We start from the raw sequence: 55,788 nt of genomic DNA on the forward strand, positions 1-55,788 counted from the left end.
GAGTGGACGGGGCTCGAACCCGCGACCCCCGGCGTGACAGGCCGGTATTCTAACCAACTGAACTACCACTCCAGATACTCAAGACCTTTCGATCTGTCGCATCAAACTCTTCTTGCTTTGATTTCATCAATCACTTGATGTCATCGCTGCGTCGATTTCGTTACTGTACCTGATTTTGACAACGATCAAATCGATTTCCGAAGAATTTTTCGATTTTCTCGTTCAATCTCTGGTCAGTAACCAAGCTCGAAACTTGGCGTCCCCTAGGGGATTCGAACCCCTGTAGCCACCGTGAAAGGGTGGTGTCCTAGGCCTCTAGACGAAGGGGACTGAACCTTCTTCCTTGAACCGCGCGCCACGCAAACTGAAGTTTGGTGGAGGTAAGCGGGATCGAACCGCTGACCTCTTGCATGCCATGCAAGCGCTCTCCCAGCTGAGCTATACCCCCTTCGGGGAATTCGACCCGGCTTCTTTTCGGCTTTCTGAATTTCATCGGGGAGCTCGCGCTCCCCGTTTAATTCATCGTCTGCCGCTTCGAAGTTCGTTTCGAACGTCGCGCTGTTCAAGCGAGAACGAGAGTATAGATCGAGTTTTAAACGGAACGCAAGCGGTTCAACAAAATTTCTTTGTCGAAAAGTTCCAGCACCGCATCCACCGACGGCGTCTGCGAACGACCGCAGGCCAGCACCCGCACGGGAATCGCCAGTTGCGGCATCTTGATGCCGTGCGCCGTGATCGTTTCCTTGATCGCGGCGCTGATCGACGCCTTGTCCCAATTCGCCAGCGCGTCGAGCTTGTCCGCCAGCGCCAGCACGGCCGGCTTCACGGCATCGGTCAGGTGCTGGGCCCGGTCCGCCTCGCTCGGCGTCACCGGCGACACATACATCGCCAGCCAGTCTGCCAGCGCCACCGTGGTACTGCAGCGATCCTTGAACAGCGCGCACATCGCTTCGAGGCGCTCCGGCGCGGCCAGGCCACGCCTGCCAAGTTGCACCGCCACCAGCGACGCCAGACGCGCGTCATCGGCCAACTTGATGTAGTGCGAGTTGACCCATTCCAGCTTGGCCGGATCCCATTGCGCGGGGCTCTTCGAGAGATGGCTGCCGTCGAACCATGACACCAGTTGCGCCACGCTGTAGAGCTCGTCGTCGCCGTGACTCCAGCCCAGGCGCGACAGGTAGTTCAGCATCGCCTCGGGCAGATAGCCGTTCTCCTCATACGCGGTGACGCTGACCGCGCCACGGCGCTTGGACAGCTTCAGTCCGTCGTCGCCCAGGATCACCGGGATGTGGCCGAACGCCGGCAGCGCCGCGCCCAATGCGTTGAACAGGTTGATCTGCCAGGGCGTGTTGTTGATGTGCTCATCGCCGCGGAAGACATGGGTGATCTTCATGTCCCAGTCGTCGATCACGACCGCGAAGTTGTAGGTCGGGACGCCGTCCGGACGCAGCAGGATGAGGTCGTCGATCTCGCGGTTGTTGATCGTGATCGGTCCCTTGACCAGGTCGTCCCAGGTCACGTCGCCGTCGACCGGATTCTTGAAACGCACCACTGGCTCGATGCCCGCGGGAATCGCGGGCAGCGTCTTGCCCGGCTCCGGACGCCAGGTGCCGTCGTAGCGCCGCTTCTCGCCGCGCGCCTCCTGGCCCGCCTTCATCGCGGCGAGCTCCTCGGGCGAGCAGTAGCAACGGTAGGCGGTGCCGGCAGCGATCATCTGTTCGATCACCGCGTGATAGCGCTCCAGGCGCTGCATCTGGTAGACCGGGCCTTCGTCGTACTCGAGGCCCAGCCACCGCATCGATGCCAGGATCTGGTCGACCGAATCCTGCGTCGATCGCGCGACGTCGGTGTCCTCGATGCGCAGCACGAATTCGCCGCCGTGATGGCGCGCGTAGGCCCACGAGAACAGCGCCGTGCGCGCCGTGCCCAGGTGCAGGAAGCCCGTCGGCGACGGGGCGATGCGGGTGCGGACCGGGGTGGAAGGAGTCGTCATAGGGAATTCAAACCGCGGGCCAGGTCGGCCTTGATGTCTTCGATGTCTTCCAGGCCGACCGCGACGCGGATCAGACCCTGCGTGATGCCGGCCGCCTGGCGCTGCGGCTCGGTGAGCCGGCCGTGCGAAGTGCTGGCCGGATGCGTGATGGTGGTCTTGGTGTCGCCGAGGTTGGCGGTGATCGAGCAGATGCGCGTCTGGTCGATCACCTGGAACGCCGCGGCGCGGCCGCCGTCCTCGCCACCGCTCTTCACGATGAAGGACACGACCGCCCCGCCCTGCCCGCCTTGCTGGCGCATCGCGAGCTCATGCTGCGGATGCGACTTCAGGCCCGGGTAGTACACGCGCTCGATGCCGGGGTGCGCCTCCAGCCATTCGGCCAACACGGCGGCACTCGCGGTCTGCGCCTTCATGCGCACCGACAGCGTCTCCATGCCCTTGAGCACGACCCAGGCGTTGAACGGCGACAGCGACATGCCCACCGAGCGCATCACGGGGGTGAACACCTCGTCGACGTGCTTCGCGGAGGCGCAGATCGCGCCCGCGATCACGCGGCCCTGCCCGTCGAGGTACTTGGTGCCGGAATGGATGATGAAGTCCGCGCCCATCTTCGCCGGTTGCTGCAGCGCGGGCGAGGCGAAGCAGTTGTCGACGGCCAGCAGCGCGCCGTGCGCGTGCGCGATCTCCGCCAGCGCGGCGACATCGCAGACCTCGGTCAGCGGATTGGTCGGCGTCTCGGCGAACAGCAGCTTCGTGTTGGGTTGCAGGGCCCCCTTCCACTCGGCCAGGTCAGTCTGCGACACGAAGGTCGTCTGGACGCCGAACTTGCCGAACTCGCCCTGCAGCAGCTTGATGGTCGAGCCGAACACCGAGCGCGAGCACACCACGTGGTCGCCGGACTTCAGCAGGCCCATGACCAGCAGCATGATCGCGGACATGCCCGACGAAGTCGCGATGCAGGCCTCGGTGCCTTCGAGCGCGGCGAGCCGGCGCTCCATCATCATGACCGTGGGATTCGAGAAGCGGCTGTAGACGAAGGCCTCTTCCTCGTTGGCGAAACGGCGCGCGGCGGTGGCCGCGTCCGGATGCACGAAGGAGCTGGTCAGGTACAGCGCTTCCGAGTTCTCGCCCCACGGCGACGGCGGCAGGCCCTCGCGGACGGCGAGCGTGTCCAGCCGGACGTCGGCGGGCAGGTCCACGCGCGGGATGCCGCCCTTCTTGTCGTTGCCCATCACTGGTCTCCGCCGCTCTGCAGCGCCAGGCGGCTGCGCGCCGGCATGTCCTCTTCCTCCGGCTGCGACTTGCGCTGCGCCTGCAGCGTGGCGAAGTCCTCGGCCGATACGTCGCCGGTGATGTAGGTGCCGTCGAAGCAGGAGGCCTCGAAACCGTTCAGACCCGGGCGGAGCTGGCCGACCACGCGCTTCATCGCATCGACGTCCTGGTAGATCAGCGCGTCGGCGCCGATGAACTGGCGGATCTCCTCGATCGAGCGGCCGTGGGCGATCAGTTCCTCCTTGGTCGGCATGTCGATGCCGTAGACGTTGGGGAAGCGCACCGGCGGCGCGGCCGAGGCCAGGTAGACCTTGTTCGCGCCGGCCTCGCGGGCCATCTGGACGATTTCCTTGGAGGTCGTGCCGCGCACGATGGAGTCGTCGACCAGCAGCACGTTGCGGCCCTTGAATTCGAGGCCGATCGCGTTGAGCTTCTGGCGCACCGACTTCTTGCGCGTGGACTGGCCCGGCATGATGAAGGTCCGGCCGACGTAGCGGTTCTTCACGAAGCCCTCGCGATACGGCTTGCCGATGCGGTGCGCGAGCTGCATCGCCGACGGGCGGCTGGACTCGGGAATCGGGATGACGACGTCGATCTCGCTCGGCGGGATCGTCGAGATCAGGCGCTGGGCCAGGGTCTCGCCCATGTTCAGCCGGGCCTGGTAGACCGAGATGCCGTCCATCACCGAGTCCGGGCGCGCCAGATAGACGAACTCGAACATGCAGGGGTTCAGCGTCGGGTTCTCGGCGCACTGCTGCGTGTGGACCGTGCCGTGGGTGTCGATGAACAGGGCCTCGCCGGGCGCGAGGTCGCGCGTCAGCGTGTGCGCCGTGCCTTCGAGCGCCACGCTCTCGCTGGCGACCATGACCTCGCCGTCGGCCGCCTGGCCGAAGCACAAGGGGCGGATGCCGTAGGGGTCGCGGAACGCGAGCAGGCCATGCCCGGCGATCAGGGCGATCACGGCGTAGGAGCCCTTGATCCGCTTGTGCACCGTGCCCACGGCCTTGAAGATCTGCGCCGGCGTCAGCGGCAGGTCGCGGCCGGCCCGCTCGAGCTCATGCGCGAGCACGTTGATCAGGACTTCGGTATCGCTCTCGGTGTTGATGTGGCGGCGGTCGACGTCGAACAGCTCGTCCTTCAGCGCATGCGCGTTGGTGAGGTTGCCGTTGTGGACCAGGACGATGCCGTAGGGCGCATTGACGTAGAAGGGCTGCGCCTCCTCTTCCGAATAGGCATTGCCCGCCGTCGGGTAGCGCACCTGGCCGAGGCCGACGTTGCCGGGCAGCCCGCGCATGTTGCGGGTGCGGAACACGTCGCGCACCATGCCACGGGCCTTGTGCATGAAGCACTTCTGACCCTGCATCGTGACGATGCCGGCCGCGTCCTGGCCGCGATGCTGCAGCAGCAGCAGCGCGTCATAGATCAGCTGGTTGACCGGCGCCTTGGAAATCACACCGACGATGCCGCACATGGGGAGGTCCTTAATGCTTCTGGAACGGGAGGAAAACGACGGCCGGAGCGCTCGTGACGCTCAGGCCGGAATGTAGTCTTGCAGGGCCGCGGGCAACAGCGGCTTCACCTGCGTGAGCGTGGCCTGCAGCCAGGGCGCGATCTGCGATTCGGCCCACGGCTGCGAGCGCACGGCCGGCGTCATGTCGACGATGACGGTCGCCAGCAGCGCCAGCAGCACCGCGCGCAGCACGCCGAAGGCAGCGCCGCCGAGCCGGTCCAGCACACCCAGCGGCGTCGCGTGGATCAAGGCCCGGATCAGCTTCGCGCCGAGGCCCCAGATCAGCAGCACCAGGATGAAGGCCAGCACCAGCCCGAGGGCGTGGATCAGCGCCGGACCGATCTTCTCCGCCGGCAGGAAGCGCTCGATGAACGGCGCCACAAAGGGCGAGGCCGCATAGGCCACCAGCCAGCCGGCGATGGTCATCAGCTCGAACACCAGGCCGCGCCAGGCGCCCAGCAGGACCGAGATGACGAGCAGGCTCAGCAGCGCGAGGTCGACCCAGTTCATCGCGGCGATCGGAGGTGCGCTGAGGCGGGTTCATGGTCGTGCATCGTGACAGTCTCCGTGCCGGCCCGTCAGAGCGTCAGCACGGCCGACGACAGGCCGCCGCCGCGGACTTTCGCCGCGACCTTGTCCGCCTCGTCGCGCGAATTGAACGGCCCCACCCGCACGCGGATGCGCTTGCCGTCCGCCGTGTCGACCGCCTGCGTGTACGTCTTCAGGCCCATGCGCTCGACCTTCACGCGCACATCCTGCGCGGCCTTGCCGTCGGCGTAGGCACCGACCTGCACGATGAAACGCGCGGCGGACGCGGCCGCGTCCGGCTTTCTCTCGGAAGAGGGCCGCCCCTCCAGCAGCGCCTGGGCGCGGGCAGCATCCGCGGAGCGGGTGTCGGGTTTCGGGTCAGGCTTGCGTTCGGGCTTGGCGTCGACCTTGGGCTCGGGCTTGCGTTCCGGCTTGGTCTCGGGTCTGACCTCGGGCCTGTGTTCAGGCTTGGGCTCGACGCGCGCCGGGCGGGCGGGCTCGGCGATCGTCGCGCGCTCGTCGGGCTTGGTGTCCATGCGCGTGGGCGGCATGGCCTGGGCCACTTGATCGGCCACCGGGTCGCGAGGCGCTTCCGGCGGCGGAACCGGCCGGTCGGCGGCGGCTTGCTCCGCGGACTCGGTGATGATGCCGCGGCCGGCATCCGCCCCGGCGGTCTGACCGCGCGAGGTCGGAGCAGTCGGCGCGGGAATGGTCAGCGGCGTGGCGCCGTCCTTGCGCGGGATGTCGATCGGCAGGTCGACCGGGATCGGACGCGGCTGGGTCTCGAACAGCAACGGGAACACGATCACCGCGACGCCCACCAGTACCGCGGCGCCGATCAGGCGACGGCGCGCCCGCAGACGCAGTTGCTGGACATCGTCGACCGCCTCGGCGCCGCCGCGGGCGCGCCCTCGCGCACCGTCGCCGGCACGGCCCCGCTCAGCCCGATCACCGCCTCGGTCGCCGGAGTCGTTCGCTTCACCGCGCTTCAGGAAGGACAGAAAACCCATGTACTCGGAGAACCTGGTTGATGCCGCGCCGTCGCCGCGGGAGTGCCTTCGGGACCCTGGGCCCCGGAGCGGAAAGCGGCCCCTCCGTAGGTACGGACAGGGCCGCCGACTTCAACTGCGAGAGATTCGAATGCAGCGTTGCGAAGCGCTCAATGCCGCCCGCTTCAAGACTCGGATTCCGGCTGGACGCCGCCGCCCAGTCTCGGGATGCCGTTCTTGAGCACGCCGCCCACGGTGAAGAACGAACCGAAGACCAAAATTCTATCAGCGGGGTCCGCCTCGGCCGCCGCCGCGGCCAGGGCCGACGCGGGGTCCGGGTGCAGCGATGCGCCGACTTCCTTCGGCGTTTGCAGCGTGCCGGCGGCGCGCGCCTCGTCGAAACGTGTCCGCAGCGCCTGGGCGGTCGCCGCACGCGCGATCGGCAGGTCGCAGAAATGCCAGTGGTCGATCAGCGGCGAGATGCGCGCCAGGATGTTGGCGAGGTCCTTGTCCGCCATCGCGCCGAAGACGGCACGGGTGCGCGGGTAGAAGCCCATCTGGTCGAGGTTCTGCGCCAGCGCCGCCACCGCATGCGGGTTGTGCGCGACATCCAGCACCAGCATCGGCGAGCCCGGGATCACCTGGAAACGGCCCGGCAGTTCGACCAGCGCCAGCCCCGCGCGCACCGCCTGCGCGGAGATCGGGAGCCGCTCGTACAGCGCCTCGAAGACCGCCAGCACGCCGGAGGCATTCAGCAACTGGTTGACGCCGCGCAGCGCCGGGTAGGACATGCCGCTGTAGCGCCGCGCGCGTCCCGCCCACTGCCATTGCTGGCGATCGCCCGAATAGCTGAAATCGCGTCCGAGCTGGCGCACCTCGGCGCCGATGGACTCGGCATACGCGGCGATCGAGGCCGGCGGCATCGGATCGGACACGATGGCCGGCCTGCCCGGTCGCATGATGTGCGCCTTCTCGCGGCCCACGGACTCGCGATCCGGGCCGAGGTACTCGGTATGGTCCAGGTCGATGCTCGTGATGACGCTGCAATCGGCGTCCATGACGTTCACCGCATCCAGGCGCCCGCCCAGGCCGACTTCCAGGATCACCAGGTCCAGCGGCTCGGATGCCAGCTTGTGCAGGATCGCGAGCGTGGTGAATTCGAAATAGGTCAGCGCCAGTTCACCGCGGGCCTGCTCCACCGCCTCGAAGTGCGGCAGCAGCGCCGCGGCGTCGACCGGCCGCCCACCGACGCGGCAGCGCTCCTGGAAATGCACCAGGTGCGGCTTGATGTAGAGGCCGACGCGGTATCCCGCCTGCAGAGCGACGCTCTCCAGCATCGCGCAGGTCGAGCCCTTGCCGTTCGTGCCGGCGACCATCACGACCGGTGTGTCCGGACCGAAGTTCAGGTTCAGACGCTGGCGCATCTCGGCGACACGCGCCAGCGTCATGTCGATGTCCTTCGGATGCAGCCGCTCGCAGCGGGCCAGCCAGGCGTCGAGCACCTGCTGCGCGTCGCCGCCGGGGGCCAGCACGGGAATGGACAGATCGTTCGAAGTGGTGGACATCAGGAATTCCAAGGCTCAAATGAAGACGGCCAGACCGGGAGTGGTCTGGCCGTGCTGAGTACCGCCACCGCCCCGGGGGCGGTTCGCCGTCGCGACGTCAGGCGACCGCGTCGGAACTCTGCCGCTGCAGGATGGCCAGGTTGCGGGCGATGACCTCGCGCAGCTTGCGGCGGTCGACGATCATGTCGATCGCGCCCTTCTCCATCAGGAACTCGGCGCGCTGGAAGCCCGGGGGCAGCTTCTCGCGCACGGTGTTCTCGATGACGCGCGGGCCGGCGAAGCCGATCAGCGCCTTCGGTTCGGCGATGACGATGTCGCCGACGAACGCGAAGCTCGCCGACACACCACCCATCGTCGGATCGGTCAGCACGCTGACGTAAGGCAGCTTCGCCTTGGCCAGACGCGTGAGCGCGGCGTTGGACTTGGCCATCTGCATCAGCGAGAGCAGGCCTTCCTGCATCCGCGCGCCGCCGGTGGCGGTGAAGCAGATGAACGGGGTCTTCTGCTCCAGCGCGGTCTCGACGCCGCGCGCGAAGCGCTCGCCGACCACGGAGCCCATCGAACCGCCCATGAAGTCGAACTCGAAGCAGGCGGTGACCACGGGGATGCTCATCACCGCGCCGCCCATGACGACCAGCGCGTCGGTCTCGCCGGTCGATTCCAGCGCTTCCTTGAGCCGGTCCGGATACTTCTTGCTGTCCTTGAACTTCAGCGCGTCCACGGGCAGCACTTCCTGGCCGACCTCGTAGCGGCCTTCGCCGTCCAGGAACGCATCCAGGCGGGCGCGGGCGCCGATGCGATGGTGGTGACCGCACTTCGGGCAGACGTTGACGTTCTGCTCAAGGTCGGTCTTGTACAGCACCGTTTCGCAGGACGGGCACTTGATCCACAGGCCTTCCGGCACCGTGCGGCGCTGGTCGGGGTCGGTCTGCTGGATCTTCGGGGGAAGCAGTTTCTCAAGCCAACTCATGGCGGGCTCCTATGTCTATCGCCAGACGCGCAACAGGGCAGCTTGCCCCGTCAGGCGTCCAGCGCGGCGCGGATGTCTCGGATGAAGGCCGCTGCCTGGATCGCGACATTATCCCTTGTCTGCGACTCGATCAGCTGGACGAGGGCCGAACCGATCACCACCGCGTCCGCATGGCGCGCCACGGCGGCCGCCGTCGCCCCATCGCGGATGCCAAAACCGACTCCCAGCGGGATGGACACGTGCTTGCGCAGACGCGGCATCGCCTCGGCGACAGCGCCGGTGTCCAGGTGCCCGGCGCCGGTCACGCCCTTCAGCGAGACGTAATAGACGTAGCCGCTGGCCAGCCGTCCGAGACGGGCGACGCGTTCGTCCGTCGAGGTGGGCGCCAGCAGGAAGATCGGATCCAGCCCCTGCGCCTTCAGTGCCGCGGCGAAGCGCTCGCACTCCTCGGGCGGATAGTCGACGACCAGCACGCCGTCGACGCCGACGGCCTTGGCCTCGGTCACGAAGCGCTCCAGACCGAAGCGCTCGACCGGGTTCGCATAGCCCATCAGCACGACCGGCGTCGCGTCATCGTGCTGGCGGAAGTCCCGGACGATCTCCAGCACGTGCGTCAGCGTGATGCCCTTGGCCAGCGCGCGTTCGCTGGCCTTCTGGATCACGGGGCCGTCGGCCATGGGGTCGGAGAACGGCACCCCCAGCTCGATCACGTCGGCGCCGGCCTTGGCCATCGCCAGCATCAGCTCGACGGTCACATCCGCATACGGATCGCCGGCGGTCACGTACGGGATCAAGGCCTTGCGGCCTTCGGCGCCCAGGCGGGCGAAGGTGGCTTGGATGCGGCTCATTGCGCACCTCCCTTCACGGCGTGGCCGGCCATCGAGGGCCGGTCGAAGTATTCGGCACCCGACAGGTCGGCGACGGTGCCGATGTCCTTGTCGCCGCGGCCGGAGAGGTTGACCAGCAGGTGCTGGTCGGGGCGCATCGTCGGCGCGAGCTTGATCGCATGCGCCAGCGCATGGCTCGATTCGAGCGCGGGGATGATGCCCTCGGTGCGGCACAGCCGGTGGAAGGCCGTGAGCGCTTCGGCATCGGTGGCGCCGACGTACTCGGCGCGACCGATGTCCTTCAGGTAGGCGTGCTCGGGGCCGACGCCCGGGTAGTCCAGGCCGGCGGAGATCGAATGCGTCTCGATGATCTGCCCCGCGTCGTCCTGCAGCAGATAGGTGCGATTGCCGTGCAGCACGCCGGGCGAGCCGGCGGTCAGCGTGGCCGCATGCTTGGGCGTGTGGACGCCCTGCCCCGCGGCCTCGACACCGATCAGGCGCACGCCCTCGTGCGGGATGTACGGGTAGAAGATCCCGATCGCGTTGCTGCCGCCGCCGACGCAGGCAATGACGGCGTCGGGCTGTCTGCCGGTCATCTCGGGCATCTGCACCAGGCACTCGTCGCCGATGACGCGCTGGAAGTCGCGGACCATCATCGGATACGGGTGCGGGCCGGCCACGGTGCCGATGATGTAGAAGGTGGACTCGATGTTGGTGACCCAGTCGCGCATCGCCTCGTTGAGCGCGTCCTTCAGCGTCTTCGAACCCGACTCCACCGGCACGACGCGCGCGCCGAGCAGGTTCATCCGGTAGACGTTGGGCGACTGGCGCTTCACGTCCTCGGAGCCCATGTACACGACGCACTCCATGCCGTAGCGGGCGCAGATCGTCGCGGTGGCGACGCCATGCTGGCCGGCGCCGGTTTCCGCGATGACGCGCTTCTTGCCCATGCGGCGGGCCAGCAGCGCCTGGCCGATGGTGTTGTTGACCTTGTGCGCGCCGGTGTGGTTCAGGTCCTCGCGCTTGAGGAAGATCTGCGCACCGCCGAGCTCGCTGCTCAACCGCTTGGCGTGATAGATCGGGCTCGGCCGGCCGACGAAGTGCGCGAGCTCGTACTGGAACTCGCGGATGAACTCCGGGTCCTGGCTGTAGCGGGCGTAGGCCTCGTTGAGTTCGTCCAGCGCGTGGATCAAGGTCTCGGCGACGAAGCGGCCACCGTAGTAGCCGTGCGAGTTCGCGGTGGACACGGGGCCGAAGCGGCCCTGCGCGTCAGGCTGCGCATAGCCCGCCAACGGGCCGGTCGTGAATGGAATCGATGTCTTGGACATGAGGGGTCCTCGGTGAGGATGCCCGCGCACGAACCTGCAGGGAACGGAAGCAGGGATTCAGGCCGACTTCAGGCGGTCGGCCTCGCGCACGGCATCGCAGAACTGGCGGATCTTGCCGGCGTCCTTGAGGCCCTTCGAGGCCTCCACGCCGGAGCTGACGTCAACGGCCCAGGGCCGCACCTTCAGCACGCCATCGATCACGTTGGCTGCACTCAACCCACCAGACAAAACGACCGGAGAGGGAACGCTTGGAGGCAGCAGTGACCAATCGAAGACCTTTCCGCCTCCACCGTAGCCGTCGACGAAGGCGTCGACCAGCACGGCCTGGGCGTGGGAGAACCGAGTCGCGAAGTCTAGCAAATCGAAACCGGGCGCCATCCGTGCCGCCCGCAGATAGGGGCGCGACCAGCGATCGCAGTCCTCGGGCGTTTCATCGCCGTGGAACTGCAGCGTCAGCGTCGGGATCGCGGCCAGCGCCGCGTGAATCGCCTCGGGCGACGCATTGACGAACAGCCCCACCGGCGTCACGAACGGCGGCAGGCGCCGAGCCAGCGCGGCGGCGCGTTCGACGCTGACGGCACGCGGGCTCTTCTCGTAGAAGACCAGCCCGATCGCGTCGGCGCCGGCCTCGACGGCGGCGTCGACATCGGCTTCGCGGGTCAGGCCGCAGATCTTGATGCGGGTTCGGCTCATGGGGGTCCGGTGCGGTCGGGTCTCAGGGCAACCAGTCCATCGCCGCCGTATGACGCGGCAGGTTCAGGTGATCGTCGTAGGTCGGGCCGACGAAGTACAGCCCGTCCGGCGGAAAGGTCGGCGCCGCGGCATCACGAGAACGCGCGGCCAGCACCTCGTCCATCCACGAGGGCGGCTTCTGCCCGGCGCCGACGGCGATCAGGCAACCCATGATGTTGCGGATCATGTGATGCAGGAAGGCGATGCCGTCGAATTCGAAGCGCCAGTACGGACCGCGCTTGTGGATCTCGATGCCGCGCAGGATCTTCACCGGCGACGCCGCTTGGCACTCCGCGGAGCGGAAGGAGCTGAAGTCGTGCTCGCCGACCAGCCGCGAGGCCGCATCCCGCATCGCGTCGCCGTCCAGCGGCCGGAAGGTCCAGCCGACGCCGCCAGCCTGGATGGAGGGGCGCACGTTAGATTCCAGCAGCAGGTACCAGTAGCGGCGACCGCGCGCCAGGTTGCGCGCATGGAAGTCCTCGCCGGGGAAGGCGGCCCACTGGACCGCGATGTCGCGCGGCAGGTAACGGTTGACGCCGCGGACCCACGAGAACACCTCGCGCTCCACCGGCGAATCGAAGTGGACGACCTGGTTCAGTCCGTGGACACCGGTGTCGGTGCGGCCGGCGCAGATCGTGCGGATCGGCTGCGCGACGAACTCGGCGAGCGCCGCCTCCAGCGCGTCCTGGACGGTGCCGCCGCCGGGCTGGCTCTGCCAGCCCTTGTAGGCCTCGCCGCGGTAACTCACGCCCAGCGCCACGCGCATGCAGGTCTCCGGATCTCAGGGAAAGGTGAACGCCAAAAAGAAAAGGCGCCCGGCCAGGCCGAGCGCCTTGTCGTGAACCGCTCGCAGTTTAGCGAAGCTGGTCCAGCATCTGCTGGGCGCGGGCACGCATCGGACCGTCGGCCTTGCCGACCAGTTCCTGCAGCACGTCGCGGGCACCTTCGGTGTCGCCGATCTGGCGGAACTCCTCGGCCAGCTCCAGCTGACGCTGCAGGGCTTCGTCGTCGTTCGGGTCGATGCTGTCGAGGTCGACACCCAGGTCGTCCAGGCTCATCGTGTCCCGCGTCGTCGGCTTGGCGTCGGGCAGCGCATCCAGATCCGGCAGATCGATCGACGCGATGTCCTCGATGTCGTTCACCTTGCCGATCGTGCGCTCGTCACGGCTGGCTGGTGCGTCGGTCGGCAGGTCCAGGTCGATGCTCGACAGGTCGAAGTCCAGCGACGACGAATCCTGCGCAGGCGCTGGGGCCGGCGTGCTGCCACCCAGGTCGTCCAGGTCACCGAGATCGAACTCGAGTTCACGGGCGCTGGCAGGGGTCGGCGCGGCCGGCGGCGTGCTCAGGTCCAGGTCCATGTTCATCGGCGCCTGGCTCGATGCCGACGGCAGCGCCTGCGTGGCGGCCATCGCGGGCGCCGGTGCCGGCGGCGAACCCAGATCCAGGTCCAGATCCAGATCCATCAGGCTGGACGGGCCGCTGTCGCGCGGGGTGGCCGCGACACCCGCCGCGGCGGTCGCCGCCGCGCGGGCCAGCGCGCCGCCGCCCGGATGCGCCATGCCGGTCGCGGGCAAGGTGCTCGCGTTCATCGGCTCGGGGCGCTCATCGTCGCTCTCGAACATCGTCGGCGCGCCGCCGGGCTGGTACAGCGGATTCTCAGGATCAACCTGACGGCCGAGTTCCTGGACCTTCGCCCAATCCTCGCCCTGCCCCTTGGTCTCGGCGTACAGCTGGACGGCCAGTTGCTCGAAGCCCTTGATGTCGCGGCGCTTGCCGTAGACCTCGAGCAGCTTCAGGCGGATGGCCAGGCGCTCCGGGTTGGCGCGCAGCGCCTCCTTCAGGATCTCCTCGGCCTGCAGGTCGCGACCGTAGGCCAGGTAGACGTCGGCTTCGGCGACCGGATCGACGTCACCGATCGCATCGAGCTGGCTCAGCGAATAGCTCATCGACGACTGGCCGGTCGTCGACGCGTCGCGCGTGTCGACGCGCTGGCCGCCGCTATGGCCGAAGAACGAGTCCGGCGCCAGACGGCTTTCCGCGAAGGCCGTCTCGGAACGCGAGGCCGCGTCGCGGCGCGCGCGCCAGCGGTTGTAGCCGATGCCACCGGCGATGACCGCCAGGGCGGCCACGAGCGCGGGCAGGTAGTCGCTCAGCGAGTCGAGGAAGCCGGGCTCCTCCGGTTCGGGCTTGGGCGCCGGCACGGCGCGCGGCGCCGAAGCAGCGACCGGGCGCGAGGCGGCAGCCTCAGCCACGGCGGCCGAGGCAGCCGCGGAAGCGGCCGGCGCTTCCGACGCGGCGGCGGGGACGTTCGCGGCGACCGTCACCGGCGGCACGACCGCCGGAGCGGGTGCGGGAGCCGGCGCAGGCGTCGGGGCCGGCGTCGGTGCGGGAGCCGGGGCTGCGGCGGTCGTCGGCGCAGCCGGCTTCGAGGCCGCGCTCGACAGCTTCTTCAACTCTTCGACGTTGCGCGTCAGCTCGGCCACTCTGGCAGCCGAATCCTTCTTCTCGGTGTCCTTGGACACCTTGGACTCGGCGCTGGGAAGGCCGCTGGGCTTGCTCAGCGTCAGCTTGTCCGGCGCGGTCGAGGTCGCGGGCTTGCGGTCCTCGACGGCGGCCTGCACGGAGCCCTTGGCCTGGCGGCTGTTCTCGTCAGCCTTCAGGGCCGGGGCGCCTTCCGCCAGACGCTGGCGGTAGCCGCCGAAATCGCTGCTCTGCGCCTGGATGACGCGGCGCGCTTCCTGCGGCGTGATCGACTGGACCGACTCGCTGCCCGGCACCGACAGCACGGCGCCCGACTTCAGCCGGTTCATGTTCTGGTTGATGAACGCGTCCGGGTTGCTGCGGTACAGGCCGACCAGCATCTGGTCCAGCGAGACGCCGGACGGCTGGGTGCGATTCGCGATGCGCGACAGCGTGTCGCCGGGCTGGACCGTGTATTCGGAGCCGGGCGTGGCCGGTGCCGGCGCGGCGGGCGACGGGGCCGGACGCGGCGCACGGGCCGTGGCGGGCGCGGGCGGCTGGCTCACCGGCGTGGCGGGCGCCGACGACACCGGCGCCTGCGTGCGGGCCACCGGCGGCGGCGCGACGACGGCCGGCGTCGACGCCGGCGCGGAGATCACCGGGGACGTGGTCGGCTCGTTCGAACGCGCGACGTTGGTGTTGCTCGGCGGATCGAACAGCAGCGTGAACTCGCGGGTCAGGCGGCCACTCGACCAGTTGACCTCGAGAATGACGTCGACAAACGGTTCCTGGACCGCGCGGTCGCTGCTCAGGCGCAGGTAGGGTCGGCCGTCGGCGCGACGGGCCAGTTGCACCTGCGTGCTGGCCAGCACCGCGTTGTAGTCAAGACCTGACGCCCGATAGGACTCGGGCGGCGCCACGCGCAGTTTGAGCGAACTGGCCTCCTCCGGGCTGAGGCTGCTGACGTCGATCTCCGCGCGCAGCGTTTCGCCGAGCGCCGACTGCACCGTCAGTTTTCCAAGCCCCAGGCCGTAGGCGGAACCCGCCGCGAGTCCCAACACGGTGACCGCGGCCACCTGGCTCAGCGCAAATCGCGCATATGCGCTCGCATGTTTTTTCAAGGCGTCCCCCAAAGCAACAAGGCGGACCATCCAAAGGACCGCCTGTCTGACGTATTGTTGTTGTGCGACTGATGCGCCCGGGCAGGCTCCCAGCCATTCCCGCGGTAGAAAATCACAACGGTGGCAAGCATATACGCATCGTTGCTGAGGTAGCTCATGAATAACAACGATGAGCTAGCGCAGATACACAGGTGGTTACCGCCTTGTCGCTAGAAGGCAACGGGCCCCTCCCCTGGCAATCCCTAATCGGCATGAAAAAAAGCGATGGCAGAGCCACCGCTTTCAGCACACCGAGCGCCAGCCGGCGTCTCGCCGACGACGGCCGGCGAGGCACGGATCAACGATCCAGCAGGATGCGCAGCATCCGACGCAGCGGTTCCGCCGCGCCCCACAGCAACTGGTCACCGACGGTGAACGCGCCGACGTATTCAGGCCCCATGGCCAGCTTGCGGATGCGGCCGACCGGGATCGTCATCGTGCCGGTGACGGCGACGGGGGTCAGGTCCTTGATCGTGGCCTCGCGCGTGTTGGGCACAACCTTCACCCACTCGTTGTCGGCGGCGATCATGGCTTCGATCTCGTCCAGCGGCACGTCCTTGCGCAGCTTCAGGGTCAGCGCCTGCGAGTGGCAGCGCATCGCGCCCACGCGCACGCAGAAGCCGTCGACCGGGATGGCGGCGGTACCGAAGCCCTCGCCCTGGCCGAGGATCTTGTTGGTCTCGGCCATGCCCTTCCACTCTTCCTTGGACATGCCGTTGCCCAGGTCCTTGTCGATCCAGGGGATCAGCGATCCGCCCAGCGGCACGCCGAAGTTGGCGATCTCGTCGCCGGACAGCGCGCGCTGCTTCGCGATGACCTTGCGATCGATCTCGAGGATGGCGCTCTTGGGATCGTCGAGCAGCGCCTTCACTTCCGCGTTCAGCGTGCCGTACTGGGTCAGCAGCTCGCGCATGTGCTGCGCGCCGCCGCCGGACGCGGCCTGGTAGGTCTGCGTGGACATCCACTCGACCAGGCCGGCCTTGTACAGCGCGCCCACGCCCATCAGCATGCAGCTGACGGTGCAGTTGCCGCCGATCCAGTCGCGACCACCCTTGGACAGCGCGTTCTTGATGACCGGCATGTTGACCGGGTCCAGCACGATCACGGCGTTGTTGGCCATGCGCAGCGAGGACGCGGCGTCGATCCAGTGGCCGTTCCAGCCCGCGGCGCGGAGCTTGGGATAGACCTCGTTGGTGTAGTCGCCGCCCTGGCAGGTGATGACGATCTCGCAGCGCTTGAGCTGCTCGATGTCGAAGGCGTTCTGCAGCGCCGTCTCGTTCCTGGCGAACGCCGGAGCGGTGCCGCCCGCGTTCGAGGTGCTGAAGAACAGCGGCTCGATCAGATCGAAATCGCGCTCCTGCGCCATGCGGTCCATCAGCACCGAGCCGACCATGCCGCGCCACCCCACCAAACCAACCAATGTCGTCATTTGCGTACCTTCGTTCATTGAAAGGCCCGGCACTGCTGGCCGGGCATCGCCCAAACACCGTCACACACCCTGGGAGCCTGCCCGGCTCGCTTCGCCGGGTGTGTGAGGTGGGGCGAGACGAACCGGAGCGGACTAGCTCTTGATGGTTTTGGTCGTCGTGGCAATGGTCGTGACCGAGCCCTTGCTGGACGCAATGGCGGCAACGACGGCATCACCCATCTCGCGGGTGCTCACCTTCTGGGTGCCCTCGCTCCAGATGTCCGCGGTACGCAGACCCTGGGCCAGCACGGACTGAACCGCCGACTCGATGCGAGCGGCGGCTTCGGGCTGGTTGAGGGAGAACTTGAGCATCATGGCAGCGGAAAGGATTGTAGCCAGCGGATTGGCGATTCCCTTGCCGGCGATGTCCGGCGCGCTGCCGTGACTCGGTTCGTAGAGGCCTTTGTTGTTCTTGTCCAACGAGGCACTGGGCAGCATGCCGATGGAGCCGGTCAGCATCGCCGCCTCGTCCGACAGGATGTCGCCGAACATGTTGCCGGTGACGACGACGTCGAACTTCTTGGGCGCCTTGACCAGCTGCATCGCGGCGTTGTCGACGTACATGTGGTCGAGCTCGACGTCCGGATACGCTTTGTGGACGTCGGTGACGACGTCCTTCCAGAACTGGAAGGTCTCCAGCACGTTGGCCTTGTCGACGCTGGTCACCTTCTTGTTGCGCTTGCGCGCGGCCTGGAAGGCGACGTGGGCGATGCGTTCGATCTCGGGGCGTGAATAGCGCATCGTGTCGAAGGCTTCCTCGCTGCCGGGAAAGTGGCCGTCGACGGCCGTGCGGCGCCCGCGCGGCTGGCCGAAGTAGATGTCGCCGGTGAGCTCGCGGATGATCAGGATGTCCAGGCCGGCGACCAGCTCGGGCTTGAGGCTGGACGCGTGCGTCAGCTGCTCGTAGCAGATCGCCGGACGGAAGTTGGCGAACAGGCCCAGCGCCTTGCGCAGTCCGAGGATGGCCTGCTCAGGGCGCAGCGCGCGCTCCAGCTTGTCGTACTTCCAGTCGCCGACGGCACCGAACAGCACGGCGTCCGCGTCCTGCGCGAGCTTGAGCGTCGCTTCGGGCAGCGGGTGACCGGACGCCTCGTAGGCGGCGCCGCCGACGGGCGCGGTCTCGAGCTCGAACGGGAGTTCGAGCACGTCCAGGACCTTGACGGCCTCCGCGACGATTTCGGTGCCGATGCCGTCACCAGGCAACACTGCAATCTTCATGATCAATCCTTGGAATGGCGGTTTTCGCCAGCGGAACCCACGGGGCTGGCTTTGCCAGACCGTCGGGTTCGCCCCCTTGAGGGGGCCGCCGAAGGCGGTAGGGGGTGGGTCAAACCAGTCGATTGTTCAGCCACGGCTTGGTGGCGATGCGTTCGGCTTCGAAGGCCTTGATCTTGTCGGCGTGGCGCAGCGTCAGCGCGATGTCGTCGAAGCCGTTGAGCAGGCAGTACTTGCGGAACGGTTGGACATCGAAAGGCAGCTCTTCACCATCGGGCTTGACGACGACCTGGCGGTCCAGGTCCACGGTCAGCTGATAACCGGGGAAGGCGAACACCTCGTCGAACAGGCGCGCGACCTGGCGCTCCGGCAACACGATCGGCAGCACGCCGTTCTTGAAGGTGTTGTTGAAGAAGATGTCGGCGAAGCTCGGCGCGATCAGCGCGCGGAAGCCGTACTGCTGCAGCGCCCACGGCGCGTGCTCGCGACTGGAGCCGCAACCGAAGTTGCTGCGCGCGATCAGCACCGACGCGCCTTGATAGCGCGGCTGGTTCAGCACGAAGTCCGGATTGGGCTTGCGGCTGGCCGGATCCTGGCCCGGCTCGCCGTGATCGAGGTAGCGCCACTCGTCGAAGAGATTCGGGCCGAAGCCGCTGCGCTTGATCGACTTCAGGAACTGCTTGGGGATGATCGCGTCGGTGTCGACGTTCTCGCGATCCATCGGGGCCACGAGGCCCTTGTGCACGGTGAACTTGTCCATGTCTTGATCCTCGATCCTCAGGCGATGCGGCGCACGTCGACGAAGTGGCCTTCCATCGCGGCGGCGGCGGCCATCGCGGGGCTCACCAGGTGGGTGCGGCCGCCGGCGCCCTGCCGGCCTTCGAAGTTGCGGTTGCTGGTGGAGGCGCAGCGCTCGCCCGGCTCCAGCCGGTCGGCGTTCATCGCCAGGCACATCGAGCAGCCCGGCTCGCGCCATTCGAAGCCGGCGGCCTTGAAGATCTGGTCCAGCCCTTCGGCCTCGGCCTGCGCCTTCACGAGGCCGGAGCCCGGCACCACCATGGCCAGCTTGACGTTGCCGGCGACGCGCCCGCCCAGACGCTTCACGACCGCCGCGGCCTCGCGCATGTCCTCGATGCGGCTGTTGGTGCAGCTGCCGATGAAGACCTTGTCGATGCGGATGTCGTTGATCGCCTTGTTGGGCTCCAGCGCCATGTACTGCAGCGCGCGCTCGATGGCGCCGCGCTTGACGGCGTCCTTCTCCTTGTCGGGATCGGGCACGCGGTCGTCGATGGACAGGACCATCTCGGGCGAGGTGCCCCAGGTGACCTGCGGGCGGATCTGGGCCGCGTCGAGCTCGACGACGGCATCGAACTTCGCGCCCGTGTCCGACTGCAGCGTGCGCCAGTACTGGACGGCCTGGTCCCACTCGACGCCGGCGGGCGTGAACGGGCGGCCCTTGACGTACTGGATCGTCGTGTCGTCGACAGCGATCAGCCCGGCGCGCGCGCCCGCCTCGATCGCCATGTTGCAGACGGTCATGCGGCCCTCCATCGACAGCGCGCGGATGGCGCTGCCGGCGAACTCGATCGTGTAGCCGGTACCGCCGGCGGTGCCGATGCGGCCGATGATCGCCAGCACGATGTCCTTGGCGCCGACGCCGGGCATGACCTGGCCCTCGACCTTGATCAGCAGGTTCTTCGCCTTCTTGGCCAGCAGCGTCTGCGTGGCCAGCACGTGCTCGACCTCGGAGGTGCCGATGCCGTGCGCCAGCGCGCCGAAGGCGCCGTGCGTGGAGGTGTGGCTGTCGCCGCAGACGACCGTCATGCCGGGCAGCGTGGCGCCCTGCTCCGGACCGATCACGTGGACGATGCCCTGGCGCTTGTCGTTCATCTTGAACTGCGTGATGCCGAAGCGGTCGCAGTTCTTGTCCAGCGTGTCGACCTGCAGGCGCGACACCGGATCGGCGATGCCCTGGCTGCGGTCGGTCGTGGGCACGTTGTGGTCGCTGACGGCCAGGTTGGCCGACAGGCGCCAGACCTTGCGGCCGGCCAGGTCCAGGCCTTCGAAGGCCTGCGGGCTGGTGACCTCGTGGACCAGGTGGCGGTCGATGTAGAGGACGGACGTGCCGTCCTCCTCGGTATGCACCACGTGCTCGTCCCAGAGCTTGTCGTAGAGGGTACGCGGCGAACCGGCGTGGGCGGCGTTGGAGATGTTGGCGGTCATGGGATGGCTCTCCATCACTTCAGGGAAAGATGGCTGTCTTTGCGGCTCATTTCGAGCCGGCCTTGGAAACTTGATTCGCGGGCATCGCGGGCGTGACGGAAGCCCCCGCGGCGGCGGCCTCCTTGGCGGCAGGGCACAGCGCGTCGACGAAGCGCTGCACGACGGTCGGCAGGCGCTCCTGGCGGGCCACACCCAGAACATAGTCGCGCTGGGCCCAGGCTTCATCCAGCGTCAGGCGCTTCACGTCGAAGACCTGCGCGAAACGGCGCGACGGCGCGTCGGGCAGCACCGCGACGCCCAGGCCGGCCTCGACCAGCTGCGCGATCGCGTCGAAGCCGCGCACCTGGAGCCGCGCCTTGAGCGTGCGGCCGCGGGCCATGGCTTCCTGCATCATCAGTTCCTGCGCGGCGGCGCCGCCGTGCAGGCCGACGAGGTCGTGGTCCAGCAGGTCGTCGAAGCTGACCGACTCGCGCCCGGCAAGCTCGTGGCCGGCCGGCACCAGCACGGCCAGGCGGCCGGTGCGGTAGGACCAGGTCTGCAGCCGGTTGTCCAGCAGCGGCGTCGTGAACACGCCGACATCGGCGCGGCCTTCGGCGACAGCCGCCTGCACCTCGGCGCTGGTCTGGTCCTCAAGGCTGATGCGGATCTGCGGATGGGCCTGCGAGAACGCGGCCAGATCCGGCGGCAACGCTTCCGCGATCGCGCCGGCGTTGGCGGCGATGCGCAGATGCCCCTTGATGCCGCGGGCGAATTCGACGACCTCGCTCTCCAGCGCATGCAGCGAGGCATGCAACGAGCGGATGTGGCGCACCAGCGCGCGGCAGGCCTCGGTGGGCTCGACGCCGCGGGCGCGACGCTCGAACAACTGCACCCCGAGTCGCGTCTCCAGGTCCGAGATCCGTTTGCTGGCCGCCGCCAGCGCCAGATGCTCGCGCTCGGCCCCGCGGGTGATGGATCGAGTCTGTTCGATCGCCAGCACGAGATTCAAGGTGGTGAGGTCGAGGCGCATGGTATGGCGGCGGCTGGGTTGAACTGTAGCCTTCGCTCAGAGAGCAAGACTGCGGTCGTTCATGATAATCCCTTCGCCTTAAACGAAAGCTGGAAAATCTTCAGCGACCGTCGTTACTGTTGTTCGGCTTGTTTTGGTATTCATCAGGTCCTATGGTGGTACTGCTTTGGTGCGATGTCGGGCCCATCCGCCACAAAGCGCTTCCATCATCATTTCCAGGAGACCTGCATGAACTTCCGAGCCCGATCCGCCGGTGCCGCCGCGCTGGCCACGTTGTCGACCGCCATGACCGCGGCGCTGACGCCCAGCGCCGCGTTCGCGCACGGCGCACCTGAGTTCCCGATCTCGCGTCAGTACAACTGCTACAAGAATCCGTCACTGCCGGCCTGCCAGGCCGCGATCGCCTTCGGCGGGGAGCAGGCCATCTACGACTGGAACGGCGTCAACCAGGCGGCCGCCAACGGCAATCACAAGGCGGTGGTGCCGGACCTCAAGATCTGCGCCGGCGGACAGGAGAAGTTCAAGGGTTTCGACCTGGCGCGCGCGGACTGGCCCACCACGGCCTACTCGCCGGGCGCCGACGGCAAGTACGAGTACCGCTACAACGCCACCGCGCCGCACCGCTCGCTGAACTGGACCTTCTTCCTGACGCGCGACGGCTGGAACCCGACCACCTCGCCGCTGCGCTGGTCCGACCTGGAGCAGGTGCAGCAACTCGGCCCCGACCAGATCGTCACCACGGGCAAGACCTACACGATGAAGCTCAGCCTGCCGCGGCGGACCGGCAAGCATGTGCTGTTCTCCGCCTGGCAACGGGCGGACAGCACCGAGGCGTTCTATGCCTGCTCCGACGTGGACTTCGGCGGCGGCACGACGCCACCCGGCACGCCCTCGGGGCTGAAGCAGATCGGCCAGGTTTCGGCGGCGCAGGACCTGCCGTCGGGCAGCCAGGTGAAGCTGCGCGTGTTCAATGGCGCGGGCAATGACCTGGAGACGATCTCGGTGTCGCTGACCGCCGCGGCGACCAAGGCCGCGTGGCTGGGCCAGATCGCGACCAAGGTGAACCAGACCTCGGGCTACGTGAAGGTCGGCACCCTGCAGGGCGGCAATGTCGTCGTGCCGGGCGGCGCAACGGTGATGGACGTCTACCTGCAGAACGCCAACTCGGGCGCGAGCTACGCACTGGACGTCATCCTGCCGACGACGCCCCCGACGAACCCGCCGGGCGGCGCGCCCGCATGGGCGGAGGGATCGAGCTACACGGCCGGGCAGATCGTGAGCTATCAGGGCAAGCAGTACCGCTGCCTGCAGGCGCACACGGCCTGGGCCGGCGCGGGATGGAATCCGGCGGCTTCGCCGACGCTCTGGCAGGCGGTCTGAACTGCCGGCACCGAGCACCGGCAGAGGGTGCCGGGGGCCCCGTGTCGTCAATCGCGTCGCAGGCTCCGCATTCCTCCCCGGCGCCCCCGGCACCCTCTGCCGCGATGCGGCATGGTGCGCGGGTAGCGGCGCAGGGGGCGGCGCGGGTAGCGGCGCAGGGGGCGGCGCGGGTAGCGGCGCAGGGGGCGGCGCGGGTAGCGGCGCGGATTGCAGTGCGGCAGGGAGTCGGGGTCAGTCCTTGATGCCCAGGAGGCTGCGGCCCACCGCTTCGGCCACCTCGATCCCGTCGACGCCGGCGGACATGATGCCGCCGGCGTAGCCGGCACCCTCGCCGGCCGGATACAGGCCGCGGACGTTCAGGCTCTGGTAGTCCTTGCCGCGCGTGATGCGCAGCGGCGAGGACGTCCGCGTCTCGATGCCGGTCAGCACCGCGTCGTTCATCGCGAAGCCGCGGATCTGGCGCTCGAAAGCGGGCAGTGCCTCGCGAATCGCGGCGAGTGCGTACTCGGGCAGGCTGCCGAAGCCCTTCTGCTGCAGGTCGGTCATCGTGACGCCGGGCTTGTAGCTCGGCTCCACGCTGCCGAGCGCGGTGCTGCGCTGGCGCTTGACGAAGTCCCCCACCAGCGCGGCCGGCGCCAGGTAGTTGCCCTCGCCGAGCTCGTAGGCGCGCGATTCCCAGAAGCGCTGGAACGCGAAGCCGTCCAGCGGATTGACGGTGCTGCCGTCCTTCTTCCCGTCCTGGCGGTAGTCCTCGGGCGTGATGCCGACGACGATGCCCGCATTCGCGTTGCGCTCGTTGCGCGAGTACTGGCTCATGCCGTTGGTGACGACGCGGTTCGGCTCCGACGTCGCCGCGACGACGGTGCCGCCGGGGCACATGCAGAAGCTGTAGACCGAGCGGCCGTTGCCCGCGTGGTGGACCAGCTTGTAGTCGGCCGCGCCGAGGATCGGATGACCGGCGTTCGGGCCGAAGCGGGCCTTGTCGATGATCGACTGCGGATGCTCGATGCGGTAGCCGATGGAGAACGGCTTCGCTTCCATGTGCACGCCGCGCGCGTGGAGCATCGTGAAGGTGTCGCGCGCGCTGTGGCCGAGCGCGATGACGACGTGATCGGCACGCAGTTGCTCGCCGGATTCGAGCATCACGCCGCGCACGTGCCGCTGGCCATCGGTGCCAGGCTCGATGAGCACGTCGGTGACCTTCTGCTGGAAGCGGATCTCGCCGCCGAGGCTCTCGATCTCGGCGCGCATCTTGATGATCATGCTCACCAGGCGGAAGGTGCCGATGTGCGGCTTGCTGACGAAGAGGATCTCCTCGGGCGCGCCGGCCTTGACGAACTCGGTCAGGACCTTGCGCGTGAGGAAGCGCGGATCGGAGATCTGGCTGTAGAGCTTGCCGTCGGAGAAGGTGCCCGCGCCCCCTTCCCCGAACTGGACGTTGGATTCGGGGTCGAGCACGCTTTCGCGCCACAGGCCCCAGGTGTCCTTGGTGCGCTCGCGGACCTGCTTGCCGCGTTCGAGCACGATGGGCCGCAGGCCCATCTGCGCCAGGATCAGCGCGGCGAAGAGGCCGCAAGGACCGAAGCCGATGACGATGGGGCGCGGACGCCCGGTGGCGTCGGCGACACCCGTGGCCCCGGCAGCGTCAGCGGCACCGGCGGCGTAGAAGTCGGCCGGCGCATGGCCGACGAACTGGTAGGCGGTGTCCGGCGAGGGCTTGATGTGCGTGTCGCCGGCGTGGCGCTGGAGCAGCGCGGCTTCGGCGGCGGCGTCGCCCACCTCGCAATCGACGGAGTAGATCAGCACCATCGCGGTCTTCTTGCGGGCGTCGTAGCTGCGCTTGAAGACGGTGAAGGCGGTGAGCTGCGCGTCGGGGATGCCGAGCCGGTCGACGACGGCGGGGCGCAGCGCCTCCTCGGGGTGGTTGAGGGGCAGTCGGAGTTCGTTGATGCGGATCATGGCGATTGATCGGGCAGCGGCGCGAGGTCCGGTGGACGGGCCTCGCTGAAAGCAAAACAGGCCCCGCCGGAGGGCATGGGCCTGTTGTCGGATCGATGGGGAGGAACTCCCCGCGACCTCAACCCGAGTGCGGACGCTTGCCCGGGTTCTTCTTCGAGCGGGTGTGCGAACCGCGCTCGAGGCTGCTCTTCTGACCGCGATGCGAGGTCACGGTCACGCCCTTCGGCGCGACGGGACGGGGGGCGGCCTTGCGGTCGGCTTCCGTGATGATCTTGTTGCCCATGTTGGCTCCGGTAAATGAACTGAGAAACACCTGCCCGAAGTCACACACTCAACGGCCTCGGACCCGAAGGGGCGACCGGTTGCCTGGAGCAGCGTCGGTAATACGGTGAAGGGCGGGAGTTTACACGCGCCGGAGGGGTCCCCGCTCTCCCCCGCTGCGGGGACTGCGACCTGTCAACCATCCCCCCTCGGGTCCGTTGACCGTCGATCGGGTCGTCGCCACGATGATCCGCATCCGGCCAGGACGGCGTCCGAGGCGCCGGCCGGCCGCACCACAGAGGGAGCACCCATGTCATTCCCGTCCCGTTCCGCCGTCGCACAGTCCGCCCTGCTGGTGGTCTCGTTCGCCACGCTGGCCGCTTGCACCACGTCGCCGGCGCCGGATCAGCGCGCCTCGGACCAACGCGCGCAAGAATCCGCGCGTGCCGCCGACGCCAAGGCGGCACCCACCGAGCAACCGCCGCCACGACCTTCCCCGGGGCCCCTCATGCCCATCATCGCGGCGGCCCCGGCGGCGCCCGCCCCGATCGCCGAACAGCGGCAGCGCGCGGCGGTCAGCGTCGCGGCCTACGCGCCCCAATGGACGCCGCCACCGCCGGCCTCGACGGCCAAGTACACGGCCTTCTCCGACAACCCCTGGCAGCGCGCCGCCGAACTGCCCGTCTCCACCTTCAGCGCCAGCGTCGACACCGGCAGCTACGCCAACGTCCGCCGCTTCATCAACCGCGGCCAGATGCCGCCGCAGGACGCGGTGAGGGTGGAGGAACTGGTCAACTACTTCGGCTTCGACGCCCCCGGCCCCGAGACCGGCGAGCGCGATCCGTTCAAGGTCCGCGCGCAGGTGCTGGCCTCGCCCTGGAATGCCGAGCGCGGCCTGATCCGCGTCGCCATCAAGGGCAAGGACATCGCCAAGGCGAGCCTGCCGCCGGCGAACCTGGTGTTCCTCGTCGACGTGTCCGGCTCGATGGGTCCGGAGGACCGGTTGCCTCTCGTGAAGTCCGCGCTGAAGCTGTTGACCGCGCAGCTGCGTCCGGTGGACCGGGTGAGCCTCGTCACCTACGCCAACGGCACGCGCATCGCGCTGCCGCCGACGCCCGGCGACCGCAAGACGTCCATCAACAGCGCGATCGATCAGCTCCAGGCCGGCGGCGCCACCTACGGCGAAGGTGGCCTGAAACTCGCCTACGCGCAGGCCCGCGAGTCCTTCATCCCGGAAGGCATCAACCGCGTGCTGCTCGCCACCGACGGCGACCTGAATGTCGGCGAGACCAACCAGGAGACGCTCAAGAAGATGATCGAGGGCGAGCGCGACAGCGGCGTCACGCTGACGGCGCTGGGCGTGGGCCAGTCCAACTTCAACGAAGCGCTGATGAAGAAGCTGGCCGACACCGGCAACGGCAGCTACCACTACCTGGATTCGCTGCAGGAAGCGCACAAGGTGCTGGTCAACGAAATGACCTCGACGCTGGCGACGATCGCGCAGGACCTGAAGCTGCAGGTCGAGTTCAACCCGGCGACGGTGCAGGAGTACCGCCTGATCGGCTACGAGCTGCATGCGCTCAAGCGCGAGGACTTCAACAACGACAAGGTCGACGCGGGCGACATCGGCGCCGGTCACCAGGTCACGGCGCTGTACGAGTTCGTGCCGGCCGGCGCGAAGGGCAATGTCGATCCGCTGCGATACGGCAACGAGGGCAAGGCGGCGGCCAAGGCATCGCCGCGCGTCGGCAAGAACGGCGAGCTGGCGTGGATCAAGCTGCGCTACAAGGCGCCGGGCCAGTCGACAAGCCAACTGGTTGAACTGCCGGTCGCCAAGCCAGCAACGATGCCGGCGCTGGCCGCGCAGGACGCCGACACGCGTTTCGCGGTGGCGGTCGCTGCATGGGGTCAGTGGTTGCGCGGCAGCTCGCTGATCGGCAATTACGGGCCGGAGCAGTTCGTGCCGCTCGCCCGGGGCGCGCGGGGTGAAGACCGGTACGGCCACCGCGCGGAATTCGCCAGACTGGCCGAGCTGTCGGCCACCCTGAAACGCTGAGGCTTACTCGACCGCGTGACCGCCGGCGTCCAGGGCCGGCGGGCGCAGCAGATCCACGTCGACGCCCATCGCCTCACTGGCGCGCTCGACGGCCTGCCAGAGCTCGGCCGGCATCTGCAGGATCTCCTCCGGCGAGCTGGCACGCGTGATCCACGCGTCGATCTCCTGGTGCTGCGCCACCGTGATCAGGTCCAGGTTCAACATCTCGTCGATCGTCTTCACAGCGCTTTCCTTCTTGTGGGGGTCGGCGGCAGGTGTCGAAGCCTGCACCCCTGACGGGGACTGCTGTGGCAGTGCGTCTACCTTGCGCCACGCCGACCGCTCGATAGTATGCGGGACGATTCTCCGGCTCGCGCCCCGTCCGTCATCCGCATGGCGGCCCTTCCTACAGACTTCACGGCACGCGTCGCCTAACGTGAAGGGATGAAGCCCAACGCGCCCTCTCCCGACCGCGAGCCGACGTCCTCCGACGAGGACACCGTTCCGCTGCTCCTTCGGGGCTTCTCCGTCGTCCACGGCGCATTGGCGCTGCTCTTCACGGCCATGGCGCTGCTGCTGCTGGCCATCGCGGCGAAGGAAGCCTGGATGGCGCTCCACCTCGACTGGAACGACGAGGCCGCGCAACTGGTCATCGAAGCGATGGGCGTGCTTGCCGCCGCGGTGGTCGCGCTGCAGATCGCACAGACGATCACCGAAGAGGAAGTGATCCGCACCGCCCACATCAGCGCGCCGACGCGGGTGCGGCGATTCCTCTCGCGATTCATGGTGGTCATCGTCGTCGCGCTCGCGATCGAGGCGCTGGTCGCCACATTCCGCGCCGCGCATTCGGACTCGACGCTGCTCCTCCACGCCGCGGTGATGGTCTTCGCCGTCGGGGCCCTGGTCGCCGGCTGGGGCCTGTTCATCCACTTGAACCGCTCCGCCGAAGAACTCGAGCCCGAGGCCATGCAAGAGGCGAAGCGCGAGGATCACAAGCTGAAGTGACGCGCCTGCGACACCGCGTCTTCAGTCATTCAGCGCGGCATTCGAAGCACACCCCGGATCCAAGTCCCCGCCCCTACCGATCCCAGGCATCAGGTCGGCCACTTGCACTGAAGTCGGTCATGGCGCGAAGGGCGGTCATTCGCGACGATAGGTCCCAGGTGTTCGAAGCACCTGCATGGAAGCGGCAGGCCGCCCCGATAGAGCGGCCACTTTCGCCCCCTATTCCGCGTGTTCATCGGGCGAGATGGGCCACTCCGCGAGGATGGCCACACGGACCTTCCTGACGTGTTTCGACATCTCGCCCACCCGACCGCGCGGATCAACCCGCTCTTCCCGTGGGCTCATTGCTCCGCCTCCCGGGAAGGACGCCATGACCCGTCTGACCGATGCCGAACTTCCACCGCTCCCCGCCCTCGACGACCGTCCGCGCCGCGCCATCGAGGTCCTCATCCCCGCAGCGTCGACTGCCGCATCGAGGTGCCACGTGCTGAACCGCAAGCTCACCACACGCGCCGCCTTCGACGGCATCTGCGACCGCATCCACCTGCTGCAGCACCACGTGGAGGTCATGCGCGCCGACGACTCCGCCGCCCGGCTCGCCCATGACCATGCCGTGATGGGCCAGGTGCTCGATGAACTCGACGTCCTGCTGCGCGTCATCGCCCTGGCGGGCTTCGAGGAACAGCTCTATCGCTGGGCGATGCCGCAGCGGGACCTCAAGTCCTGACCCTCGGCACCCGCGGCGCATGCAGCACCCGCAGCAGAAGACATGTTGAACGCCACATGGAAAAAGGGAGGCCGTGGGCCTCCCTTTGCTCTGCGCCCGCAGGGCCCGGAGGCCGCGCGGCTCAGCCTGTCGATCAGGCCTTGCGGGCCTGCTTGCGACGCGCCACGCCCAGGCCCGCCAGCGCCAGGCCGGCCAGCGCCAGTGATGCCGGCTCGGGAACGCTCTGGCCGTCCACCGACAACACGTTCAGCGTGCCGTTGGTCGCCGTCATCGTCAGCTGCCAGGCGCCGAAGGCGTTGCTCGGGCCGTCGTAGTTGCCGAAGAAGTTGTTCAGCTGATATCCCGCCCATGCGTCCTGGGCGCTGTAGCTCAGCTGACCCAGGGTGATCATGTAGGTGCCAGCTTGCGAGAACGTGTAGCCGTAAGCCGAGTCGTAGTAATGGACCGAGCCGTCGCCGTAAGTCTCGCCCGAATCGTCCTGCGCGTAGAGCGCGTTGCCGCCTTGCAGCAGCATCATGTAGTTGTCGAAACCGGTGATGACGCCATCGCCGTTCAGGTCGACACCCGTCGACTCGCGCACCAGTGAGTCGAAGAACACATGCGTACCTGCCGACACGCTGAACGTCACCTGCGAGATCTTCCGGCCATCCAGCTGGCCATCGCCATTGCCATCGATGTTGTAGATGGAGCCCTTGACCACCACCGGTGCCGCCGCAGCGACGCCTGCCATCACGGTCATGGCCAGTGCCATCAACGTCTTCTTGAACATCCTCTTCCCTCTGTTGTCGTATGAACCGACGCCACAGGAGCAAGGGCTGTGCCAAACGCGTAAGCCGTTGATTCGTTTGGATACGATCATGACCATGTCATGATCATGTAAAGATCTCCGACGCTTTTCACGTCCCTTCCTGGGACGACAAAGACGTCACTGATTAGAAGGACGACGGGTACCGAGGATCGCTTGAAAGTGCCAGACAGGTCACCTAAGGCACCGCACCAGCCGCCGCGGGATCCCGCTCAATCGTTCTCGAACGGCAGCGTGTCCAGGAAGTCCTGCGCCTCGACCTTGCGCGCCACCAGCCGCGCGCACCCCTTCAGCCGCGAGAGGTCCTCCAACCGCAGTCCTGGATTGGGCTGGAGGCTGAAACAGCACACCGTGCCGAAGACGCGGCCATCGGACAGCACGACCGGGGCGCTCAGATGCGCGCCGATGGGCACCGGTGTCGGCGGGAGCTTCAACTCGGCGGCCACCGCGGCGGCGTTGGTCATCAACTCCGGCGCTCGGCCTTCCACGATGCGCTGGCAGTAGCTCTGCTCCAGCGGCGCCGAATCGCCGACTTGCACTTCGATCGCCGACTCCCCGTCAACGAAGCGGAACACGCGTTCCCCATCCTGGAATTCCGAGACGAAAACGACATCCATGTCGAGCTGCTCTCGCAGGCCTTTCAACACATCGGTGATCCGCGCGTCGAGGTCCGGGTCGAAGCCATCCGAGGTGGCAGCAAGCAATTCAGAGATCGCGACTTCAAGGGAATGGGCGGTGAACGGGCGGTCGTACATCGGGCGGAATCGGCTGGAGCAGCGTCGGTGGCTGGATGGAAAGAACATGCTACCCAAGCGCGGCGAGGAGCCATGTGCCGGGGGGTGTCGCAGTTACAGCTTGTAGGAACTCCTCGCGACGCGTCGATGGCAAGTCGCCTCAGGTTGCAGGAGCCAGGCGATACAGCCCGACGTCCACCCGTCCGGCGCGGAATCCGGCTTCGCAGTAGCAGAGGTAGTACTCCCACAAGCGCTTGAACGGCAGGTCGAATCCCTGTGCCTCGATCGCCGGCCACTCGGCCAGGAAACGACGGCGCCATTCGACCAGCGTGGCCGCATACCCGCGTCCGAAACGCGCCTGCGTCGAGAAGCTGAGGCTGGCCTTGCGGGCCTCCTCGGCCATGCGTTCCGGCGTGGGCAGCATGCCGCCGGGGAAGATGCAGCGCTGGATGAAATCCGGATTCGCGCGATAACGCTCGAAGTGCTGCTCGTCGATCGTGATCGCCTGCAGCACAGCCACGCCATCAGGCTTCAGCCGGTCCCGCAAGGTCGCGAAGTAGACCGGCCAGTACGCCTCGCCCACGGCCTCGATCATCTCGATCGACACGATGCGGTCGAAGCGGCCGTCGACATCGCGGTAGTCCTGCAACCGCAGGTCGACCCGGTCGGCCACGCCCCATTGCTCGGCGCGCGCCTGCGCGAATCGCAGTTGCTCGGTCGACAGCGTCAGTCCGACGACCTCCACGCCGCAGCGCTTGGCCAGCGTCGCCGCCAGGGTGCCCCAGCCGCAGCCGATCTCCAGCACACGCTGGCCCGCGCGCAGGTCCAGCAGTTCGACGATGCGATCCAGACGGCGCGCCTGGGCGCGCTCCAGCGAGTCGATGGCGTCGGCGCCGCCCTCGGAGCTGGCGGAACCGGCGGTGAAGGCTGAGGCTGAGGCTGAGGCTGAGGCTGATGCTGATGCTGATGCTGAGGCCGAAGCTGACGCCGAAGCGGATCTGCCCGCGGTCTCGCTGGCCGATTCGGGAGTCGGCGCTTCGGGGGGCGGCGATTCGCGATGCGACGGGTCGAGCGGCTCCTCATACAGCGCGCTCGAGTACAGCATGCTGTCGTCCAGCCAGCGTTCGTAGAAGCGGTTGCCGAGGTCGTAGTGCGCGGCGATGTTGTGCCGGCTGCCGCTGCGCGTGTTCGCGTTCGCGCGATGCAGCAGGCGCGAGAACCAACGCGCTGGACCGCGCGTCTCGGCGATCGCGCCGAACGCCGTCTCGTTGGCGATCCCGAACGACAGCAGCGCCGTCAGGTCGGGCGTGCTCCAGTCACCGTCGCGGTACGAGAACGCCAATCCCAGGTCGCCTTGCAGCAGCAGTCGCAACGCCGGCCGCCAACGATGCAGGTGCAGCGTCGCGGCCGGGCCGGGGTAAGGACCGACGGCCTCGACGCGGCGGCCATCGGGCAGCGTGAGCGCCAGGCGCCCCAGCTGGATGCGGGACAGCACGCGCCGCAGCGATTCGTGGCGTGCGCCCAGCCGGTCGCCGCCCAGCGTCGCGGGGGTGATCTCGAGGACCGCGGGTGCGGTCAGGAACGCGCTCGTGTCGTCATGCATGCAAGGTCGCCTCGGAAGAATCGGCCGGGTCGGGCCCGGTCTGTTCGGTCTGTTCGGATCGGGTGGGTTCGGATCGGGTCGGCTCAGGCCGGGTCGGTCCGCGCGAGCGGACGACCGTCATCGGATGCCTGGGCGCGGTCGGTCGCTCGTGCAGCCTCGCGCCCTTGAGCCACAGGCGCAGCGCTTCCCAATGGATGCCCGCCACGACCTTCAGCGTCAGCAGCGGATGCGTCACCAGCAGCCGCAGCAACGCGCCATCGGTCAGCGGCGAGCGCGCGGCGTCGAGCCGAGCGTTCAGCACGGCCGCGCCATCGGCATCGCGGTCACCCTGGCTGAGGCTGCTGCCGGCGCCGACGCCCTCGTTGACGCCGTTGTCGACGCCGGTGTTGACGCCCTCGCCCTGTTGCTCATGCACGCTGACGCCGATGGAGAGCCGCTCGCGCGGCGGCTCGATCCGGAAGCGGTACTGCAGGTCCATGCCGAGGAACGGCGACACATACAGCCGCTTGCCGCTGCGCTGCTCGATGAGCGGCGCAGCGCGTTGCGCCTCGTCGACCTCGATCAGGTAGCTGTGCCGTTCGCCGAAGGTGTTGTTGACCTCGTAGACGATGGCGCGCAACGTGCCGTCCGGCGCATCGCAGAACCAGACGCTCAATGGATTGAAGGCGTAGCCGAGGAGGCGCGGCATCGCGAGCAGCCGGACCGCCCCGCCGACGGGCAGGCCGGCCAGCGCCAGGCGCGCATCGACGTGGGCGCGCAAGCCCGGCACGTCGCTGGCCGTGCCGTCGCCATGATCGGAGGGCCGGAAGCTGAAGAGATTGAATCGCCCGACCGAGAACCAGCGCAGCCGCGCATCCAGCGCGGGCAGTTCGTCGAGGTCGAGCAGCAGCGTGAACATCCGGTACCGCAGCCGGTGCCGCAGCGGCTTCAAGCGCTGATGCATCACCTGCCCGCGATAGATCGCCGAGTGCAGGTCCGCGTCCGGCCGCCTGCTCATGCGGACACCGCCCGCGGCAGGTGGATGCGATCGGACTCGCCCGCGACGGTCCATGGCCGGCGCACGCCGCCAAGGGCCTCGGCCACCGCGAGCCCGGCCTGCAGCCCGTCCTCGTGGAACCCCGACCCGAAGTACGCGCCGCAGAACCACGTGCGCTGCTGCCCCTGCAGCGACCACAGCTCGCGCTGCGCGGCAATCGCGGCGATGTCGAAGCGGGGATGCTCGTAGACGTCGGTGCGGATCAGATGCTCGGGTCGCGGCGCCACCGCCGGGTTCAGCGACACGAACAGCGGCACCGCGCTGCGACCTTGCGGCAGGTGCGGCTGCAGCCGGTTCATCCAGTACGTGACGGTCGGCGGCAGTTGGAACGGACCATCACCCCGCCCGGCGAGGTAGTTCCAGCTCGACCACACGGCCCGCCGGCGCGGCATCAGCGCGGGATCACGATGCAGCACCGCGAGGTTGCGGGTGTAGGGGAACGCGCCGAGCAGCCGCCGCTCCTCCGCCGTCGGCGTGGTCAGCATGCGCAGCGACTGGTCCGCATGCGTCGCCAGCACGACGTGATCGAAGACCGGCGTCCACGCGCCGCGCCGCGTGCGCAACCGCACGCCGCCGGGCTCGCGGGCGACGGAGATCACCGGCTCGTCGCGATGCAGGCGGTCCTCGAAGCCCCGCGTCAGTCGACGCACGTACTCGCGGCTGCCGCCGTCGACGGTCCGCCAGATCGGACGGTCGGTCAGCTTCAGCAGCCCGTGGTTCTCACAGAAGCGCACGAACGCGGCCACCGGATACCGTCCGATGTCCGCCGCCGCCGAGGACCAGATCGCCGCGCCCATCGGGTACAGGTGATCGTCGCGGAAGGCGCGACCGTAGCCGCGCGCGTCGAGGTAGTCGTCGAGCGCCAGGTCGCCGCACGCGGCGGCATCGCGGGGCGCCTCGCGATAGAAGCGCAGCAGGTCGCGCAACATGCCCCAGAAGCGCGGACGGACGAGGTTGCCGCGCTGCGCGAACAGCCCGTTGAGGTCGGTGCCGGCGTACTCCAGTCCGCCGTCGTTCAGGCTGACCGCGAAGGACATGTCCGACGCCCGCGTCGGCACCTCCAGGTGGCGGAACAGCGCGCTCAGGTTGGGATAGGCCGGCTCGTTGTAGACGATGAAGCCGGTATCGACCGGCACCTGCAGCAACCCGCAGGGCGCGTCGACGGTGTGGCTGTGCCCGCCGATTCGTGCCTCGGCCTCGAAGACCTGCACGTCGTGCCGCTGCGACAGCAGCCAGGCGCAGGACAGCCCGGAGATCCCGGCGCCGACGACGGCCACCCGCAACCGGCGTCCTTCGTCGACGAGTGGCATCGGCAAACTGGGTCGTGGATCGGGGCGGTCCATGGGCGCGTCCTTGGTCGTTCTGGTTGTTTGGCGCTTCTACGCGGGCAGCCGCGTTTTGGATTCTTCCCTCGTGAAGGATCGCCCCAGTGCGCGGGCGAGGGTCGCCCGCATGGTGGTCCTCCGCAAGCCGAGCGATGATCCGGGACGCCGTTCGCCGCGTAAGAGCGTCCATGGGCCCCCTGCGACGCGACGAACCCCCCTCGGCTCCGGCCACCCCGCCGGACGCCGCGTCCGTGTCATCGTCCCCTGCGTCGACCGCCGTGTCGGCCGCCAGGTCCTCGCCGAAAGCCCGCCACTTGAAGATCGTCCCGATCGATCCCGACCGCAGCGCGTCGCCGCCCCCCACCGGGGACGACTGGCCGGCGCTGATGCGCCGCGTGGCCGAGCTGCGGGACCGGGAAGCCTTCGGCCGGGTGTTCTCGCACTTCGCGCCGCGGGTGAAGAGTTACCTGATCCGCACCGGCAGCACCGACGGCGCGGCCGAGGACCTGGCGCAGGACGCGCTGGTGATGGTCTGGCGCAAGGCCGCGCTGTTCGATCCGGCGCAGGCGGCCCTCTCGACCTGGATCTTCACGATCGCACGCCGGCTGCGCATCGACGCCGCGCGGCGCCATCAACTGGACGGCGCCGGCGACGAATGTTTCGAATTCGACCGGCTCGAGGCCGATCAGCCCGGTGTCGCCGACCACGTCGAGGCGACACGGCTGTCCCGTCGCGTGCGCGAGGCGCTCAACCGGCTCCCGCCCGAGCAGGCCCAGGTCTTGCGCCTGTCCTTCTACGACGACGAACCGCATGCCCGCATCGCGGCCGAACTCGGCCTGCCGCTGGGCACCGTCAAGTCGCGGATCCGGCTGGCCGTGGCGCACCTGCGCCGGCTGGTCGATCTCTGATGTCCCGAATCCCGTTGCCCTCCCCGACCATGCTGCCGCCCCTCGACATCCGCCATCACCCCGCCGACGAGCTGCTGCTCTCCCTCGTCAGCGGCGCGCTGCCGATCGGTCTGCAGCTGGTGACGGAGACCCACCTGGAGCTGTGCCCGGCCTGCCGGGAGCGCGTGGCGATGCTGCGCGCCCTCGGCGGCGTGGTGCTCGAGGAACAGCCCGAAGCGCCCCTGCGCGAAGACGCGCTGGCGAGGGCCTTCGATCGCATCGATCAGCTGGAGCAGGCCGAGCGCGCCGCGGGCACCCCGACGCCGCGCAAGGTGCCGGCCCCGCCGCCGCTGCCCGCGGGCGCGGTCTGGCCGAAGGCCCTGGAAGGCTGCAGCGCGACGCGCTGGCGCTGGATCGGCCCTGGCATGCGCTGGAGCCGCGTGACGGTGCCGGGCTCGCCGGAAGCCAACGTCTTCCTGCTGCGCATCGGCGCCGGCAAGTACCTGCCGCAGCACACGCACCGCGGCACCGAACTGACGCAGATCATCTACGGTCGCTTCCACGACGGCCGGGCGCTGTTCGGGCCGGGCGACTTCGACCTCGCCGACGGCGAGGTCCACCATCAACCGGTGGTGCAGGACGGCAGCGAGTGCATCTGCGTGGCGGCCGTCGAAGGCCGCCTGCATTTCGACGGGCTCATCGCCCGCTGGTTCGGATCGCTCGTCGGCATGTAGCCGCGGTGATCGCCGCGCCGGCGCCAGAGGCGACGCCGCTGACGATCGCGCCCCAGACCAGGTCGATGGCGGTCACGTGCCAGGGCCAGTCGCGCAGCGTGGCCTGGTTGGTGAAGTCGTAGGTCGCGTAGGCGAGGAAGCCGAACAGCGCGCCGCGCCAGAGCGCCACGATCGGATGGCCCTCGGCCAATGCGGGCGCCACGGCGAAGAACACGAGTCCGACGATGTACAGCGGATAGAACACCGCCACGGCGCGCCAGTCGACCGTGGGCGCCATCAGGTGGCCGATGGCCGGTTGATAGAGCGCGCCGGAAGTGGCACTCAGCCAGACCGCGTCCATCGCCAGGAAGACAACCAGCGTCATCAGGTAGGCCAGTGGCCAGCGCCAGGCCGGCGCGCGCGTGGGGATGGGATCTTCTCGCAAGCTCATGGGGGTCTCCGGTTCAAGGCAGGCGGTACGTCAGCACGCGATCGCCCTTGACCTGCGCATCGAGGCCAAGCCATCGACCATCCGTCCGATCACGCCACAACGTGAGCACCTGACGGGCCGGCGCGGATTTGCCGGACGAAGGCGCCGTCGACGTGATCCGCCACCTCGACGCGTCGACGTCGCGGCCGCCTGCGGGGATGGCCGCGTCGGGCAGGCGCTCGATGTGGACTTCGTCCACCTCGCCGGTCTGCGGATTCAGCAAGCGCTGCTGACGAATCAGCGCGGGATTCCAATACGCGTAACTCATGAGGCAGGCCGGCTCGCCGGGCATGGCGGAGGCCAGACGCCGATCGACTTCGACCGGCTTTCCGTCGTCGTCGGTGCGGCTGCGGATCTCCTGCAGGCAATCGCCGCGCCAGCGCTCGCGGGCCTCGTGGCGATAGCGGAAGACGTTGATGCCGAGCAGCCTCACGTCGAAGGCGGCGTTGCTGGTGACCTCGCGCGCCTCGGCCGGGCCGTCGACGGTGAAGCGATGCGTGCCGATCGGCTTGCCATCGAGGCGCACCTCGAAGTTCCAGCTCTCGGCCCGGGCCGGCGCGGCGGGCCCGACGGCGCCCATGGCCACAAGGGCGACGAAGGCCGCAGCAGCAGCAGCAGCACCTGGGGATGCTCGCGGCGATGGTGCCGAACTCATTGCCGCACTCATTGCCGCGGTCATCGCACGTCTCCGCGCTTCGGCGGCCACGGGATGAAGGCGCTCGTGCGCGCGATGTAGTCGCGATAGGCGGGGCGGCGCTCGCCGATGTCCTTCTCCAGCAGCGTGACGCCGGAAACGCGCAAGAGCAGGAAGGTCATCAACAGCGGCGAGGCCAGCACCCACGCGCCCGCCCATCCGCCGGCGACCCACCCCATCACGCCAAGGCCCCACCACACGCAGGTTTCGCCGAAGTAGTTGGGGTGGCGCGAATAGCGCCACAGGCCGCCGTCCATCACCCGCCCGTGATTGGCCGGATCGCGGCGGAAGCGCGCGAGCTGCGCATCGGCGACCGCCTCGACCAGCAGACCGCCCGCCGCCAGCGCGGCACCGAGGCTGTCCCACACGCCCCAGGGCACCCTGCCCGCTTCGCCTGCCTCGTTGCTGGCGACCAGCATCGGCCAGCTGACGATCCATCCCAGCACCGCCTGCAGCAGGAACACGAGCCACAGGCTCTTGAGCGCGAAGTTCGGCTGGTTGCGTGCCCGGATGGCTTGATATCGGCGGTCCTCGCCGTGGCCCCAATTGCGCACCGTCACGTAGACGCCGAGCCGCAACGCCCACGCGACCGTGATCGCCAGCATGACCTGGGCACGCGCGTCGCCGCCGGTCTTCCACACATAGAACGCGACGGGCACCGCGATGAACGCCGACCAGACGCGATCGGCAAGGCTCGCATCCCGCAGCGGGATGCTCGCGAGCCAGGTCGGCACTGCGATGGCGACGGCGATCAGCAGGCCGGTGAGACCCAGCGCGGGCAAGGCCGGCAGCGATTCGACAACTGACATGGCGTCGGCCTCAACGTCGGGGAGCGAAGAGGTAGTGACTGACCCACCACTGCTGCCCGCGGTCGTAGCCGAACAGTTCCTCGACGGACAACAGGAAGAGCCGCCAGCGCTGCCACCACATCGGCGCGTCGGCGGCGCCGTAGACCGACTCGAACATCGGCCACAGGGCGCTGCGATGCGCGTCGAAGCGCTCCAGCCAGGCGGCGGCCGTGCGCGCGTAATGGCGCCCGTCCCAGCGCCAGCGGTCCAGCAGCGCAAGGTCGTCCTGGCACAGCAGCGCGAGGTCGTCGCTGGGCATCATCCCGCCGGAGAAGAAGTACTGGCTCATCCAGTCGGTGGCGTCGCGGACCTCGAAGGCGTACGGCGCCTCGCGGTGCGCGAAGACATGCATGAAGAAGCGGCCGTCGTCGCGCAGCCAGCCGGCGACCTTGCGGAAGGCGCGCGGCCAGTTGCGCAGGTGCTCGAACATCTCCACGGACACGACGCGGTCGAAGCGACGGTCCAGGCTGCCGTCCTCGCCGAACGCGTTGAAGTCGCAGGTCATCACGCGCAGGTTGTGGAGTCCACGCGCCTGGGCCTGCCCCTCGATGAAGGCGCGCTGCGACGCGGAGTTCGACACCGCCAGGATCTCCGCCGCGGGGAACCGCGCCGCCATCCACAGGCTCAGCGAGCCCCAGCCGCAACCGAGCTCGAGGATGGACTGCCCGTCGGCGAGCCCGGCGCGCGCCGCGGTCTCCTCGAGCGCCGCCTCCTCGGCGGCCTCGAGCGTGTCCACGCCCTCGGGCCACCAGCAGCAGCTGTACTTGCGCTGCGGGCCGAGCATCGCCTCGAACAGCGTGGCAGGCAGCTCGTAGTGCTGCTCGTTGGCCTTCTCGGTCTGCACGGCCAGCGGCGCGGCGCGCAGCGAGGCCAGGAAGGCCTGCGTCAACGCCGCGGCCGTCTCGTGGTCGTGGTGATGCGATTCGTCGAGCCGCTGCCGCAGCAGGCGGCGGATGCCCAGCCGCACGGCGGCCTCGGGCAGCAGGCCGCGCTCGGCGAGCCGGACGGCGATCGAGGAGATGTCGAGATCCATGGAGACGACCGGAAGCAGAGGACGCTCCCTATACGCAGGAAGCGGCGATCTGGATCTCCGGCGTCGACCGATGCGTCGTCGGCTGCGGCCTGGTCGGCCGATGTTTCGTCGGCTGCCGTGTCGTCGGTTGCTGCTTCGTCGGCTACTGCGGCGTGAAAACGAGATTCGCCGACACGTAGCTGATCGGCATGAACACGCCGCCGCCGACATACTGCAGCTGCAGTGTGTCCGCCTGCCCGCCGGACAGCGAGCCGGTCACGCCCGGCGTCGTCGATGACCGGCGCACGCCCCCATAGAGCGCGCCGCCGGACTTGCCGGCCAGCAGGGTCAGGCCGTTCGCGCTGCTGGCCACGGCCGTCCAGGCGCCGGCGTCGGCCGTGGGCCGCCAGGACTGCCCGCCGTCCGGCGATTCATACAGCGCGCCGCCGCTCGTGGCCGCCACGACATAACGGCCGTCCGACGAGGTGGCGATCCCGCGCCAGTCGCGGCTCGTCGTCACGGCTTCCCAGGTGGTGCCGAAATCGTCGGAGCGCCAGATGGCGCCGGTGTCGACCGTCGCGTACTGCCGCTGGCCGTCCGCGGACACCGCCGTGCCCCACCAGAACTGGGCCGAGGCCCGCGGGGTCCAGGTCACGCCGAAGTCGGTCGAGACGTACAGCTGCGCGCCATTGGTGCCGGCGACCAGCACGCGCCCGTCGGCCGATGAACTGACGGTGCGCCAGGCGCGATTGCTGTCGCGTGCCGTCCAGTTGGTGCCGCCATCGGGCGACGTCCAGATCTGTCCGAGGTAGGCCGTGGCCACGAGGCGCTGGCCGTCCGCCGAACTGGCGACGGCGGACCACGCGCGGCTGCTGCCATCGTCGGACCAGCTCAGGCCGCCGTTCGTCGACAGATAAAGGGCGCCCCCGTTGGTCGACGCCAGGATCCGCAGTCCGTCGGAGGACATCGCGACACCGGACCAGGTCTGGCCGACGAGCCGCAGCGTCCATTGAGAACCGGTGTCATTGGAGGTATAGAGCTCGCCGGACGCCGAGGCGGCAACCTGCCGCGTGCCGTCGGCGGACACGGCGGTCGCGGCCCAGGTCCCGGTCGGCGCCTGAGGCGTCCAGGCCACCGTGTTGCCCCCGGGCAATCCGAGGGTCGAGATCCGCTGGCCGGCGTTCTGCGCGATCGTCCAGCCGCCGGCGCCGACTCCGGTGACCTTGATCCAGTCACCGACGACCGGAGAGGCCGGCAGCGTGATGACCACGGAAGCGTTCGAATTCGCCAGATAGCCGGTGTTCGATGCGGCCTGCACGGCGGCGCCGGTCACCTCCACCCAGCGCGTGTCGGCCGGGGCGGCGCTGCAGACGTAGGACGTGGCGGTGACTTCGCCGGCGTCCAGCACGCCGTTGCGGTTGGCATCCTGCCCCGACTGCACGCGCTGGCCGCCATAGGCGCAATTGGCGCCGGCCGATTCCGCGACGACCGCGACCAGGGCGTCGAGACCGGAAGACCCCGAGGGGCCGGTCGGGCCGGTCGGGCCAGTCGGGCCAGTCGGGCCGGTGGGGCCCGTAGGACCGGTGGGGCCTGCGGAGCCATTCGATCCGTTCGAGCCATTGCTGCCGTCCGCCCCACGGCAGACATAGGCGACGCTGCTGGCCTCGCTGTCTTCCAGCGCGCCATTGCCATTGGCATCCAGGCCGGCCAGCACGGCCGAGCCGCCTTGTGCGCAATTCGCGCCGGCGGCTTCCGCGCGGACGCGGACCAGCATGGCGGGCCCCGCGGCGCCGGGGGTGCCGGGGGTGCCGGCCAGGCCGTTGCAGACGTACTGCGTGCTGGACACCTCCGCGTCGGAGAGCATGCCATTCGAATTGGCGTCGCTGCCGGATTCAATGCGCGTGCCGCCCGCGGCACAGTGACTCCCTGCCGGTTCCGCGGCGACGCGCACCAAGGTCGCGACCGTGGTGCCGGGTGTTGCCTCCGGTACCGCATCCGGCTCGGAGCCGCCGCCACAGGCTGTCAGTGCCGTGGTGGCGCCCGCGATCATGGCCAGGATAAGCAGACGGGATGAACGGGTGGATGGCACGCCGCGCGCGCGACGGTCGGTGATGGCATGGAGCATGGCGGACTTCGATGCGCCTTCAGCCGCCGCACCATGCGACGCTCCCCCTGAGGCGCGAAACGCCGGAGTATCTTCAAGCGCCGGCCAGATTGGCGAACCACCCCTTCCGGCGGTAGGAAAAGTTACAGAAACTGTCGTGCGTCCGCCGCAGATGACGACCCGCGTGGCGGACCCACTTCGGCTTCATCGACTGGCTCGTTCTCCGGTACGCGTGGACGCGGACTGGGCGATCACGTCGCCGGCGTCTGCGCGACGAAGGCGCAGGGATGCGGTGTACGACAGACCGACGGTTTGGCACTGAAGCGATGCGCACCATCGCGTGCGTTCCATTGTTTGGTCGCTCCAAACACTGATTGTGCGGACTGCCTGTTTATCGGCGACCGCCGGATTCCTAAAGTGACTGCATCCGCAACCCCCTTGAAGGAACTCCGCTCATGCCCACCCGCGACGTCGTCTCCCCGCCCGACCGCCACGCCCTGTACGAGCTGCACCGCTATTCCCCCGCCATCCGTTCCAACGGCCTGCTGTTCGTGTCCGGCCAGGTCGGCAGTCGCGCCGACGGTTCTCCCGAGCCGGAGCTTGACGACCAGGTGCGTCTCGCGTTCAAGAACCTCAACGCCATCCTCGCCGCGGCCGGCTGCAGCTTCAAGGACGTCATCGACGTGACGGTCTTCATGGTGGACCCGCACACCCATTTCGAGCGCGCTTGGGAAGTCGCCGCGGAGTTCTGGGGCGAGGCGCCCTACCCGACCGCCACCGCGATCGGCGTCACGTGGCTTTCAGGCTTCCAATTTGAGATCAAGGTCATCGCCAAGCTGCCGGAAGCCACGCCCGCCTGACGCGGAGATGGAGCGGCGATGTCGCGGCGATGTCGCGGCGATGTCGCGGCGATGTCGCGATAGCATCCAGCGCCCGTTCCCGCATGCGCAGCCGATGGCTGTCGTTTCGCGACTCGCCCCTCACCGGGTGGGTCGCGAGCGTCACGCACATCCACGCGGCGGGAGATCTTGCGAACTGAATGCCCACGATGACCAGCCCTGCGCGACGCCTCGCCCGTCCTGAAGACCTCGAACCGGTCTTCGCGATCTACGCCCATCCGAAGGTCGTTCCCTACCTCACGTACGAGCCGATGGAGCTTGCGTCCTTCGTGCCGATCTTCGAGGAGCTCGTGCGCAGCGGCGCCTTCTGGATCTGGGAAGTGGATGGCGCAATCGGCGGCTTCTACCGGGCCACACGTTATCCGGGTCGCGTGAGTCACGTGCTCCTGCTGGGCACGCTGGCCGTCGATCCCGCACGCCATGGACAAGGCATCGGCCGGGCCATGATCGACGACGCCCTCCGCCACTTCCGCGCCGACGGCATCCGCCGCGTCGAACTCTACGCCGAGGCCGACAACGAGCAGGCGCTGGCGTTCTACAGGCGCCTCGGGTTCGTGGTGGAAGGAACGCTCAGGGACTTCTACAAGCGCGCGGATCAGGCGCACTACGTCGATGAGCATGTGCTGGGCTTGCTGCTGGTCTGAGTCCGATCTGACGGACTCGAAGCTCCGCGGCGCTCAACCGGCGATGACTGCCTTCGCGTAGGTCTCCCGCTGGATCTCGACGACCTCGACGGACACCTGGATGTGAAGTTCCGACGTGGCCGGAATGCAGGCCACCAGCGCCTTCAAGGCGATCGCCCCCATCTCGCGCCGCGTGTCGTCGCTGCGCCCGGTCAACACGGAGAGCGTGCCGGCCACGAACGCACGGCCGCGCGCTTCCACGCCGACGAGAAACTGCTCCGCCTGGAACGCCCGGCTCTTGATGTCGATTTCCTCGAAGTGACCCGACTCCGCGAGCGCGGCGTTCACCGTGGTGAGGCAGCGCCCCACGTCGAGGTCGGTCAGGTTGGCGCTGTGATGAAGCGTGAAGTGAGGCAAGGCAATCTCCAGGGTTGAGCCATGATAGGTCTGGCTGTTTTTCAGCGTCGCCAGCGCCGCGAAAGACCTGTCCCCGACGGGCCCTCTGACGGCTGCGTGCATACTTGGAACGGTCAGCCCCTGGACCCGCTTCATGACCGACCGCCCCCTCCCCGCCGACCGCCCGCAGACCCTGGGCGAAGAGATCGCCAACGCCATCAGCCATGGCCTGGGCGCCCTGCTGGCGATCGCCGCCCTCCCCATCCTCGTGATCCGCGCGATGAACCACGGCGAGGTGGCGGACGTCGTGGCCGCGGCCATCTTCGCGTCCAGCGGCATCCTGCTGTACGGCATCTCCACGCTGTACCACGCGCTGCCCGCGAAGCTGGCCAACGGGCGGCTGAAGGCATGGCTGATGCGCCTGGACCATGCGGCGATCTACGTCTTCATCGCGGGCAGCTACACGCCCTTCACGCTGGGCGTGCTGCACTCGGGACCGGGCGTGACGCTGCTGATCGCCGTCTGGGCCGCGGCCGCCTTCGGCGTGACGATCAAGCTGCTGAACCGGCTGCGCCACCCGCTGGTGTCCACGGCGCTCTATCTCGCCATGGGCTGGGTGGTGGTCTTCGCCATCGGGCCGTTGATCGAGCGCACCCCGGGGCCAGGTCTTGCGCTGCTCGTGGCGGGCGGCCTGAGCTACACGCTGGGCGCTTTCGTTTTCCTCCTCGACAACAAGCTGCGCTACGCACACTTCGTCTGGCACCTGTTCGTGCTGGGCGGCAGCGTCTGCCATTTCTTCGCGGCGCTGTTCTACGCCTATGCGTAAGGCGGCCTGCCTGCTCGCAGCCGTGGCGCTTGCAACCGCGGGTGCGGCGCGGGCGCAGTCCGTTCACCCCAGCATCCCGGATGCCGACCTGCCGGCCCTCATCGCCAAGCTGGACCAGCGCCACTTCGACGCCTTCAACCATTGCGACACGGACACGCTGCAGGCGCTCTACGCGCCGGACGTCGAGTTCTTCCATGACCTCAACGGGCGCGTCATGAACCGCGATCAGTTCATCCAGGCCGTCCGGAAGAACATCTGCGGCAAGCTGCAGCGGCGCGTGCTGGAAGGCACGATGGAGGTCTACCCCATGGCGAAGATCGGCGCCCTTCAGATGGGACGGCACTGCTTCGTGAAAGCCGGCGAGGCCGACTGCATCCAGCAGGGACGCTACTCCATCCTGTGGCGCTTCGACGGAACGAACTGGCAGATCGCCAAGGTGTTCAGCTACGACCATCGGCCGATGACGGGCAGCGCCGCACCGGCGCCATGACGCGGTGGCATCGATCAATGACGGGAAGGGGGCGCTGCGTCGCCCCACCGTCACAGCATCTGCTACCTCACTGAACGAAGTCCCGGACAGGCGCCGGACATCCGGCGGCCACGGACGACCGGATTCCTTGTCCCCTGCTTGAGGTTCCGGCCACTTGTCCGTCCTCGACCGCCCATCTCGTTCACCTTGGCAGGACGGCGTGTTGTTGCTCGCCGTCCCCAAGGGGGAGCGCGATGGACGAGTTGTTCAAGGGCCTGCTGACTGCAGGCACAGTGTTGCTGGTGATGGCGGCGGCGCGCCACGGCGGGCGCCGGGTGGCAGGTCTTGTCGCCGCGCTGCCGACGATCACCGCGCCGACGCTGGCCTGGCTGGCGCATGACGAAGGCATGGCCTTCGCGATCAGCGCCGCGATCGGCAGCGTCGCCGCCTGCGCGATGCTGGCGGTCTTCGCGCTGGGGTACGCACGCGCCGCCCGCTACGGCGGCGCCGCTGTCGCGCTGGCTTGCGGGCTGGGCGGCGCGATGGCCATGGCGCTGCCGGCGAAGGCGGCCAGTGCCGACCTCAGCGCCGCGTTGATGCTCGCGCTCGGCAGCTGCGCCGTCACCTTCGTGGCGATGCCCCGACTCGGGGCGGAGATCGTGTCGCGTCAGCGTCTCCCTCCACGGTCCGCCCAACGCCTCTACTCCCGGCACGACCCCCGGCACGACTCCCGGCCCTTCACCCGATCTGGCAACTCGATGTGGCGCTCGATGTGGCTCGTCGCCGCGATGGCGGGCGCGCTCACCGCGATCGCGACCCTCATCGGTCCGGCCATGGGCGGCTTCGCGGCCGGGTTGCTCTCGTCGCTGCCGCTGATCACCGGCCCGGTCGCCATGGCCGAACACGCCAACGGCGGACACCGCGCCGCAGCGCACTTCCTGCGCGGCTACGTCGGCGGGCTCTTCGGCAAGGCGGCCTTCGGCACCGTGTTCGTCCTGCTCGCTCCCCACACGGGGGCCCTCGCGGCGCTGTCCCTCGCCTGCGCCTGCGCATGCCTGCTGTCGACCGTGCGGCTGCGCCCGCCGCTTCCGGGCGCCGCCTCGCTGCCGATGCCGCCGATGCCACCGATCGCCCGCGCCTCACGCCGGACGGAGTGACACCAGATGAAACAAGCCCGTCAGAACTCGGGGACGCGCCGCCGTCCGGGCCGCGCGGAGCGCGCGCTACCATGGCCGTCACCAACCTCGTTTTGGACGGAACCACGGCATGGGGGAAGTGACGCAGTTGATCGGACGGGCGCGCGAAGGCGACCGCGGCGCGTTCGACAGGATCTTCGAGCTGCTCTATCCCGAGCTCCGGCAGGTGGCCCACCGGCGGCTCTCGCGCGGTTCCGGCGATGGCCTGATGGCGACGACGGCGCTGGTCAACGAGTGCTACCTCAAGTTCCTGCAGCGCGATTCGCTGACGCCCTCGGACCGTGGCCACTTCCTGGCCTACGCGGCCACGGTGATGCGATCGATCGTCGTCGACGCGGCGCGCCAGGCGAAGACGGACCGCCGCGGCGGCGACGCCGAACAGGTCACGCTGAACTCCGAGCTCATCGGCGCCCTCCCCGCGGCGTCCGACGAGATCCTGGCCGTGCATGCCGCGCTGGAGGACCTCGGCCGTGTCGACGAGCGGCTGGGACGCGTGGTCGAGATGCGCTACTTCGGCGGCCTCGAGGACGAGGAGATCGCCGAAGCGCTGGGCCTGTCCGCGCGCACCGTGCGCCGCGACTGGGACAAGGCCCGGCTGCTGCTGGCCCACGCGCTGCGGGACTGACGGCGCCGTCGCGGGTCGGATGAACGCATGACGACCCTCTCAAGATTCGAAGGCGACTGGCCCGCGATCAGCGCGTTGCTGGACGAGGCGCTCAACCTCTCGCCGACCGCGCGCAAGGCCTGGCTCGAAGGCCTGATCGGCGAACACGCCGTGCATCGCGAGGCGCTGCGCGCCCTGCTCGCGCATCAGGCCGAGGTCGAGACCGATGACTTCCTCGACACGCTGCCGCGCCTGTTCGCGGCGGACGGCCCGGCCGACAGGCCCTTGCCCTTCGACGGCGTCCTTCCCGGCAGCAGCGTCGGCGCCTATCGGCTGATCGCCGAGATCGGCCGCGGCGGCATGGGCACGGTGTGGCTCGCCGAACGGGCGGACGGCCTGATGCACCGGCGCGTCGCGCTGAAGTTGCCGCGCCTCGTCTGGGGCGACAGCCTGGCCGAGCGGATGGATCGGGAAAGGGAGATCCTCGAGACGCTCGAGCACGAACACATCGCCCGCCTGTACGACGCCGGCATCGACGCGCAGGGCCGGCCGTTCCTGGCGATGGAGCATGTCGACGGCGTGCCGATCGACGCGTACTGCCGCGACCGGGCGCTGTCGGTGCGCGAGCGGGTCGCGCTGCTGCTGCAGGTGATGGCGGCGGTCGGGCATGCGCATGCGCGACTCGTCGTGCATCGCGACCTCAAGCCGAGCAACGTCCTGGTGACGCCCGACGGCAAGGTGAAGCTGCTGGACTTCGGCATCGCCAAGCTGCTCGAAGGCGACAGCACGCAGCGCACCGCGCTGACCGAGTTCTCGGGCCGCGCGTTGACGCTGGACTACGCCAGCCCCGAGCAGATCCGCGGCGACCCGCTGGGCACGCCCAGCGATGTGTACAGCCTGGGCGTGGTGGCCTACGAGGTGCTGGCGGGTGTACGGCCGTATCGCCTCAAGCGCGGCAGTGCGGCGGAGCTGGAAGAGGTGATCGCCTCGGCGGACGTCCCGCGGGCCAGCAGCGTTGCCAGTGCCGGCAGTGTCGCCAGTCGCCATGGCGCCAACAGCGCCAACAGCGCAAGCAGTGCCAGCACTGCCAGCGGGAGCTCGGATCCGTGGGCCGACCGCTCGCTGCGCAGGCAGCTGCGTGGCGACCTCGATGCGATCCTGGACCACGCGCTGAAGAAGTCCCCCACCGATCGGTATCCGACGATGGATGCCTTCGCGCAGGACCTGCGCCGCTGGATGGCCGGCGAGCCGGTGCAGGCGCGACCCGATGGCGTCGCGTACCGCCTGGCCAAGCTCGTGCGACGACACCGCCTGCCGGTGACGGCCGGCGCCATCGCGACGGTCGCGCTGATCGCCGGCGCGTCGGTCGCGCTGTGGCAGGCCCATCAGGCAGGACTGCAGACGCAGCGCGCGCAGGCCGAAGCGGCCACCGCACAGGCCGTGCAGGGCTTCCTGGAAGGCGTGTTCCGCGCGAACACGGCCGACCAGGCCAACCCGGCGAAGGCCCGCGACACGACCGCACGCGAGCTGCTGGACCGCGGCGCCGAACGCATCAATGCCGAGCTCAAGGACGCGCCCGCCGCACGACTGCGGCTGCTCACCGTGCTGGCCTCGATGTACCAGGACCTGGGTCTGAACGCGCGCGAGATCGACCTGCAGCGTCAGCGCCTGAGCGTGGCGCGCGAGCTGCACGGTCCGGCCAGCGACGAGGCGGTACTGGCGATGGCGGCGTTGGCCAACGCATTGGCCCTGGACAGCAAGCGGGAGGAAGCCGCCGCGCAGTTGAAGGAGGCCACGGCCCTGCTGGATGCGCGCCAGGACAACAGCTCGCCGACGCGGCTGCAGGTGGAGATCGGTCAGGCCTCGCTGAACCGGCGCGCGGAACCGGAGCTGGCGATGGCCTTCGCCGAGCGCGCGCTGGCGATCGCCCGCCGCGGCCACTCCAACGCCGACCTGCTGCTGGTGCTGCACATCCTGGGCGATGCGGCCTTGTACGACCGGTCGTTCGAGCGCGCGCAGGCGGCCTACACGGAAGCCGTCCAGCTCTGCGAAGCGCATCCGCCGCTGGGGGCCGGCGAGCTGTCGCTGCTCTACGAATTCCTCGGCCACTCCCAGCGCGCGCTGGGCCGATACGCCGAAGCCGAGACCAGCATGCGCAAGGGCGTGGCGGCGGAGGTCGCGCGCAACGCCAACGCGGTGCGCGTGGCGGAGACGCAGACGCACCTCGCGATCTTCCTCAACCTGGGCGGGCGCTTCCGCGACAGCCTGACGGCGCTGGCGCCGGCCTGGCGCTGGAGCGAGACCGCGCCGGCCGATCTTCCGCAGCGCCGCTGGGTCCGCATGTGGCAGGCGCGCGCACTGGCGAACTACGGCCAGACGCAAGCCGCGCTGGCCGTCAGCAGCGACGACGTGGCCGTGCTTGGAAAGCCCCACCCGGCTGACGGCATGGACGAGCAGGTGCTGACGGACCGCGCATTGGCGTTGACGAGCCTCGGCCGATTGGCCGAAGCGCAGACCTTGCTGGAGCGCCAGCGGCAGGCCACCCCCGCCGGCAAGCCGACGGGCAGGCTCTATAGCCTGGCGCTGCGACGCTGGCAGGTGCAAAGCGGTCAGGCGCGCGAGGCGCTGGCGGGCCTACAGGCGCAGCGCGCCGCGAGAAAGGTGCCGCCCGCCCCAGCCGCCAGCGAGCCCGTGACGGAGCAGGTCGAGTCCGCCTGGCTCGAACTGAACGCCGGTCATCTCGACGTGGCGCAAGCGCAGGCGCAGCAGGCGCTCGCCTCCATCGACAGCGGCGGGCATGCCGACTACCAGCGGGACAACCAGGCCATCGCCACGCTGGTGCTGGGTCAGTCCTTGCTCCAGCAACGCAAGGCCGAGGCCGCCGCGCCGCTGCTGCGGGACGCCGTGCGACTGCACCGGCTGCTCTACGACCCGGCGCTGAGCCCCGCCGTGGCCGATGCCATCGACGCATTGGCGAGCGCCGAACGCGCGCTGCGCAACGACGCCGAGGCCAACCGGCTGATGGAGCAGGTCCGCACGATCCGTGCGGCGCAGCGAAAGCCGGTCGAGCGGCCATGATGCCGGGCAGCGGGCGGTGATGTCCGCTTCGGGATCGGAATCTCGTAATCAGGGATAGGCGGGTGAAGGCACCCGCGGCGGAGATCCCCGATGAGCTATCCGATCCCCTGGTCCGAAGGCCAGGCCACATCCGAACGCCGTGCCACATCTGAAGGCCCTGAACGCCGTTCCCCATCGGCCGCGCAAGCGCCGCGCTGGCGCCCCCTGCCCTGCGCCGTCGGAACGTCAGCCGCCTACGCTGCGCTGTACACGCTGTCCAACCAGCTGACCAGTCTGCGGACCGATGTGGGCGCCGGTGTCTTCGCGTGGGAACGCGCGATTCCCTTCGTGAGCTGGACAGTGGTGCCCTACCTGTCGATCTGCGTCTTCTTCGTGCTGTCGTTCTTCATCGACGCGGACGGCGATCGGCTGCGCCGCCATGTACTGCGGCTGCTCATCGTGCTCGTCGTGTCGGTGCTCTGCTACGCGGCGATTCCGCTGCGCTTCACGTTCGAGCGACCGCCGACTGAGGGCGCGCTCGGTGTCATGTTCGACCTGCTCGGCCACTGCGACATGCCGTACAACCGCGCGCCGTCGCTGCACATCGGGGTGCTGGTGCTGATGTGGGCGCGCTTCGCGCCAGTGCTGCGCGGCTGGTGGGCCGTGGGGCTGCACGCGTGGTTCGTGCTGATCGGGGTCTCGGTGCTGACGACGTATCAGCATCACGTGATGGATGTGCCGGCGGGGGCGGCGTTGGGCGTGGTGGCGATCCTTCTGACGGCACCGCCGCAGCGCCGAGCCCCGGTTGGTCTCGCCGGTCGAAGCGTTCTCCAACCCGCTGGGGCAAGCCCTGACCCCGAAGGTGAACGACGTCCGATTCATTGCGATGCAGGAGCTCAGGGACCGGATTCGCGTCTAGCGGCGCGCTGACCCTAAACTCCGCCGGCACGCCCCCAGCTCCCGACCATGGAAAACATTCATCCCGAACCACCGCGTGTCCGAGTCATCGACAGCGATTTCCGGGCTGACGAGGTCACGCGGGTGGAACGTGTGACTCTCACGTCGGAATGCCTGTCGATCACGATGGTGTCGCGAGACAGCGAAGCCTTGGTTTGTTTTGAGCAGACCTATGGGTTCAGGGTGCTGGACGAATACGACCTCACGGAGTTCTGGGCAGTGGTCACGCTCAAGGACGGTTGGCTGTTCGAAGTGGAGCGCGGCGGCTGGAAGGACCTGGAGTTGAAGCGGTCTCATTTCCTGTCCGGTCGCAATGACTGGGTCACCGAGTACCTCGTCATCGGCCTCAACGACTGTGTGTCCGTCCTGACCAAACAACCGCCGACGATTCGACGACGGTCCGCGCACGATGTTTGAACGGATCGACCTCGACCTTGGGAGGCTCGCGCGCTGGCTCTTCGGAGCTGCTTTCAGTCTCGTCCTCATTGGGCTGCTGACGACGACCATCCACGCGCCGTGCGACGTAGCCGGTCCCTGGATCAGCATCGCGGGTGCGGTGCCCGCAGGTCTGGCTTGCCTCGCGCTGTTGGTCAGCGCCGTCGCAGAGCGATCAGCCGAGAGCGTGGTCGCCTTCATCCCCGGAGTCGCCGGAACGGGCATGACGGTCTTCTTCGCGCTCTCGTGGATCGTCATCTTGTGCCGGGGGATGTGACGGCCTCCTTCGCCGTACAGCGATCACGACCTGGCAATACCAAACTGGTGAGGCAAACTGCGGACCTCTCAAATGGGCGCCTCGGGCCGTGAAACGCGCCCTGCGTTCAACCCGCCTCATGCCCCCACCGTCGGAGTGCCGATGAATCGTCTGCTGATCGCGTGTCTGTTACTCGTTGTCGTCACCGGGTGTTCCCCGAAGAGCGAGTCCGCGCCTGCCGGTGTCTTGCACAAGGAAAGGGCCGCTGTGGCCGACCCTGTGCGCCCTCCTGGCGCTGTTGCACCACGCCGCACGCTGGCGTACGAGCACTCCCTCCAGATCGAGATCCCCGAGGAGAAGCTCGCCGCGACGCATCAAGCGGCGCTGGCCGCCTGTCGAGAGGCCTCGGCGGATCTGTGCGAGGTGCTGGACTCGCGCATCAACACGGGCAAGTACGCCTCCTCGAGCCTTCGTCTGCGCGCGAAGCCGAACGGCATCCAGAAGCTGATCGCCTCGATCGGCAAGCAAGGGGAGATCACCGGTCAATCCACGACCACCGAGGATCTGGCCGGGCCGATCCAGGACGTCGAGAAGAAGCTGGCCATGCTGACCTCCTATCGCGCGGAGCTTGAAGCCCTGCGCAAACGGCCGGGGAACGATGCGGATGCCTTGATCAAGCTCACCCGAGAGCTGGCGCAGGTGCAGAGCGAGATCGAGGCTGCGGATGGCACACAGGCCAACCTGGTGCGCCGCGTGGAGACGGAGATCCTCACCATCAACATCCAGGCCGAGCGCAACAAGTCGTTCTGGCAGCCGATCTCGGTCGCCGCGTCGGACTTCGGCGGCAGTCTTTCGCAGGGCATCTCGTCGGCCATCACGGGCGTGGCCTACCTGCTGCCCTGGTCCTTCGTCCTTGGACTGCTGTTCTGGGTCGGGCGCAAGCTGTGGCGGCGTCGCAAGCCGCGCTGAGCCCCGTGCAGTTCATCCGAATTTGAACCCGTATGACTACAGACACCATTCAATCGACACCTCGCTGGCGGCGGACCTGGATCGCCGTGGTAGCGGGCATCGTCGCTCACTTCGGAGCGTCGATAGCGCTGCTGTACACGGTCTTCATCATCCGAGACCTGCTCGGCACAATCATCGAGCCTGGCCATCTGGACTGGCTCCTCGAGACAAGGGACACCAGGTCTGGCGGCTGGTTCGTCGTTCAGGCAGTCAGCCTTCTCAGCAGCGTCATTTCGGGACTCGTCGCAAGGATGTTGTCTCCGGCGCGGTCACAGGTCGCCATCGGCCTCCTGCTGCTTCTGGCGGTGGTCACGGTCTTCTTCGCTCAACTGCCGAGCCCGCGTTCGGCGCTGGTGGTCGGCATCTGGGCGCTGGTCACCCCCGTCGGGATCGTCATCGGCGCGTATCTGGCCAAGCGAGTATCGCGGGCGCCCGGCGCAGGCGACCGCCTGCCGGATGTCTCCGAGCGCTGAACCAAAGGGAAGCCCGCGCCGAATCTCATCCGCCCCCGGCCGCCTTGACGGCGTGTTTCACCGGCTTCATCACATCGCGGGGGTCAGGTCTTCACCTCGCTTCTAGCATCGGCGCATTCCGGACTTCCAGCCCTGATCGCCATGCTTGCACGCGCACTGAATCCTGTGGCCCTGCTTCTCCTTGCGGCCATTCATGGCCCGTCGTTTGCGGTCGCTGCGGCGTCCGCGGTCGCAGCGAACGAACTGGTCGTCGAACGGGTCGAGCTGCCCGGCGCCGATCCGCAGACGCAGACCTACAACCTGCAGGAAACCGCCACCCTGCGCGTCTTCGCGCGCTCCGCCGCCGGCTTCAAGCAATCGCAGATCTTCTGGCAGCGGCGGAATCCGGACGGCAGTTGGCGCGCCCCGGAGCCGCTGCCGTTCTCCGAGCCCCGCTCGCGCGACTCGGACCCGCATCTGTCCGGAGACGGCAAGACATTGACCTTCGTCTCCCATCGGCCCGGCGCGGAGACCGCCGCTCGAGGCGACGATCTCGATCTGTTCGAAGCCGGACTGTCGGATCTCGCCACCGGGCAATGGACGCCGCCCCGGCGACTGGCCGATGTGCTGCAAAGCCCGGGGCAGGAGCTCGGCCCTGAGCGTTACGGCAAGCGGCTGTACTTCGCGTCCACACGCGCCGGCGGTCCGGGCAAGCTCTCCATCTATCGCGTCGACGACGATGAAGACCGCCCTCCTCGCCTTCTCCCGTCCCCCATCAACGAGGGGACGGCCAACAGCGACTTCACCCTCAGCCCGGACGGGCGTTTTGCCGTGTGGTGGAGCAACCGCGCCGGCAGCGAAGGCGGCGCCGACCTCTACCTGGCCGAGCGCGTCGGCGAGCAGTTCGGCCCCGCGCTGCGACTGCCAGCGCCGATCAACGGCGCCGGGTTCGAGTTCACGCCGTCGGTCACCGCGGATGGGCGCTGGTTGCTGTTTGCATCGACGCGACCGGTGTCAGGTCTTGCGTCAGGGTTGTCGCAGGTCTATCGCGTGAGCTGGCCGGCGCTGATCGACGCGCTCGGGCCCGACGCGCTGGCCTTCAGCCGCGCCGCGCTGGAGACGCAGGTCACCGCGCTGTGGCAGTCGTTCAGCCACGCGGCAGGACAACCCGCGGACACGGTACGCATGAGCGCGCTGATGCATCCGGAAGCGCGGGTGTGGGGCCAACAGCTCAATGCAAACGTCAGTCAGCTGCAAGCGCGCAGCTGGTCCGCCGAGGCGTTCATCGCCGCCGTGGGAAAGCCGTCCCCGCGAGCGCTGCATGAATGCGAAATCCACAGAGAACTTCGCCGTTACGCTGGGCAGGCCGAGGTCTACAGCGTGGTCGAATCACGCCGCGATCCCGCACAGGCAGCGCCGGACTACGTGGGCGTGAACAGCTCGCAATGGCAACTGGGGCCGCAGGGGTGGCAGATGTTGTCGCTGCACTATGCGATCGAGTTGCCAGGGGTGCCGTTGCCGGTGCACGGCGCACAGAGCGGGAAGTGCGTGGGATAGCCCGGGACAGCCCGATCGAGTTCAGGTGTCGTAGACGCCGCTGTCCCAGGGCGCAAAGAACGCCATGTAATTCCCCGGTTGCGCTTCGACGGCGAGCACATCGTCGGGATCCTCGCAGTCCCGTCCGATCAAGCCGAATGTCCTGCCAAACCTCTCGACCTCGAACGGGGCCACCTCAATCCGTTGGAACGTGACCGGGCCCAGTCCATCGAGCAGTCGGCGGTAGGCCTGCGCTTTCGCTTGGGCATCAAAAGAGCCTCTCGGGCCGAATGACTCGATCTGCGCGCTGATGAACTCCCCCGTTGAATCGAACAGGTAGAGCGCATTGAACTCGTCGCCCGGGCTGCCATTCCTCGCCGGCTCGAACGGATAGGTCAGGAAGAACTGGCGTCCGTCGGCAGTCGTTCCGACGTGTTCCGCGTGGTAGTCGTCATGGTCGATCGCGATTCTTGTGGGTGAGTCTGGATTCATGGCGTCGACGATACCGAACGATCTCCGTAGCTTCAGTTCAATAGGGCATCCAGTTCGGCCCACAGCGAATCGCAGAGTCCCTGTCGATAGGCGGCTTTTCGAAAGGTCGAATGCTCGCTGCAATACACCTTCAGCATGCGCTCGTTGCGGTCCTTCACGGAGGCTCTCACGTTGGCCAGGCGATCCGATGCCTTCACGATCAAGGCGAGCTCCAGCGGTCCGGTGACCTCGGCCAGCTTCGCGTAGGTCTTCGCCTTGCGCTCCTTGCGGTCGGCCCCGGGCTCATCCGTCAGCAGTGCCACGCAGGCGGCGATCTCCGGACCGAACTGCTCGGTGATCTCCGCCAGCGTCGCCGGCGTGTCTTCCACCGTGTCATGCAAGTACGCAGCGACGACCGCGGCCTCGCCGAAAGGCTCGGCAATCGAGGCCACGGCGTCCAGGTGATGCACGTAGGGATGATCTCCGTACCTCTGCGCGCCGTGCGCGGCAACGGCGAAGGCCAGGGCTTGCTGCGGGAGGGAGGTCGTCATGACCCTCAGTGTCCGCGACGTTCCCGACCGCTGGCCGTGCAGCGACACCGGCAACCTTGGGAGTCCCGACTTCGAGCGATAGCGCCTCTCGATCCGCTTGATTGCTCAGAGTCTCCCGCCGGCGTATCGTTGTGTCGCCACGAAAGAGCAACTCGGCCGATGGAGGCAGCGCATGGCCAGGGCACTTCCCCAACTTGCTGGCGGCATCTTCTTGAGCGACGGCGGCCTCGAGACTTCGCTCGTCTTCCTCGACAAGATTGAGTTGCCGCACTTCGCTGCGTTCACGCTGCTGGATGATGAGCTTGGCCGCGAGCGCCTGAAGAGTTACTACGTTCCCTACCTCGAACTCTGTGGCGAGACGCCCGGGGCTGGCTTCGTACTCGAAACGCCCACGTGGCGCGCCAGTTCCGACTGGGCCACGCTGTTGGGCATGGATGCCGCGCACCTGCGAGCGCTCAACACCCGAGCAGCGCAATTGATGTGCGGCATGCGTTCGCGCTGGGCGCCACGCCTCAGCGGGCCGATGGTTGTCAGCGGTGTCATCGGTCCACGGGGAGACGGCTACATTGCGCAGGCGCCCGACAGCGTGGACGTCGCTGCCGACTATCACCGACTGCAGGCTGAGGCGCTTGCCGCAGGCGGGGTGGACATGCTCGCAGCCGTCACGATGACCACATCGGCTGAGGCCCTGGGCATCTCCATGGCAGCGCAGCGCGTGGGACTGCCCGTCGCCATCTCATTCACTGTCGAGACGGACGGCCGACTGCCCAGTGGAGAGGCGCTGGGTGACGCCATCCAACGAGTGGACGCGTCCGCTCCGCCGGCCTACTTCGCCATCAATTGCGCACATCCGACACATGTCGAGGATGTCCTGTCGGCCGACAAGCCATGGATAACGCGCATCCACGGTCTACGTCCCAACGCCTCGACGAAGAGCCACGCCGAGCTCGATGAATCCACCACACTGGACATAGGCGATCCCAAAGACCTTGCTCAAAGGTATCGGGGCCTCAAAGGTGTCTTGCCACGGTTGAATGTCCTGGGCGGCTGCTGCGGCACCGACTGGCGGCACCTTCGCGCCATGCGGGATGCATGGGTCAGCTAGGAGTCGGCATGCATGCCTCGCCCCGACCCTCACTGCGAGAGTCGCCTTTGATTCGCCTTGCATCAACCTTCAGCGGGCCG

At 68.3% G+C, this 55,788-nt stretch carries 54 protein-coding genes and 3 tRNA genes (1 of these 57 cut by a window edge); 20 read left to right on the top strand and 37 right to left on the bottom strand.

Features of this window, described 5'->3' with window-relative positions; all coding sequences use genetic code 11:
• From AC07PR_RS03995 to AC07PR_RS04090, 20 genes are all read right to left on the bottom strand, one after another.
• Positions 1-72: transfer RNA gene (locus tag AC07PR_RS03995), tRNA-Asp, on the bottom strand.
• Between the two features lie 182 nt (positions 73-254).
• Positions 255-330 (bottom strand) — tRNA-Glu (locus tag AC07PR_RS04000).
• Positions 331-372: 42 nt separating this feature from the next.
• A tRNA-Ala gene (locus tag AC07PR_RS04005) sits at positions 373-448 on the bottom strand.
• Between the two features lie 144 nt (positions 449-592).
• Complete coding sequence (gltX, locus tag AC07PR_RS04010; protein ID WP_377155385.1) at positions 593-1,993, bottom strand: glutamate--tRNA ligase; 1,401 nt, start codon at positions 1,991-1,993, stop codon at positions 593-595.
• A complete protein-coding gene (locus AC07PR_RS04015) occupies positions 1,990-3,225 on the bottom strand; it encodes an O-succinylhomoserine sulfhydrylase (RefSeq protein ID WP_431103268.1) in 1,236 nt (411 codons plus the stop codon). Before AC07PR_RS04015 ends, gltX begins: the two co-directional genes overlap by 4 nt.
• Positions 3,225-4,736 (bottom strand): amidophosphoribosyltransferase, encoded by a 1,512-nt coding sequence (purF, locus tag AC07PR_RS04020; protein WP_377155386.1) that lies wholly within the window; start codon positions 4,734-4,736, stop codon positions 3,225-3,227. Before purF ends, AC07PR_RS04015 begins: the two co-directional genes overlap by 1 nt.
• Positions 4,737-4,796: 60 nt before the next feature.
• Positions 4,797-5,285 carry a CvpA family protein gene (locus tag AC07PR_RS04025; RefSeq protein ID WP_431103267.1) on the bottom strand — a complete coding sequence of 163 codons (489 nt, stop codon included), beginning with the start codon at positions 5,283-5,285 and terminating at the stop codon, positions 4,797-4,799.
• Positions 5,286-5,353: 68 nt separating this feature from the next.
• Complete coding sequence (locus tag AC07PR_RS04030) at positions 5,354-6,313, bottom strand: SPOR domain-containing protein (RefSeq protein ID WP_495134482.1); 960 nt, start codon at positions 6,311-6,313, stop codon at positions 5,354-5,356.
• Between the two features lie 164 nt (positions 6,314-6,477).
• The gene (gene folC / locus AC07PR_RS04035; protein ID WP_495134483.1) at positions 6,478-7,857 is read right to left on the bottom strand and encodes a bifunctional tetrahydrofolate synthase/dihydrofolate synthase; all 1,380 of its coding nucleotides are present in this window, start codon (positions 7,855-7,857) and stop codon (positions 6,478-6,480) included.
• A 97-nt stretch (positions 7,858-7,954) separates the two neighbouring features.
• A complete protein-coding gene (gene accD, locus AC07PR_RS04040) occupies positions 7,955-8,827 on the bottom strand; it encodes an acetyl-CoA carboxylase, carboxyltransferase subunit beta (RefSeq protein ID WP_067270997.1) in 873 nt (290 codons plus the stop codon).
• Between the two features lie 50 nt (positions 8,828-8,877).
• Positions 8,878-9,675, bottom strand: coding sequence for a tryptophan synthase subunit alpha (trpA, locus tag AC07PR_RS04045; RefSeq protein ID WP_495134484.1), 798 nt, complete (start codon positions 9,673-9,675; stop codon positions 8,878-8,880).
• Positions 9,672-10,946: a tryptophan synthase subunit beta gene (gene trpB, locus AC07PR_RS04050; protein WP_495134841.1), complete on the bottom strand. Its 1,275-nt coding sequence runs from the start codon at positions 10,944-10,946 to the stop codon at positions 9,672-9,674. The genes trpA and trpB overlap by 4 nt, the downstream gene beginning before the upstream one ends.
• Positions 10,947-11,039: 93 nt before the next feature.
• Positions 11,040-11,726, bottom strand: a complete 687-nt coding sequence (locus AC07PR_RS04055) for a phosphoribosylanthranilate isomerase (protein WP_495134842.1) — start codon at positions 11,724-11,726, stop codon at positions 11,040-11,042.
• Positions 11,698-12,480 (bottom strand): tRNA pseudouridine(38-40) synthase TruA, encoded by a 783-nt coding sequence (gene truA / locus AC07PR_RS04060; protein ID WP_377155389.1) that lies wholly within the window; start codon positions 12,478-12,480, stop codon positions 11,698-11,700. The genes AC07PR_RS04055 and truA overlap by 29 nt, the downstream gene beginning before the upstream one ends.
• An 88-nt stretch (positions 12,481-12,568) precedes the next feature.
• Positions 12,569-15,250 (bottom strand): motility hub landmark protein FimV, encoded by a 2,682-nt coding sequence (locus AC07PR_RS04065; RefSeq protein WP_495134485.1) that lies wholly within the window; start codon positions 15,248-15,250, stop codon positions 12,569-12,571.
• A gap of 382 nt (positions 15,251-15,632) precedes the next feature.
• Positions 15,633-16,763, bottom strand: coding sequence for an aspartate-semialdehyde dehydrogenase (asd, locus tag AC07PR_RS04070; protein ID WP_495134486.1), 1,131 nt, complete (start codon positions 16,761-16,763; stop codon positions 15,633-15,635).
• Positions 16,764-16,895: 132 nt separating this feature from the next.
• Entirely contained in the window at positions 16,896-18,020 is a 1,125-nt protein-coding gene (gene leuB, locus AC07PR_RS04075; protein ID WP_495134487.1) for a 3-isopropylmalate dehydrogenase, read from the bottom strand.
• Positions 18,021-18,129: 109 nt separating this feature from the next.
• A complete protein-coding gene (gene leuD, locus AC07PR_RS04080; protein WP_495134488.1) occupies positions 18,130-18,777 on the bottom strand; it encodes a 3-isopropylmalate dehydratase small subunit in 648 nt (215 codons plus the stop codon).
• A 17-nt stretch (positions 18,778-18,794) separates the two neighbouring features.
• On the bottom strand, positions 18,795-20,240 hold the full coding sequence (leuC, locus tag AC07PR_RS04085) for a 3-isopropylmalate dehydratase large subunit (protein WP_495134489.1): 1,446 nt from the start codon (positions 20,238-20,240) through the stop codon (positions 18,795-18,797).
• A 46-nt stretch (positions 20,241-20,286) separates the two neighbouring features.
• Positions 20,287-21,249, bottom strand: coding sequence for a LysR family transcriptional regulator (locus AC07PR_RS04090; protein ID WP_495134490.1), 963 nt, complete (start codon positions 21,247-21,249; stop codon positions 20,287-20,289).
• Positions 21,250-21,477: 228 nt separating this feature from the next.
• Between AC07PR_RS04090 and AC07PR_RS04095 the strand changes: the two genes are divergently transcribed.
• Positions 21,478-22,629, top strand: a complete 1,152-nt coding sequence (locus AC07PR_RS04095) for a lytic polysaccharide monooxygenase (protein WP_495134491.1) — start codon at positions 21,478-21,480, stop codon at positions 22,627-22,629.
• 231 nt (positions 22,630-22,860) lie between these two features.
• Here the strand turns inward: AC07PR_RS04095 and AC07PR_RS04100 are convergent, their stop codons facing one another.
• Together AC07PR_RS04100 and AC07PR_RS04105 are read right to left on the bottom strand one after the other, a co-directional pair.
• Positions 22,861-24,588, bottom strand: a complete 1,728-nt coding sequence (locus AC07PR_RS04100; RefSeq protein WP_495134492.1) for an NAD(P)/FAD-dependent oxidoreductase — start codon at positions 24,586-24,588, stop codon at positions 22,861-22,863.
• A gap of 118 nt (positions 24,589-24,706) precedes the next feature.
• On the bottom strand, positions 24,707-24,871 hold the full coding sequence (locus AC07PR_RS04105; RefSeq protein ID WP_297530647.1) for a hypothetical protein: 165 nt from the start codon (positions 24,869-24,871) through the stop codon (positions 24,707-24,709).
• Between the two features lie 288 nt (positions 24,872-25,159).
• On the opposite strand from AC07PR_RS04105, the gene AC07PR_RS04110 reads away from it, so the two are divergent.
• A complete protein-coding gene (locus AC07PR_RS04110) occupies positions 25,160-26,905 on the top strand; it encodes a vWA domain-containing protein (RefSeq protein ID WP_495134493.1) in 1,746 nt (581 codons plus the stop codon).
• 3 nt (positions 26,906-26,908) lie between these two features.
• Here the strand turns inward: AC07PR_RS04110 and AC07PR_RS04115 are convergent, their stop codons facing one another.
• Positions 26,909-27,127, bottom strand: a complete 219-nt coding sequence (locus AC07PR_RS04115; protein WP_377155398.1) for a hypothetical protein — start codon at positions 27,125-27,127, stop codon at positions 26,909-26,911.
• Between the two features lie 321 nt (positions 27,128-27,448).
• Between AC07PR_RS04115 and AC07PR_RS04120 the strand changes: the two genes are divergently transcribed.
• Positions 27,449-27,889, top strand: a complete 441-nt coding sequence (locus AC07PR_RS04120; protein ID WP_377161974.1) for a hypothetical protein — start codon at positions 27,449-27,451, stop codon at positions 27,887-27,889.
• Between the two features lie 370 nt (positions 27,890-28,259).
• Positions 28,260-28,616: a hypothetical protein gene (locus tag AC07PR_RS04125; protein ID WP_495134494.1), complete on the top strand. Its 357-nt coding sequence runs from the start codon at positions 28,260-28,262 to the stop codon at positions 28,614-28,616.
• Between the two features lie 133 nt (positions 28,617-28,749).
• Here the strand turns inward: AC07PR_RS04125 and AC07PR_RS04130 are convergent, their stop codons facing one another.
• The 5 genes from AC07PR_RS04130 to AC07PR_RS04150 form a co-directional block, all read right to left on the bottom strand.
• Positions 28,750-29,367 (bottom strand): DVUA0089 family protein, encoded by a 618-nt coding sequence (locus AC07PR_RS04130; protein WP_495134495.1) that lies wholly within the window; start codon positions 29,365-29,367, stop codon positions 28,750-28,752.
• A gap of 266 nt (positions 29,368-29,633) precedes the next feature.
• Positions 29,634-30,125 carry a GAF domain-containing protein gene (locus tag AC07PR_RS04135; RefSeq protein WP_483106152.1) on the bottom strand — a complete coding sequence of 164 codons (492 nt, stop codon included), beginning with the start codon at positions 30,123-30,125 and terminating at the stop codon, positions 29,634-29,636.
• Positions 30,126-30,315: 190 nt separating this feature from the next.
• On the bottom strand, positions 30,316-31,758 hold the full coding sequence (locus AC07PR_RS04140; protein WP_495134496.1) for a class I SAM-dependent methyltransferase: 1,443 nt from the start codon (positions 31,756-31,758) through the stop codon (positions 30,316-30,318).
• Positions 31,751-32,755 carry a DUF1365 domain-containing protein gene (locus AC07PR_RS04145; protein WP_495134497.1) on the bottom strand — a complete coding sequence of 335 codons (1,005 nt, stop codon included), beginning with the start codon at positions 32,753-32,755 and terminating at the stop codon, positions 31,751-31,753. The genes AC07PR_RS04140 and AC07PR_RS04145 overlap by 8 nt, the downstream gene beginning before the upstream one ends.
• Positions 32,752-34,104 carry an NAD(P)/FAD-dependent oxidoreductase gene (locus tag AC07PR_RS04150; RefSeq protein ID WP_483106149.1) on the bottom strand — a complete coding sequence of 451 codons (1,353 nt, stop codon included), beginning with the start codon at positions 34,102-34,104 and terminating at the stop codon, positions 32,752-32,754. Before AC07PR_RS04150 ends, AC07PR_RS04145 begins: the two co-directional genes overlap by 4 nt.
• Before the next feature lie 329 nt (positions 34,105-34,433).
• Here AC07PR_RS04150 and AC07PR_RS04155 point away from each other — a divergent pair, with 329 nt between their 5' ends.
• Together AC07PR_RS04155 and AC07PR_RS04160 are read left to right on the top strand one after the other, a co-directional pair.
• Positions 34,434-35,027 (top strand): sigma-70 family RNA polymerase sigma factor, encoded by a 594-nt coding sequence (locus AC07PR_RS04155; RefSeq protein WP_483106148.1) that lies wholly within the window; start codon positions 34,434-34,436, stop codon positions 35,025-35,027.
• Positions 35,027-35,740, top strand: coding sequence for a ChrR family anti-sigma-E factor (locus AC07PR_RS04160; protein ID WP_495134498.1), 714 nt, complete (start codon positions 35,027-35,029; stop codon positions 35,738-35,740). Before AC07PR_RS04155 ends, AC07PR_RS04160 begins: the two co-directional genes overlap by 1 nt.
• On the opposite strand, the gene AC07PR_RS04165 is transcribed toward AC07PR_RS04160, so the two are convergent.
• The 5 genes from AC07PR_RS04165 to AC07PR_RS04185 form a co-directional block, all read right to left on the bottom strand.
• Entirely contained in the window at positions 35,703-36,170 is a 468-nt protein-coding gene (locus AC07PR_RS04165) for a DUF2177 family protein (protein ID WP_495134499.1), read from the bottom strand. The genes AC07PR_RS04160 and AC07PR_RS04165 overlap by 38 nt on opposite strands.
• Positions 36,171-36,183: 13 nt before the next feature.
• On the bottom strand, positions 36,184-36,915 hold the full coding sequence (locus tag AC07PR_RS04170) for a DUF6134 family protein (RefSeq protein WP_495134500.1): 732 nt from the start codon (positions 36,913-36,915) through the stop codon (positions 36,184-36,186).
• Positions 36,885-37,712: a DUF1295 domain-containing protein gene (locus AC07PR_RS04175; protein ID WP_495134501.1), complete on the bottom strand. Its 828-nt coding sequence runs from the start codon at positions 37,710-37,712 to the stop codon at positions 36,885-36,887. The genes AC07PR_RS04170 and AC07PR_RS04175 overlap by 31 nt, the downstream gene beginning before the upstream one ends.
• 10 nt (positions 37,713-37,722) lie before the next feature.
• Positions 37,723-38,784, bottom strand: coding sequence for an SAM-dependent methyltransferase (locus AC07PR_RS04180; protein ID WP_495134502.1), 1,062 nt, complete (start codon positions 38,782-38,784; stop codon positions 37,723-37,725).
• Between the two features lie 142 nt (positions 38,785-38,926).
• Positions 38,927-40,888 carry a WD40/YVTN/BNR-like repeat-containing protein gene (locus tag AC07PR_RS04185; RefSeq protein ID WP_495134503.1) on the bottom strand — a complete coding sequence of 654 codons (1,962 nt, stop codon included), beginning with the start codon at positions 40,886-40,888 and terminating at the stop codon, positions 38,927-38,929.
• A 434-nt stretch (positions 40,889-41,322) separates the two neighbouring features.
• Between AC07PR_RS04185 and AC07PR_RS04190 the strand changes: the two genes are divergently transcribed.
• Both AC07PR_RS04190 and AC07PR_RS04195 read left to right on the top strand, forming a co-directional pair.
• Entirely contained in the window at positions 41,323-41,727 is a 405-nt protein-coding gene (locus AC07PR_RS04190; protein WP_495134504.1) for a RidA family protein, read from the top strand.
• A 188-nt stretch (positions 41,728-41,915) separates the two neighbouring features.
• Positions 41,916-42,410: a GNAT family N-acetyltransferase gene (locus AC07PR_RS04195; RefSeq protein WP_495134505.1), complete on the top strand. Its 495-nt coding sequence runs from the start codon at positions 41,916-41,918 to the stop codon at positions 42,408-42,410.
• Between the two features lie 33 nt (positions 42,411-42,443).
• Here the strand turns inward: AC07PR_RS04195 and AC07PR_RS04200 are convergent, their stop codons facing one another.
• Entirely contained in the window at positions 42,444-42,908 is a 465-nt protein-coding gene (locus AC07PR_RS04200) for a 5-carboxymethyl-2-hydroxymuconate Delta-isomerase (protein WP_495134506.1), read from the bottom strand.
• Between the two features lie 31 nt (positions 42,909-42,939).
• Here AC07PR_RS04200 and trhA point away from each other — a divergent pair, with 31 nt between their 5' ends.
• From trhA to AC07PR_RS04255, 11 genes are all read left to right on the top strand, one after another.
• Entirely contained in the window at positions 42,940-43,611 is a 672-nt protein-coding gene (gene trhA / locus AC07PR_RS04205; protein ID WP_377155414.1) for a PAQR family membrane homeostasis protein TrhA, read from the top strand.
• 22 nt (positions 43,612-43,633) lie between these two features.
• Positions 43,634-44,101 (top strand): nuclear transport factor 2 family protein, encoded by a 468-nt coding sequence (locus tag AC07PR_RS04210; protein ID WP_495134507.1) that lies wholly within the window; start codon positions 43,634-43,636, stop codon positions 44,099-44,101.
• 233 nt (positions 44,102-44,334) lie between these two features.
• Positions 44,335-45,237 carry a hypothetical protein gene (locus tag AC07PR_RS04215; protein ID WP_495134508.1) on the top strand — a complete coding sequence of 301 codons (903 nt, stop codon included), beginning with the start codon at positions 44,335-44,337 and terminating at the stop codon, positions 45,235-45,237.
• A 109-nt stretch (positions 45,238-45,346) separates the two neighbouring features.
• Positions 45,347-45,901, top strand: coding sequence for an ECF-type sigma factor (locus AC07PR_RS04220; protein WP_377155417.1), 555 nt, complete (start codon positions 45,347-45,349; stop codon positions 45,899-45,901).
• Between the two features lie 27 nt (positions 45,902-45,928).
• Positions 45,929-48,958, top strand: coding sequence for a serine/threonine-protein kinase (locus AC07PR_RS04225; protein ID WP_495134509.1), 3,030 nt, complete (start codon positions 45,929-45,931; stop codon positions 48,956-48,958).
• Between the two features lie 90 nt (positions 48,959-49,048).
• Positions 49,049-49,867, top strand: coding sequence for a phosphatase PAP2 family protein (locus AC07PR_RS04230; protein WP_495134510.1), 819 nt, complete (start codon positions 49,049-49,051; stop codon positions 49,865-49,867).
• A 36-nt stretch (positions 49,868-49,903) separates the two neighbouring features.
• Positions 49,904-50,311, top strand: coding sequence for a hypothetical protein (locus AC07PR_RS04235; RefSeq protein WP_495134511.1), 408 nt, complete (start codon positions 49,904-49,906; stop codon positions 50,309-50,311).
• Positions 50,304-50,606, top strand: a complete 303-nt coding sequence (locus AC07PR_RS04240; protein ID WP_495134512.1) for a hypothetical protein — start codon at positions 50,304-50,306, stop codon at positions 50,604-50,606. Before AC07PR_RS04235 ends, AC07PR_RS04240 begins: the two co-directional genes overlap by 8 nt.
• A gap of 72 nt (positions 50,607-50,678) precedes the next feature.
• Positions 50,679-51,554, top strand: a complete 876-nt coding sequence (locus AC07PR_RS04245; RefSeq protein ID WP_495134513.1) for a DUF4349 domain-containing protein — start codon at positions 50,679-50,681, stop codon at positions 51,552-51,554.
• 32 nt (positions 51,555-51,586) lie between these two features.
• On the top strand, positions 51,587-52,066 hold the full coding sequence (locus tag AC07PR_RS04250) for a hypothetical protein (RefSeq protein ID WP_495134514.1): 480 nt from the start codon (positions 51,587-51,589) through the stop codon (positions 52,064-52,066).
• 141 nt (positions 52,067-52,207) lie between these two features.
• Positions 52,208-53,602 carry a TolB family protein gene (locus tag AC07PR_RS04255; protein ID WP_495134515.1) on the top strand — a complete coding sequence of 465 codons (1,395 nt, stop codon included), beginning with the start codon at positions 52,208-52,210 and terminating at the stop codon, positions 53,600-53,602.
• A 21-nt stretch (positions 53,603-53,623) separates the two neighbouring features.
• Here the strand turns inward: AC07PR_RS04255 and AC07PR_RS04260 are convergent, their stop codons facing one another.
• A complete protein-coding gene (locus AC07PR_RS04260) occupies positions 53,624-54,073 on the bottom strand; it encodes a hypothetical protein (RefSeq protein WP_495134516.1) in 450 nt (149 codons plus the stop codon).
• A 32-nt stretch (positions 54,074-54,105) separates the two neighbouring features.
• Positions 54,106-54,603 carry an HD domain-containing protein gene (locus AC07PR_RS04265; RefSeq protein ID WP_495134517.1) on the bottom strand — a complete coding sequence of 166 codons (498 nt, stop codon included), beginning with the start codon at positions 54,601-54,603 and terminating at the stop codon, positions 54,106-54,108.
• Positions 54,604-54,775: 172 nt separating this feature from the next.
• Between AC07PR_RS04265 and AC07PR_RS04270 the strand changes: the two genes are divergently transcribed.
• Positions 54,776-55,708 carry a homocysteine S-methyltransferase family protein gene (locus AC07PR_RS04270; RefSeq protein WP_495134518.1) on the top strand — a complete coding sequence of 311 codons (933 nt, stop codon included), beginning with the start codon at positions 54,776-54,778 and terminating at the stop codon, positions 55,706-55,708.
• Positions 55,709-55,777: 69 nt separating this feature from the next.
• Here AC07PR_RS04270 and AC07PR_RS04275 read toward each other — a convergent pair whose 3' ends face one another.
• On the bottom strand, positions 55,778-55,788 hold the 3' end of the coding sequence (locus AC07PR_RS04275; RefSeq protein ID WP_495134519.1) for a DUF1801 domain-containing protein. Its footprint extends 433 nt past the window's final position; the window shows 11 of its 444 coding nt (coding positions 434-444); its start codon lies off the right edge, out of view — the gene reads right to left on this strand; the stop codon is at positions 55,778-55,780.

It is taken from the genome of Roseateles sp. GW821-FHT09H11 (assembly GCF_059415845.1).

Excerpts from the sequence above, each read along its gene's own strand:
- AC07PR_RS04245 (WP_495134513.1), top strand. The coding sequence starts at position 50,679 with ATGGGCGCCTCGGGCCGTGAAACGCGCCCTGCGTTCAACCCGCCTCAT.
- AC07PR_RS04230 (WP_495134510.1), top strand. The coding sequence starts at position 49,049 with ATGAGCTATCCGATCCCCTGGTCCGAAGGCCAGGCCACATCCGAACGC.
- gltX (WP_377155385.1), bottom strand. The coding sequence starts at position 1,993 with ATGACGACTCCTTCCACCCCGGTCCGCACCCGCATCGCCCCGTCGCCG.
- AC07PR_RS04150 (WP_483106149.1), bottom strand. The coding sequence starts at position 34,104 with ATGCCACTCGTCGACGAAGGACGCCGGTTGCGGGTGGCCGTCGTCGGC.
- AC07PR_RS04140 (WP_495134496.1), bottom strand. The coding sequence starts at position 31,758 with ATGCATGACGACACGAGCGCGTTCCTGACCGCACCCGCGGTCCTCGAG.
- AC07PR_RS04025 (WP_431103267.1), bottom strand. The coding sequence starts at position 5,285 with ATGAACTGGGTCGACCTCGCGCTGCTGAGCCTGCTCGTCATCTCGGTC.
- asd (WP_495134486.1), bottom strand. The coding sequence starts at position 16,763 with ATGACGACATTGGTTGGTTTGGTGGGGTGGCGCGGCATGGTCGGCTCG.
- AC07PR_RS04260 (WP_495134516.1), bottom strand. The coding sequence starts at position 54,073 with ATGAATCCAGACTCACCCACAAGAATCGCGATCGACCATGACGACTAC.
- AC07PR_RS04225 (WP_495134509.1), top strand. The coding sequence starts at position 45,929 with ATGACGACCCTCTCAAGATTCGAAGGCGACTGGCCCGCGATCAGCGCG.
- truA (WP_377155389.1), bottom strand. The coding sequence starts at position 12,480 with ATGCGCGTGGCGCTGGGCGTGAGTTACCGCGGCGAGGCCTACAAGGGC.
- AC07PR_RS04095 (WP_495134491.1), top strand. The coding sequence starts at position 21,478 with ATGAACTTCCGAGCCCGATCCGCCGGTGCCGCCGCGCTGGCCACGTTG.
- AC07PR_RS04255 (WP_495134515.1), top strand. The coding sequence starts at position 52,208 with ATGCTTGCACGCGCACTGAATCCTGTGGCCCTGCTTCTCCTTGCGGCC.
- AC07PR_RS04090 (WP_495134490.1), bottom strand. The coding sequence starts at position 21,249 with ATGCGCCTCGACCTCACCACCTTGAATCTCGTGCTGGCGATCGAACAG.
- trpA (WP_495134484.1), bottom strand. The coding sequence starts at position 9,675 with ATGAGCCGCATCCAAGCCACCTTCGCCCGCCTGGGCGCCGAAGGCCGC.
- AC07PR_RS04100 (WP_495134492.1), bottom strand. The coding sequence starts at position 24,588 with ATGATCCGCATCAACGAACTCCGACTGCCCCTCAACCACCCCGAGGAG.
- AC07PR_RS04125 (WP_495134494.1), top strand. The coding sequence starts at position 28,260 with ATGACCCGTCTGACCGATGCCGAACTTCCACCGCTCCCCGCCCTCGAC.
- AC07PR_RS04265 (WP_495134517.1), bottom strand. The coding sequence starts at position 54,603 with ATGACGACCTCCCTCCCGCAGCAAGCCCTGGCCTTCGCCGTTGCCGCG.
- AC07PR_RS04215 (WP_495134508.1), top strand. The coding sequence starts at position 44,335 with ATGGACGAGTTGTTCAAGGGCCTGCTGACTGCAGGCACAGTGTTGCTG.
- AC07PR_RS04250 (WP_495134514.1), top strand. The coding sequence starts at position 51,587 with ATGACTACAGACACCATTCAATCGACACCTCGCTGGCGGCGGACCTGG.
- AC07PR_RS04105 (WP_297530647.1), bottom strand. The coding sequence starts at position 24,871 with ATGGGCAACAAGATCATCACGGAAGCCGACCGCAAGGCCGCCCCCCGT.
- AC07PR_RS04160 (WP_495134498.1), top strand. The coding sequence starts at position 35,027 with ATGTCCCGAATCCCGTTGCCCTCCCCGACCATGCTGCCGCCCCTCGAC.
- AC07PR_RS04030 (WP_495134482.1), bottom strand. The coding sequence starts at position 6,313 with ATGGGTTTTCTGTCCTTCCTGAAGCGCGGTGAAGCGAACGACTCCGGC.
- folC (WP_495134483.1), bottom strand. The coding sequence starts at position 7,857 with ATGTCCACCACTTCGAACGATCTGTCCATTCCCGTGCTGGCCCCCGGC.
- AC07PR_RS04235 (WP_495134511.1), top strand. The coding sequence starts at position 49,904 with ATGGAAAACATTCATCCCGAACCACCGCGTGTCCGAGTCATCGACAGC.
- AC07PR_RS04220 (WP_377155417.1), top strand. The coding sequence starts at position 45,347 with ATGGGGGAAGTGACGCAGTTGATCGGACGGGCGCGCGAAGGCGACCGC.
- purF (WP_377155386.1), bottom strand. The coding sequence starts at position 4,736 with ATGTGCGGCATCGTCGGTGTGATTTCCAAGGCGCCGGTCAACCAGCTG.
- AC07PR_RS04145 (WP_495134497.1), bottom strand. The coding sequence starts at position 32,755 with ATGAGCAGGCGGCCGGACGCGGACCTGCACTCGGCGATCTATCGCGGG.
- AC07PR_RS04200 (WP_495134506.1), bottom strand. The coding sequence starts at position 42,908 with ATGCACGCAGCCGTCAGAGGGCCCGTCGGGGACAGGTCTTTCGCGGCG.
- AC07PR_RS04240 (WP_495134512.1), top strand. The coding sequence starts at position 50,304 with ATGTTTGAACGGATCGACCTCGACCTTGGGAGGCTCGCGCGCTGGCTC.
- AC07PR_RS04110 (WP_495134493.1), top strand. The coding sequence starts at position 25,160 with ATGTCATTCCCGTCCCGTTCCGCCGTCGCACAGTCCGCCCTGCTGGTG.
- AC07PR_RS04190 (WP_495134504.1), top strand. The coding sequence starts at position 41,323 with ATGCCCACCCGCGACGTCGTCTCCCCGCCCGACCGCCACGCCCTGTAC.
- accD (WP_067270997.1), bottom strand. The coding sequence starts at position 8,827 with ATGAGTTGGCTTGAGAAACTGCTTCCCCCGAAGATCCAGCAGACCGAC.
- trhA (WP_377155414.1), top strand. The coding sequence starts at position 42,940 with ATGACCGACCGCCCCCTCCCCGCCGACCGCCCGCAGACCCTGGGCGAA.
- AC07PR_RS04195 (WP_495134505.1), top strand. The coding sequence starts at position 41,916 with ATGACCAGCCCTGCGCGACGCCTCGCCCGTCCTGAAGACCTCGAACCG.
- AC07PR_RS04120 (WP_377161974.1), top strand. The coding sequence starts at position 27,449 with ATGGCGCTGCTGCTGCTGGCCATCGCGGCGAAGGAAGCCTGGATGGCG.
- leuC (WP_495134489.1), bottom strand. The coding sequence starts at position 20,240 with ATGACCGCCAACATCTCCAACGCCGCCCACGCCGGTTCGCCGCGTACC.
- AC07PR_RS04185 (WP_495134503.1), bottom strand. The coding sequence starts at position 40,888 with ATGCTCCATGCCATCACCGACCGTCGCGCGCGCGGCGTGCCATCCACC.
- leuD (WP_495134488.1), bottom strand. The coding sequence starts at position 18,777 with ATGGACAAGTTCACCGTGCACAAGGGCCTCGTGGCCCCGATGGATCGC.
- AC07PR_RS04175 (WP_495134501.1), bottom strand. The coding sequence starts at position 37,712 with ATGTCAGTTGTCGAATCGCTGCCGGCCTTGCCCGCGCTGGGTCTCACC.
- AC07PR_RS04180 (WP_495134502.1), bottom strand. The coding sequence starts at position 38,784 with ATGGATCTCGACATCTCCTCGATCGCCGTCCGGCTCGCCGAGCGCGGC.
- AC07PR_RS04130 (WP_495134495.1), bottom strand. The coding sequence starts at position 29,367 with ATGGCACTGGCCATGACCGTGATGGCAGGCGTCGCTGCGGCGGCACCG.
- AC07PR_RS04015 (WP_431103268.1), bottom strand. The coding sequence starts at position 3,225 with ATGGGCAACGACAAGAAGGGCGGCATCCCGCGCGTGGACCTGCCCGCC.
- AC07PR_RS04270 (WP_495134518.1), top strand. The coding sequence starts at position 54,776 with ATGGCCAGGGCACTTCCCCAACTTGCTGGCGGCATCTTCTTGAGCGAC.
- leuB (WP_495134487.1), bottom strand. The coding sequence starts at position 18,020 with ATGAAGATTGCAGTGTTGCCTGGTGACGGCATCGGCACCGAAATCGTC.
- AC07PR_RS04165 (WP_495134499.1), bottom strand. The coding sequence starts at position 36,170 with ATGAGCTTGCGAGAAGATCCCATCCCCACGCGCGCGCCGGCCTGGCGC.